The sequence below is a fragment of the Mycolicibacterium austroafricanum genome (assembly GCF_000612725.1).
GTDB classification, from domain to species: Bacteria; Actinomycetota; Actinomycetes; order Mycobacteriales; family Mycobacteriaceae; genus Mycobacterium; species Mycobacterium austroafricanum.
Genome location: NZ_HG964450.1, coordinates 196,428 through 254,098 on the forward strand (window position 1 = coordinate 196,428; position 57,671 = coordinate 254,098).

Genomic DNA, 57,671 nt, shown 5'->3' on the forward strand with positions numbered 1-57,671 from the left:
CGGGGCGTGCACCCTGCGGACGAGGCGGCATGCTGCCGGGCGAGGCGCCGGGCCGGGGGCCACCGCCGGGACGGGGACCGCCTGCGCCGGGACCCGGCCTGGGACCGCCCGGACCCTGAGGCCTGGGCGCCGGCCGCTCGACCGGCTGCTGCGAAGAGAACGGGTTGTTGCCGACCCGGGGGGTCCTGGCTGCGGGCTTGGGTGCACCCGGCTTCGGGGCGGAGGGCCCCGGGCGCGGTCCCGGCGTCGGGCCGGGCCGGGCCGACGGCGCAGCAGGCTCCGCCGGGGTCGCCGCCGCGGGCGCGGCCGGTGGTGCAGCCGGCGCGGCGGGCTGTTGCGCTACCGGCGGGCCGGGCTTGGGGCCGGGCCGGCTCTGCGGCGCGGACGGCTTGACCGTCGCACCGGCAGCACCATTGCCGCTGGGCGCAGCCTTGGTCTTGTCGGACTTGGAGCCACCGTATGACTCCCGGAGTCGGCGGGCGACGGGAGCCTCCACCGTCGACGATGCCGACTTGACGAATTCGCCTTGCTCACTGAGCCGGGCGAGTACTTCCTTACTTGTGACACCGAGTTCCTTAGCCAACTCGTGCACGCGGGCCTTACCTGCCACTACATCTCCTGTCTGGGAGGCGACAGCGGTGGTAGGCGCCGCGCCTCGGGTTAGCTATGACGCATGGTCATCGGGACTTCACGGTGTGCTCATGTTCTTCGCTTACCTGTTCTCTTGACCGGGTGTGCCGTGCGCGTCCCCGGTGGGGAAACGCTCTGACAACGCGGTGATGTCCGGTGAACCGGTGATCCGTAACGCTCGGCCGAAGGCCCGCCGCCGGACCGCGGCTTGCAGGCAGACCGGATCGGGATGCAACCAAGCGCCCCGCCCAGGAAGCCGTCTCGCTGAGTCAACGGTCACGGTGCTGGGTCCATTCCCAGGTCCGTTTCCACTGTCTGCAGCGACAACCCGAAGCAATTCGACGGCCAGCTCTCGTTTCCGGCACCCGATGCAGGTCCGCACCGGCCCCGCAGTGGGGTTGATGGCACTTTTCCGCATCCGAGCCGATGTCTCGCGCTGGATCACAGCTGAGTCTACCGTCACCGCACTGCTGAGAGGAAAACCGGTGTGCAAAGCCGACGACGCGCCGCCGGTCAACGCTCCTCGACCGCGCCTTCTTTGGCGGCGTCGTCGCTGCGGATGTCGATGCGCCATCCGGTCAGGCGCGCCGCCAGACGTGCGTTCTGGCCCTCCTTGCCGATCGCGAGAGAGAGCTGGAAGTCCGGCACGATGACGCGCGCCGCACGGGCGGCCTCGTCGATCACCGTCACCGACACCACCTTGGCCGGCGACAGCGCGTTGGCCACGAACCGCGCCGGGTCCTCGTCGTAGTCGATGATGTCGATCTTCTCGCCGGACAGCTCACTCATCACGTTGCGCACCCGCTGCCCCATCGGGCCGATGCAGGCGCCCTTGGCGTTCAGCCCTGGCGCCCTGGTCGCCACCGCGATCTTGGAGCGGTGGCCGGCCTCCCTGGCCACCGCGACGATCTCCACCGAGCCGTCGGCGATCTCGGGAACCTCCAGGGAGAACAGCTTGCGCACCAGATTCGGATGCGTTCGCGACAGGGTGATGAGCGGCTCCCTGGCGCCGCGCGTCACGCCGACGACGTAGCACCGCAACCGGTCGCCGTGCTCGCACCGCTCTCCGGGCACCTGCTCGGCGGCCGGGATCACACCTTCGGAACCCTTGGTCTCGCTGCCCATCCGGACCACCACGAGCCCTCGGGCGTTGGCGCGCGCATCACGCTGGATGACGCCGGCGACGATGTCGCCCTCGCGCGCCGAGAACTCGCCGTAGTTCTTCTCGTTCTCGGCGTCGCGGAGCCTCTGCAGGATGACCTGACGCGCGGTGGTCGCCGCGATTCGGCCGAAACCCTCTGGGGTGTCGTCCCATTCGTGCAGCACGTTGCCGTCTTCGTCGGTCTGGCGGGCGATCACCTTGACGGCGCCGGTCTTGCGGTCGATGTCGATGTGCGCGTCGGCCTCGTGGCCCTCGGTATGCCGGTAGGCCGTCAGCAGTGCCGATTTGATGGTGTCGACCACCACGTCGACCGAGATACCCTTGTCGGCCTCGATCGCGTGCAGGGCCGCCATGTCGATGTTCACGCTCGGGCTTCCTTCCTGGAGACGCCCGCCAGCTCCAACTCACGCGGACTCGGCGGCGAAAACTCCACCTGGACAACAGCTTTGGCGATCGCGTTGAGTGCGATCTCGCGGACCGAAAGGTTACTTCGCCCCTCACGCACCACGACGCCGACCGTCCCGTCGGCGACCCCGCCGATGCGGCCGGTCAGCACGGATCCGTCGGTCAGTGTGATCTCCGCCAGGCGCCCGCGCGCCCTGCGGTAGTGCTTTTCCGTGGTCAGCGGGCGATCCACCCCGGGCGAGGTCACCTCGAGCACATACGGCGCGGAGTCGAGACCGTCGAGCAGTTCGGAGGCGATCCTGGACAGTTCGGCGACAGAGTCGAGATCCAGGCCGTGGTCGCTGTCGGTGACCACGGTGATGCGCGGTGGCCGGGAGGCGGCATCGATGACCACGTCTTCGAGGTCGTAACCGGCACGCGTGAATTCACCGTCGAGCAGTTCGACCACCTGTCGTTGCGACGGCAATCCCGTAGACCGCTCCGCCACGGCGAGCTCCTCGTCTTGAGTTGTCCGGACACGGTGCGCAAGAGGGCTCCTGCGAATCCGACTCCCCACGATACGCCAGCGCCAGGTGCCCGAACGACCAAAAGCGCGCACCGCACCGTGGGCGGCAGCACCGCCCGCCGGGACCCGGATGGCAGGATGTGGGCGTGCCGAGCCGCCCGCCGACCCTCAGCCGTCGACGCGTCCTCGTCGGTGCGGCCGCGCTGGCAGCGCTCGGCGTCACCGCCGCGGGCTGCGGCGATCCGCCCCCTCCCCCGGATCTCGACGATCTCACCACCGCGCTGGACCGGGCCCGCTCCGACAGCCGGCTGGCCGACGACGTCGCCGCCACGGCCCGCGGCAAGCTCGCCGACGCATTGACCGGGATCGCCGCGCAGCGCTCGGCGCACGCCGAGGCGCTGGCGGAGGAGATCGTGCGCATGACCGGCCGTGCCGCACCGACCACCAGCGTGACGTCGTCAACGGGGGCGCTGACGACCACCACGACGGCGTCGGTTCCGGCGCCGACCGCCGAGGACGTGATCGGCGCCCTGCGCACCTCAGCCGACAGCGCCACACACGCCGCCGGAGCGCTGAGCGGCTACCGGGCCGGGCTGCTCGCCTCGATCGCCGCGGCGTGCACCGCCGCCTACTCGGTCACGCTGGCCGGTGCGGGAGGTTCACGATGACCGCCCCGGACCAGGGGATGCCGTCGCGGCCCGACGACGCGGCCGACGGCGCGCTGTTCGACGCGATAGCCACCGAGCACGCCACCATCTACGGGTACGGGTTGGTGTCGGCGCACTCGACTCCGGACGTCAACTATCTGGTGTCGGAGGCGATGGCCGAGCACCGCGCCCGCCGCGAGGCGGCCATCGCGCTGCTCGCAGAACAGGGTGCCGAGGCGCCGCTGCCCGCGGCCGGATATCAACTGCCCATGGAGGTCGACACGCCGGCGGAGGCGGTCGACCTCGCGGTTCGGATGGAAGAGGACGCCGCGGTCGCGTGGCGCGCCGTCGTCGAGCAGGCCGCCGACCAGGCGGTGCGGGCGTTCGGCGTCACCGCGCTGACCGAGTGTGCGCTGACCGCCGCCCGGTGGCGCGCCGTCCGCGGCGACTCGACGGTCACCGTCGCGTTCCCGGGCGGCAGCGAGTAGATCCGGGCTATGCCCCGGCCAGCGCGGCGCTGATCCGCTCGGCCGCGCCGTCGACCGGGATCTCGTGCTTGTCGCCGCCGAACCGGTCGCGCAACTCGACGATGCCGTCGGCCCAGCCGCGCCCCACCACCACGATCCACGGCACCCCGAGCAGTTCGGCGTCCTTGAACTTCACGCCGGGCGAGGCCGTCCGGTCGTCGAGGAGCACGTCGACGCCGAGCCGGTCGAGTTCGGCGGCCAGTTCGGTGGCGCCCGTGCGCGCGTCGGCGTCCTTGTTGGCGATCACCACGTGCACATCGAACGGTGACACGGTCGACGGCCAGCGCAGCCCGAGTTCGTCGTGATGCTGCTCGGCGATGACCGCCACCAACCGCGACACCCCGATCCCGTAGGAGCCCATGGTCAGCCGCACCGGTTTGCCGTTCTCGCCGAGCACGTCGGCGCCGAACGCGTCGGCGTACTTGCGGCCCAGCTGGAAGACGTGGCCGATCTCGATGCCGCGCGCGGCGACCAGCGGTCCGGCACCGTCCGGCGAGGGGTCACCCGCACGGACCTCGGCCGCCTCGATCGTGCCGTCCGGGGTGAAATCGCGCCCGGCGACCAGGTCGACGACGTGCTTACCCAACTCGTCGGCGCCGGTGATCCACGCTGTGCCGTCCACCACTCTGGGGTCGACGAGATAGCGGACGCCGTTGGCCAGCAAGGCTTTCGGACCGATGTAACCCTTCACCAGGAACGGGTATCTGGCGAAGTCGGCGTCGTCGAGCATTGCGTACTCGGCCGGTTCCAGCGCCGCCCCGAGGCGCTTGTCGTCGACCTCGCGGTCGCCGGGCACGCCGACGCCGAGCAGCTCCCACTCGCCGCCGGGCTCGCGCACCTTGAGCATCACGTTCTTCAGCGTGTCCGCGGCGGTGACGGTCCGGCCCAGATCCGCCCCGTTGGCCCAGTCCACCAGCGTGGCGATGGTCGGGGTGTCGCCGGTGTGGTGCACGGTTGCGCTCGCCAGCCCCGCAATCTGCTCCGGGGAGATCGGTTCCGGCACCATGGTGACGACGGCCTCGACGTTCGCGGCATAGCCGGACTGCAGGCAACGCACGTAGGTGTCCTCACCGACGTCGCTCTCGGCCAGGAACTCCTCGGAGGCGCTGCCGCCCATCGCCCCGGACACGGCCGAGACGATGACGTACCGGACCTTGAGCAGGTCGAAGATCCGCTGGTAGGCCTCGCGGTGCGCGATGTAGGCGTTCTTGAGGCCGTCGTCGTCGATGTCGAACGAGTAGGAGTCGTTCATCAGGAACTCGCGGCCACGCAGGATGCCCGCGCGGGGTCGGGCCTCGTCGCGGTACTTGTTCTGGATCTGGTAGAGCCGCAGCGGGAAGTCCTTGTACGACGAGTACTCGCCCTTAACGGTGAGGGTGAACATCTCCTCGTGGGTGGGGCCCAGCAGGTAGTCGTTGTTGCGGCGGTCCTGCAGCCGGAACAGGGTGTCGCCGTACTCGGTCCACCGGTTGGTGGTCTCGTACGGGGCGCGTGGCAGCAGCGCGGGGAACAGGATCTCTTGTCCGCCAATGGCATTCATCTCATTGCGGACGATGTTCTCGATCTTGCGCAGCACCTTCAGCCCCAGCGGCAGCCAGCTGTACAGACCGGGGCCGACGGGCCGGACGTAGCCGGCCCGGATGAGCAGCTTGTGGCTCGGCACTTCGGCGTCGGCCGGATCGTCGCGCAGGGTGCGCAGGAACAGCTCGGACATGCGGGTGATCACAGCCGAACACCTTACTGATGCGCTCAGCCCTCCGTCGCTCCGCGCTGCTCCGCCGAAATCCAGAGCTCGCCTGTCTCCACCGCGTCGCGGTTGTACTTCGCCACCGCGATCTGGCGCGCCGAAAACCCGATGAACAGCGCCGCCGCGCCGACGAGCACCGAAACCGCGGCCACCCACAGCAGCGAATAGGTGTAGCCGGCGTCGAGCGCATCGAGTTGAGCGGGCGTCATGGCGGCCACCGGTCCGGTGGTTCCGCCCAGGTAGAGGGTGCGTGAGGTCTGCACCGCCTGGATGACGACCAGCACCACGGGTCCGCCGAGATTCTGCACCATCAGTGTGATCGACGAGACGGGTCCGATCTCGCGCGCTCCGACGTCGGCGATCGCGCACAGCGGCAGGATCACCGAGATCACCCCGATGCCGAAGCCGCCGACCACCAGGGGCGCGATCAGGTCCGGGACGTACGGGATGCCGCGGTCGAGTGTCGAGCCGTAGAGCATCGCGCACGGCACCAGAAGGCCGGCGCCGAGGATGATCCACCGCGGCGCGAGATAGGGCGCCACCCGGGCCGCGACGACGGTGCCGACGCCCAGCGCGAGCGCGAACGGGATGAAGGCCATGCCGGCCTGCAGCGCCGAATAGCCCATGACGTCCTGGACGTACAGGCCGATCATCACCGTCGCGCTCAGCATCACCCCGCCGGCCAGGAACAGCGAGAGGAACGTCGCCACCCGGTTGCGGTTGTCGAACACCGTCAGCGGGACGATCGGGTGGTCGGCGGAGCGCTCGACGACGAAGAACGCGACGAACAGCAGCGCCGACGCGACGGCCGCGCCGATGACGAACGGGTCGGCCCAGCCTCGGGACGGGCCCTGAGTGAAGAACAGGACGGCCGACGTGCAGGCCAGCGTGGCCAGCAGGGCGCCGGTGACGTCGAGCTTGAGTCGCTCGTGGTGCGTCTCGGCGAGCCGGAACACCGCGATCGCGATGATCGCGATGCCGATCGGGACGTTGATCAGGAAGGCCAGCCGCCACGACACGACGGTCAGCGCGCCGCCGAGCACCAGGCCGAGGACCGACCCGGTGGCCAGCATCGCCGCCGACACCGCCAGCGCGCGGTTGCGGGCGTGGCCGACGGCGTAGGTGGTGGCGATCAGCGCCAGCCCGGTCGGGGCGGCCACCGCGGCGCCTGCGCCCTGGAACGCGCGCGCGGCGACGAGCGTGATCTCCTCGGTGGCCAGGCCGCACACGAGGGAGGCGATCGTGAAGAGACCGACGCCGGACAGGAAGGCGCGTTTGTGCCCGACCGCGTCACCGATGCGCCCGCCGAGCAGCAGCAGGCCGCCGAAAGCCAGCACATAGGCGGTGATGACCCAGCTCTTGCCCGCGTCGGAGAGGTTCAGTTCGGCCTGCATCCGCGGCAGCGCGACGATCACGATGGTGCCGTCGAGCGTGGACATCAGCTGCATGCCGGTGATCGCGACGATCGCGATGCCCAGCACCGATTTCGACAACGGAGTCGTCGCGTGTTCTGACGACCCGGAAGCCATGGTGAGCCACCCTACCGAGGCGCGGGATCTCGGCGTGGTTATCGCCGCTGAGCGACGATTCTCACGCCGAAGTCACTACAGTTCGCCGGCGTCGATGGCGTCCTTGACTTCCTGCGCATGCGCGACCTGTTCGGCCGTGTATCCGATGAACAGCGCCGCACCACCGACGATGACCGCCACCGCGGCCACCCACAGCAGGCCGTACGAGTAGCCCTGATCCAGGGCGTGCAGCTGCGCGGCGTTCATGTCCTTGACCGGGCCGGTGGTGCCGCCGAGGTACAGCGTCCGCGACGTGATGACGGCCTGGATGACCGCGAGCACGACGGGCCCGCCGAGGTTCTGCAGCATCAGCGCGATGGCCGACACCGGGCCGATCTGGTCGAAGCCGACGCCGGCGATCGCCGAGATCATCAACGGCACGACGATCATGCCGATACCGAAGCCGCCGATCGTGATGGGCAGCACCAGGTTCGGGAAGTACGGGATCCCGGCGTCCAGTGTGGAGCCGTAGATCATTGCGGCCAGCACCAGGACGCCGCCACCGATCACCAGCACCCGTGGCGGGAACTTCGACACCAGCGCCGAGGACAGGCCGAGGCCGATGCCCAGCGCGATGACGAACGGGATGAAGCCGATACCCGCACGCAGGGCGCTGTAGCCCATGATGTCCTGCACATACAGCCCGATGGTCACCGTCAGCGTGAACATCACGCCGCCCGCCAGGAAGACCGCCGCGAATGTGGCCACCCGGTTGCGGTCGTGGAACAGCGCGAACGGCACCACCGGGTTCTCGGCCGTGCGCTCGACCCACAGGAAGGCGAGGAGGCAGCCGACGGCGGCGACGGCGGAGGCGACGGTCACGGGCGAGGCCCAGCCTGACTCCGGACCCATCGAGAACGCGAACACCGCGGCCGTACAGCCCATCGTCGCGAGCAGCGCGCCTGCGGCGTCGAGCTTGAGCCGCTCCTTGTTCGTCTCGCGCAGCGTCTTGCGGGCCAGATAGATCATGATCAGGCCGATCGGCACGTTCACCAGGAACGCGAGCCGCCAGGACACCTCGGTGAGAGCGCCGCCGACCACCAGGCCCATGACCGAGCCCACGCCGGTCATCGCGGCGAACACCGCGGTGGCCGCGTTGCGGGCCGGTCCCTTCGGGAACGTCGTGGCGATCAGCGCCAGAGCCGTCGGCGATGCGATGGCCGCGCCGACGCCCTGCAGCAACCGGGCGATGACCAGGGTGGCCTCGTCCCACGCGATACCGCACAGGACCGAAGCGATGGTGAACAGCGTGACGCCGACGATGAAGGTCCTCTTGCGGCCGATGGTGTCGCCGAGGCGGCCACCGAGCAGCATCAGTCCACCGAACGTCAGCACATATGCGGTGATGACCCAGCTTCGGCCGGCGTCCGACAGGTTCAGTTCGTCCTGGATCTTCGGCAGCGCGACGATGGCGATGGTGCTGTCCATGGTGGCCAGCAGCTGCATTCCGCCGATCGCGATGACCGCGGCGAAGAATCGCCGCGACGGCACCCAGGCCGGGGTCCTCCCCGCCCGCGCTCCGTCGCCTCCGCGGCCACCCGCCGTCTCGCCCAGACCGGGGATTCGAGCGGGCAGGGCACGGTCCGAAGCCCGGCCTGAGCCTCGTTTTCCACTGCCTTCAGCATCACGTTGGATGGCGGCACGCTCCGCATCGTTGAGAGCCGTCATATCGGGTTACCTTACAGTAATCTTAAGAATCCTTTAAGCGCCGAAGCCGGCCACCGCCCCGATGACGATGATCGCGGGGGGCCGAATACCGTCGGACCGGATCCGTTCCGGGGCCTCCGAGAGCGTCGCCCGCAAAGTCCGCTGCGACGATGTCGTTCCATGCTGGACGACAAGCACCGGCGTATCCGCTGGTCGGCCGCCTCTCAACAGGATCTTGACGAAGAGCTCGATGCGTTCCACCGCCATCAGCAAAACGATGGTGCCGTTCATCGCGGCCAGCGCATCCCAATTCACTAACGATTCGGGATGATCCGGCGCCACGTGCCCGCTGACCACCACGAACTCGTGGGTCAGACCGCGATGCGTGACCGGAACGCCGGCCAGTGCCGGGACGGCTATGGCGCTTGTCACACCGGGCACCACGGTGACCGGGATGCCCGCCTCGGCGCAGGCGATCACCTCTTCGTAGCCGCGGGCGAACACGAACGGGTCGCCGCCCTTGAGCCGGACGACGAACTTGCCTTCCCGGGCCCTGGCGATGAGCACCTCGTTGATCGCGTCCTGCGCCATCGCCCGGCCGTAGGGGATCTTCGCCGCGTCGATCACCTCGACCTCGGGCGACAGCTCGGACAGCAGATCCTGCGGCGCCAGCCGGTCGGCGACGACCACGTCGGCGTGGGCAAGCAGTCTGCGGCCGCGCACGGTGACCAACTCGGGGTCCCCGGGACCGCCGCCCACCAGCGCGACGGTGCCCTTGGCGACGCCGGGCGCCGCCGAACTGTCGACGCCGATCAGGCCCCGCTGCAGGGCCTCGCGGATCGCGGTGCGGATTCCCGCGGAGCGGCGGTGTTCACCGCCGGCCAGCACCCCGACCGACAGCCCCTCGTACTCGAAGGTGGCAGGGGTGACGGCGGTGCCCTCGACCGCCACGTCGGCCCGCACGCAGAAGACACGCCTGCTCTCGGCCTCCGCCACGATCGCGGCATTCACCTCGGGGTCGTCGGTGGCGGCGATCACATACCAGGCGCCCTCGAGGTCCCCGGCGCGAAAGTCGCGCATCGTCAAGGTGATTCCGTCGATCGCCTCGACCGCCGGGGTGGCAGCCCTGGTGATGACGTGCACGTCGGCACCGCTGGCCACGAGCAGCGGCAGCCGCCGCTGCGCGACCGTGCCCCCGCCGACCACGACGACCTTCTTACCGGCGAGGCGCAGGCCCACCAGATACGCGTTCTCGGATGTCAAATCGCTCCTCGCGTCCGCCGAAGTCACCCGGCGAGCCTAGTAGTTGCGGCGGCCGCGACGAAGCGGGCGATGGCCCGAGGATGGGCCGCGGGATGGGTGTGCAGGTATCCGGCGTGCACGCCGCCCAGCACCGCGCCGTCCTCGACCATCTTCGCGCCACGGCCCGAATACCGCCAGGCGGGCTGCCGGGCATCAACGAAATGCACTGTGGTGCGGTGGAATTCGTGCCCGACCACGCGGTCGCCGATGTTGTGCAGTGGCGAATCGGCGACGGCCACCGCGTCGCGGTACCCGAGGGTGAGCGATTCGGTGAACGACGCCGAACCGGAAAGCACACCGCACATCGGATGCCCGTCGAGATCGTCGACCAGGTAGGTGAGGCCGGCGCATTCGGCCTGTACCGGCGCACCACCGGCGGCCAGCGCCCTGATCTGCTCGCGTACCACCTCGTTGGCCGACAGCTCGGTGCCGAACTCCTCGGGGAAGCCACCGGGAAGCACCAGGGCCGCAGCATCAGGGGGCAGCGGGTCGCACAACGGATCGAACTCCACCACGTCGGCGCCGGAGGCGCAGAGCAGTTCCCGGTGCTCGGCGTAGCCGAAGGAGAAGGCCCTGCCCGCGGCCAGCGCTACCGTCACCCGCGCGGGTGACGTGCGGGGTGGCGGCGTCCACGGCGCGTCGTCGACGCGGCTCGAAGCCACCGACGCCACGGCGGCCAGGTCGACGTGCCGGGCCACCAGCTCGGTCATGGCCTGCACCGCCGCGGTGGCGCGACGTCCGTGCTCGACGGCGGTGACCAGGCCGAGGTGGCGCGAGGGTACGGCGAGTTCGTCGGCCCGCGGGATCGACCCGAGCACCACCGCCCCGGCCTGTTCGCAGGCCTGGCGCAGCACCTGCTCGTGGCGGGCGGACCCGACCCGGTTCAGGATCACCCCGGCCAGCCGCACCGAGCTGTCGAACGTGGCGAAACCATGTAAAAGCGCTGCCACACTGTGACTTTGGCCGCGAGCATCGACGACGAGGACGACGGGAGCGCCGAGCAGCGACGCAACGTGCGCAGTGGATCCCTGAGCGGGGCCGACGGCGGCGTCGCTGATGCGCCCGTCGAACAGGCCCATCACCCCCTCGACGACCGCGATGTCGGCGTCGTCGCTGCCGTGCCGGTACAGCGGGCCGATCAGAGACTCCCCGACGAGCACCGGGTCCAGATTGCGGCCCGGCCGTGCGGTGGCGAGCGCGTGGTAGCCGGGGTCGATGAAGTCAGGACCCACCTTGAACGGCGCCACCCGGTGGCCGGCCCGCCGCAGCGCGCCCATCAATCCGGTGGCCACCGTGGTCTTTCCGCTGCCGGACGCCGGCGCGGCGATCACCACTGCGGGCGTGCTCAACCCCTCGTCCTCCCCCACCCGTCTGCCCCCACCCCTCTGCCTGCCCCCACCCCTCTGCGCGAGCGTGCGTGTCTGCGGGCAACACGCCGCCCAAGTTGCGAAATTTGCGCACGCTCGGCCGCGATCCGGTCCGCTGCGTCGGCGTGACGCGAGGGACTTTCAGAATTGCGTCGGTCGAGCGCCTGCGTGCGCGAGCGTGCGCAAACTCGGGGAAATGCCCGGCGTGGCGGCCTCAGACACGCACGCTCGCGCAGAGGGGTGGGGGCCGTCACCACTCGATCCCTTTCTGGCCTTTGCGGCCCACATCCATCGGATGCTTGACCTTCGTCATCTCGGTGACCAGATCGGCGGCGTCGACCAGCGCCTGCGGTGCATCACGGCCGGTGATCACGACGTGCTGGGTGCCGGGACGGGCCGTCAGCGTCGAGACCACGTCGTCGACGTCGAGCCAGCCCCACTTGAGCGGATAAGTGAACTCGTCGAGCACGTAGAAGTCGTGACGCTCCTCGGAGAGCCTGCGGGAGATCTCGGCCCAGCCGTCGGCGGCCGCCGCGGCGTGGTCGATCTCGGTGCCGGCCTTGCGCGTCCACGACCAACCCGAGCCCATCTTGTGCCATTCGACCGGGCCGCCGACACCGCGCTCGTCGTGCGCGCGCCCGAGTTCGCGCAACGCGGTCTCCTCCCCGACCTTCCACTTCGCGCTCTTGACGAACTGGAACACCGCGATGTCGAACCCCTGGTTCCACGCGCGCAACGCCATCCCGAAAGCGGCCGTCGACTTACCCTTGCCCGGCCCGGTGTGCACCGCCAGCAGCGGAGCGTTGCGCCGCGCCCGCGTCGTCAACCCGTCGTCGGGAACCGTCAGCGGCGAACCCTGAGGCATCGCAACACCTTTCTACGCGGCGCCCCGGTCGGCCTGCGCCTTCACCAGAGCGGTCAGATTCTCGGCACGCAAATCGTCCAGCCGCACCGACGGCGCGCCGAGCCGGCGGGCCAGATCCTGCGCCAGATCGAGTCGGATGTAAGAGGTTTCACAATCCACCACGACGGCGGCGGCGCCCTCGGCCACCAGCCGGGCGGCCGCGGCGCGGGCCCGGCCCAGCGGATCCGGCCCGCCCGTGGCGCGGCCGTCGGTGAGTACCACAACCAGGCTCCGGCGGGCGCGGTCCCTGGCCCGTTCCCGCACCACCATGTCGCGCGCGGCCAGCAGACCTTGTGCCAGTGGGGTTTTGCCGCCGGTGTCGAAACGGGCCAGCCGCCGGCTGGCGATGTACACCGAGGTGGTCGGCGGCAGCAGCACCCGGGCATCCTGCCGGCGGAACGTGATGACGGCGACCTTGTCCCGGCGCTGGTAGGCATCCCGCAGCAGCGACAGTGTCGCACCGCTGACCGCCGACATACGGTCGCGGGCCGCCATCGACCCCGAGGCGTCGACGACGAAGATCACCAGATTGCCCTCGCGGCCTTCGCGTACCGCGCGCCGCACATCGTCGGGCCCCGGACGCACCGCGCCCGGACCCCGCCGGCGTCCCGCCGCGTTCAGCAGCGTCGCGAACATGTGCAAGCCGTGGCCGGCCCCGGCATCCTCGGTCGCCGCGATCACGGTGCCGGTGCGATTGCGGGCGCGTGACCGACGACCCGGGGCTCCCTCCCCGACACCGGGGACGACCAGCGCCCTGGTCTTGAACGTGTGCGCCGGTGGCGCGCTCTGCCCGCTGGGCGATGACGACTTCTGTTGCCGCTCTTGACCTTCCGCGACATCATCGGGATTCGACCCACCGCCCGGCGGGTCAGGCTCCGGATCTGAATCCGGCGGGCCGTCGACCGACTCCCCGGCCTGTTCCATCGCCTCGTCGAGCCGGTCAGGGTCCAGACCGGGGTCGTCGAACGGGTCGCGGCGCCGCCGGTGCGGCAGCGCCAGTTCGGCCGCCACCCTGATGTCCTCCTCGCCGACGGTCACATCCCCCGTCGCTTCGCCCGCCCCGGTCGCCGAAACGCGCCATGCGGCGTGCGCCACCGCGGTGCGCGCCACCACGAGGTCCGCGCGCATCCCGTCGACGTCGAACGCCGCGCACAGCGCGGCGATGCGTCGTAATTCGTTGTCGGGCAGCACCACATCGGCGATCAGCGCACGCGCCTTGGCGATCTGGGCGGCCAGGTCGGCGTCTGCGGCGGCGTAGCGTTCGGCGAATGCCGCCGGGTCGGCCTCGTAGGCCAACCGGGACCGGATCACCTCGACGCGGACGTCGACGTCGCGGGAGGCAGCCACGTCGACGGTGAGCCCGAACCGGTCGAGCAGCTGTGGGCGCAACTCTCCCTCCTCGGGGTTCATCGTGCCGATCAGCACGAACCGGGCATCGTGGCTGTGCGAGACGCCGTCGCGTTCGATGTGGACCCGGCCCATCGCGGCCGCGTCGAGCAGCACGTCGACGAGGTGGTCGTGCAGCAGGTTGACCTCGTCGACGTAGAGCACCCCGCGATGTGCCCGCGCCAGCAGACCGGGCGAGAACGCGTGCTCGCCGTCGCGCAGCACCTTCTGCAGATCCAGCGAGCCCACGACGCGGTCCTCGGTGGCGCCGATCGGCAGCTCAACCAATTGACCGCCGTGCTCACCGGACGCCGCGAAGGCCGCCGACAAGACGTGCGCCAGCCCGCGCACGGCGGTCGATTTCGCGGTGCCCTTCTCGCCGCGGATCAGCACTCCGCCGATGTCGGGCCGCACCGCGCACAGCACCAGTGCCAGCCGCAGCCGGTCGTGTCCGATGACCGCGCTGAACGGATAGATCGGCGGCGACGATTCCGGGGACGTCACGGCTTGACCATCGGGACGTGCGGAATCCCGTCGTCGAGAAATTCGTCGCCGTCACGGACGAAGCCGTGCCTGCGGTACATCTCCTCGAGGTAGGTCTGGGCGTTGATGTGGCACGGGTAGTCGCCGACCTCCGCGAGCGCGGCCTGCAACAGCCTGGCGGTGTGGCCGTTGCCGCGATCGCCGCGCTTGGTGCACACGCGACCGATCCGGAACGCCTTCTGCCCGGCCGGATGTTCCTCCATCAGACGCAAAGTCGAGATGACCTCCCCTTCGGGGTTCTCCAACCAGAAGTGTCGCGTCTCCGCCAGCAGGTCGCGACCGTCGAGTTCGGGGTACGGGGTGGCCTGCTCGACGACGAAGACCTCGACACGCAGCTTGAGCAACTCGTAGAGCGTCGCTGCGTCCAGGTCCTTGGCCCAACTGCGACGCAGCGCCACTGTCATCCGGCAGTCCTGAGTCAGACGGTGGCCGCGGCCGGGGAATGCTCGGTGCCGGCCGTCGATTCGTCGGCGGTGGTGGCGGGGATGCTGCTGGCGGGCTTGTCCAGTTTGAGCACCGCGGTCCCGTGCGCCCACACCTCTTCGAAGAGTTTGGGTTCGTCGGACAGTGCGGTACCGAGCGACGGGACCATCTCCTTGAGTTTGGGCTCCCAGCTCGGGTACCGGTCCGAGAAGCACCGCTTCATGACGTCGAACATCGCCGGCACCGCCGTCGACGCGCCTGGGGACGCGCCGAGCAATCCGGCGATGCTGCCGTCGGCGGCCGCGAGCACCGTCGTCCCGAACTCCAGCACCCCGCCCTTGCCCTTGGCCTTGCGGATCACCTGCACGCGCTGCCCCGCGATATCCAGCTCCCAGTCGGAATCCCTTGCGCTGGGCGCGAAGTCACGCAGATTCTCGACGCGGGCCGACTCACTGAGCAGCAGCTGGCCGATCAGGTACTTCAGCAGCCCCATCTCGGTGAGGCCGACACCCAGCATCGAGACCAGGTTGTCGGGCCTGACCGAGAACGGCAGGTCGGTGACCTTGCCCTGCTTGAGGAACTTCGGCGACCACCCGGCGAACGGGCCGAACAGCAACCACGACTTCTCGTTGATCACGCGGGTGTCCAGGTGGGGCACCGACATCGGCGGGGCGCCCAGCGGCGGCAAGCCGTACACCTTCGCCTGGTGCCGCGCCGTCAGGTCCTGATTGCCGGTGCGCAGCCACTGGCCGCCGACCGGGAAGCCGCCGAATCCCTTGGCCTCCTTGATGCCGGCCTTCTGCAGCAGCGGCAGCGCGCCGCCGCCGGCGCCGACGAAGACGAACTTGGCGTTGATGGTGCGTTTCTGCCCGGTACGGCGGTTGGCGATCTTGACCGTCCACGTGCCGTCGGAGCCCTGGGTGAGGTTGACCACCTCGTGCCCGAACAGAGTGGTCATGCCGTGCTTGGCACCGAACCCGAGGAGTTGCCGCGACAGCGATCCGAAGTCGACGTCGGTGCCGTCCTGGGTCCAGTTGAGCCCGACCGGGTTCGAGAAGTCACGCTTCTCGGCCATCAACGGCAGCCGGCGCGCGAACTCGTCACTGTCGTCGATGTACTCCATCGTCGCGAACAGTGGGTTGGTGACCAGTGCGTCGTAGCGCCTGCGCAGGTACTGCACGTTGTCCGCGCCGGTGACGAAGCTGACGTGCGGGATCGGGTTGAGGAAGCTGCGCACGTCGGGCAGCACGCCGTTCTCGACGGCGTAGGTCCAGAACTGCCGCGACACCTGGAACTGCTCGTTGACGCTCACCGCCTTGGTGATGTCGATGGAGCCGTCGGGCCGGGCCGGCGTGTAGTTCAGCTCACACAGCGCCGAGTGGCCCGTGCCCGCGTTGTTCCACGGATCGCTGCTCTCGGCGGCCGCACCGTCGAGGCGCTCGACCAACGTCATCGACCAGTTCGGTTCCACCAAACGCAGCAGCGCACTGAGGGTGGCGCTCATGATGCCCGCTCCGACCAGCAGGACGTCGGTCTTGTGTGGTTCTGACACCTTTTCGATGGTCCTTCGTGGTTGCTGCCCGTTGAAAACGGCTTACCGGTGTTCAGGTTATCCCGCCTGACTCGCCGGTAACCCGCCGACCACGACCCAAGACCTCTCCGTGGCCGCGTCGCGCCACTAGGGTGGCTTTCGTGTCTGGATGGGAGCCCGACGTGCTGCCCGGATACTGGCAGTGCACCTTCGCTCTGGGACCCGATCCCGACGGTGAGGGTGAGCTCGAGGCCACGCTGGTGCGCCGGGGCGATCCCGAGCCGTCGGCACGTCACGCGGTACTGGTGGTGCACGGTTTCACCGACTACTTCTTCAACACCGAGCTCGCCGACCGCTTCGCGGCCCGCGGATTCGCTTTCTACGCGCTCGACCTGCACAAATGCGGCCGGTCGCACCGGGAGGGCCAGACTCCGCACTTCACCACGGACCTGGCGCGCTACGACGTCGAGCTCGAACGCGCGCTCGATGCGATCGCCGCGGTGGGCCCGGCCCGCGTGCTGGTCTACGGCCACTCGGCGGGCGGTCTGGTGGTCTCGTTGTGGCTGGACCGGCTGCGCGCGCGGCGGGCCACCGCGCGCAAGGGGGTGTCCGGACTGGTGCTCAACAGCCCGTGGCTCGACCTGCAGGGGCCCGCGATCCTGCGCACCCCGCCCACGTCGGTGGCCCTGATGGCGATGCGGCGTGTGCGCAAACACAGAGTGGTGCGCCGCCCCACCGAGGGCGGCTACGGCACCACCCTGCACAGGGATTACTTCGGCGAGTTCGAGTACAACCTGCAGTGGAAACCGGTCGGCGGGTTTCCGGTCACGGTCGGCTGGATTCATGCCATCAGGCGCGCGCAGTCCCGGCTGCACCGCGGCCTGGATGTCGGCGTGCCCAATCTGATCCTGCGGTCGGACCGCAGTGTGCGCGAGGTCGCCGACCCGGCGTCGATCCAGCGGGGCGACGCCGTGCTGGACGTCGCCCAGATCGCGCGCTGGGCCGGGTGCATCGGCAACCGCACGACGGTGGTGCCGGTCACCGACGCCAAGCACGATGTGTTCCTGTCTCTGCCGGAGCCGCGGCGCGCGGCCTACGCCGAGCTTGACCGCTGGCTGGACTGGTACCTGGCCGAGGCCTCGGCCACCTCACCACAATCCGACGGGGGCGCAGGCCATGGCTGACTTCGACATCGCGATCATCGGTACCGGCTCCGGCAACTCGATCCTCGACGAGCGGTACGTCGACAAGCGGGTGGCCATCTGCGAGGAAGGGGTTTTCGGCGGTACCTGCCTGAATGTCGGCTGTATCCCGACGAAGATGTTCGTCTACGCCGCCGGGGTCGCCCACGATATCCGCGAGTCGAGCCGCTTCGGGGTGGACAGCCACATCGATAAAGTGCGGTGGACCGACATCGTGTCGCGGGTGTTCGGCCGGATCGACCCGCTGGCCAGCGGCGGCGAGCACTACCGCCGGTCGTCGCCGAACGTGGAGGTCTTCGCCAGCCACGCCCGGTTCGTCCCCGGTTCCGGCGACGGGTACCGGCTGTGCACCGCGGACGGCGACGAGTTCACCGCCGAGCAGGTGGTGATCGCCGCAGGCGCGCGGGCTACCGTGCCGCCTGCGATCGCCGACTGCGGCGTGAAGTTTCACACCAGCGACACCATCATGCGGATCTCGGAACTCCCCGAACACCTGGTCATCGTCGGCGGCGGGTTCGTGGCGGCCGAGTTCGCGCACGTCTTCTCGTCGCTGGGGTCACGCGTGACGATCGTGCTGCGCGGCACCACGATGCTCTCGCACTGCGACGACACCGTGTGCGAACGGTTCACCGACATCGCGGGCAAGAAGTGGGAGATCCGCAGCCGGCGCAACGTCGTCGGCGGCCAGTCCGACGAGTCCGGATTGACGCTGCGACTCGACGACGACTCGACCGTGCACGCCGACGCGCTGCTGGTGGCTACCGGCCGCGTGCCCAACGGAGACCTCCTCGACGCTCACCATGCGGGTGTCGAGGTTGCGGACGGTCTCGTCGTCGTCGACGAATTCCAGCGCACCACAGCGCGGAACATCTTCGCCCTCGGTGATGTCAGCTCGCCGTATCAGCTCAAGCACGTCGCCAACCACGAGGCGCGCGTGGTCAGACACAACCTGCTGCAGGGCTGGGACGACACCGAGAACCTGATGCCCGCCAATCACCGCAACGTGCCGTCGGCGGTGTTCACCGAACCTCAGATCGCCTGTGTGGGACTGACCGAGAACGAGGCGCGCTCAGCCGGTTATCGCATCCGCTCCAAGGTGCAGGACTATGGCGACGTCGCGTACGGCTGGGCGATGGAGGATTCCACCGGGTTCGCCAAGCTGATCGTCGACGACGACACCGGGCTGCTGCTCGGCGCGCACATCATGGGTCATCAGGCCTCGTCGATCATCCAGCCGATCGTGCAGGCGATGGCGTTCGATCTGCCCGCGCAGGACATGGCGCGGGGCCAGTACTGGATTCACCCGGCGCTGCCGGAGGTCGTCGAGAATGCGCTGCTCGCGCTGTGCGGTGAGCCGCCGTGGCCGCCTTCGAAGCGGCACTAGGGAGACGTCAGGCGGCCGCGGCGTCGCGCAGGTAGCCGCGGGCGGTTGCGACGTCCACCAACAAGCTACGGAGGGCTCGACGGCCACGGTGCAGGCGTGACATGACGGTGCCGACCGGGATGTCGAGGATGAGCGCGATCTCCTTGTAGCGCAGACCTTCTACGTCGGCGTAGTACACCACCAGGCGCTGGTCTTCGCGCAGCCGCCCGAGCGCGTCCCTGACCTCGTCGTCTCCCAGCGCTTCGAGTGCGGCGAGTTCGGCGGACGGCAGACCGGTGGAGGAATGACGGCCGTGCCCGGCCAGCTGCGCGTCGGTGATGTCCTCGGAGAGAACCTCTTCCGGCCGGCACTGAGCCCGGCGGTAGGACTTGATCCATGTGTTGGTCATGATGCGCAGCAGCCAGGCGCGGACGTTCGTGCCGTCCTCGAATCGGTGGAATCCGCCGTACGCCTTGACCATCGTCTCCTGCACCAGGTCCTCGGCGTCGGCGACGCTGCCGGTGTAGCGGCGCGCAGCGCGGTAGAGCTGATCGAGCAGCGGCAGCACGTCTCGCTCGAACCGTTGCAGGACAGTGTCTTCCGGCGGTGAATCCATCACTGGACCTCCAAATAAATTGTCTGGCTGTTGATTCCACTGTATGGAGGATCTCCGCATCTGGACGATTCGCATAGAAACCACAAACATTTGGGAATCGTGTGAAGGTGACCGGCGCAGCCGGCGAGGCCGATACATATGCCGATACATATGAGGTCTCTATGAGGGTGGTGACGGATGCGGCCGCGGCGGCGACAATGGTCGGGTGACGTCTGCGCCGGTCGAGGACCAGGGCCCCCGTCGCGCGATCCTGGGCAGACTGCCCCGCATGTACCGCGCGGACGGGTCACCGATCCGCGTCCTGCTCGTCGACGACGAGCGCGCGTTGACCAATCTGGTCAAGATGGCACTGCAGTACGAAGGGTGGGAGATCGACGTCGCCCACGATGCCGCCGAGGCCGTCGACAAGTACCGCGCCAATACCCCCGACCTGCTGGTTCTGGACATCATGCTGCCCGACATGGACGGGCTCGGCGTGCTGGCACAGCTGCGCGAATCCGGTGCCTACACTCCCACGCTGTTCCTGACCGCGCGTGACTCCGTCGCCGACCGCGTGACCGGTCTGACCGCCGGTGGCGACGACTACATGACCAAGCCGTTCTCGTTGGAGGAGCTCGTCGCGAGGTTGCGCGGGCTGCTGCGTCGGTCGGCGTACCTCGCGCCGGCCGACGACGAGTCGCTGTCGGTGGGCGATCTCACGCTCGACGCCGCGAGCCGTGAGGTGACACGGGCCGGTGAGCCGGTCTCGCTGACCTCGACAGAGTTCGAACTGTTGCGGCTGCTGATGCGGAATCAACGAAAAGCGTTGAGCCGCACTGACATATTGAGAAAGGTATGGGATTACGACTTCGGCGGGCGAACCAGCATCGTCGACCTCTACGTGTCGTATCTGCGCAAGAAGATCGACGCGGGCAGGGACCCGATGATCCACACCGTGCGCGGCGTCGGCTACATGCTGCGACCCGCCCGCTGATGCGCGCCTGGAAGAGCTGGACCCTGCTGCGACAGCTGGTCGTCGGCGTCTCGGTCGTGGTCATGGTTGCGCTCGTCTCGGTCGGCGCCATGACCGTGATGACGCTGCGCTCGTCGGTCCTCGGCATCATCGACACCCAGCTGTCCGTGGCGGCCGACGCCACCATCAGCTCGGTGGCCAAATACCGCAGTACCCCGGGGCCCGGCGGCCAGATGCCCGCGCCCGGGGCGATGAAACCGCTGACGCACCTCATCGGGCAGGCGCCTGGCAACATCGTGGTACTGATCCAGAACGGGGAGGTGGTGGACTCGGCCTTCTTCGGCGACGGGGACGCGCAGGTGGCGCCGGCGGCGGCCGTCGAGACGATCGCCGACCAGTCGTGGACCGACCCGCAGCCCCGCACCGTCGAGCTGCCCGGGCTGGGCTGGTACCGGATGGAGAGCCGGGCCGGTGACGGCGACGAGGTCCTGGTCACCGGGGTGTCACGAACCCCGGCATGGAATGTGATGGTCCGCGAGACCGCGATCGTGTCCGGGATCACCGCCATCGCCCTGGTCGTCACCGCGCTCAGCACCGTCGCCATCGTCCGGTTCGCGTTGCGCCCGCTGCGCCGCGTCGCCGCGACCGCGGCGGAGGTGGCCGGCCTCCCCCTCGACCGGGACAACCACGCGATCACCCCGCGCGTCCCGGCAGGTGACACCGATCCCAGCACCGAGGTCGGCCTGGTCGGCGACACCCTCAACCGGCTGCTCGACCACGTCGAACACGCCCTGGCCGACGTCGCCGCGTCCGACCGGCGGATGCGCCAGTTCATCACCGACGCCAGCCACGAACTGCGCACCCCGCTGGCCGCCATCCACGGTTACGCGGAGTTGACCCGCCAGGACAGCTCGGTGCTGCCACAGACCACCGAGTACTCGCTGGCCCGCATCGAGGCCGAGGCGCAGCGGATGCACGCTCTGGTGGCCGACCTGCTGCTGCTGGCCCGCCTCGACGAGGGGCAGGACCGCCAGACCACCGAGGTCGACCTCGCCGATCTGGTCGTCGACGCCGTCAACGACGCGACGGTGTGCGCGCCCGAGCACCGGTGGCTGACCTCCGTGCCCGACGAACTGGTGAACGTGCTCGGCGATCGCGCCCAGCTGCACCAGATGCTGGCCAACCTGTTGTCCAATGCGCGGGTGCACACCCCGGCGGGCACCACCGTGACGACCACCGTTTCGAAGGGCACCGCAGCCGACGGCACCGGGTATGTCGAGCTGACGGTGACCGACGACGGCCCGGGAATCGACCCGCAACTGTTGCCGCATCTGTTCGAGCGGTTCGTGCGCGCCGACAGATCACGATCCCGCCAGAACGGGAGTTTCGGCCTTGGCCTGGCGATCGTCGCGTCGATCGTGGAGTCGCACGGCGGCACGATCGACGCGACCTCCGGTTCGGGGACGACGGCTTTCCGCGTCCGGCTGCCCACCGCGGCGGTCGGCGCTGCGCAGCCGGTGTCAGCCTGAACCGACGGCGAATCCCCAGGGCAGTTCGAGGCGGTGCGCGGCAAGCAGGTCGGCATCGGAGAGCACGTCCGCGGTGGTCCCGTCGGCGACGATGACGCCGTGGTCCATCACGATCGCCCGTTGGCACAGTTGCGCGGCGTAGGGCAGGTCGTGGGTGACGATCACCATCGTGGCGTCCAGCCCGGACAGCGTCTCCGCCAGCTCCCTGCGCGCGACCGGGTCGAGGTTGGCCGACGGTTCGTCGAGGACGAGGACTTCGGGTTCGCACGCCAGCACGGTGGCCAGTGCGGCCCGGCGTCGCTGGCCTCCCGACATGTGGGCAGGGCTGCGTGCGGCCAGCTCGGTCATGGACACCACCTCGAGAGCGCGCGCGACGCGGGCCTCCAGCTCCGCTCCCCTGATGCCGAAGTTGGCCGGTCCGAACGCCACGTCCTGGGCCAGGGTCGGCATGAACAGCTGATCGTCGGGGTCCTGGAAGACCAGGCCGACTCTGCGTCTGATGTCTCGAAGAGTGTTGCGGGACAACATCGTTCCGCCGATCTCGACGCTGCCCTGCAGCGCGGTCAGCACTCCGTTCAGATGGAGCATCAGCGTCGTCTTACCGGCCCCGTTGGGGCCGAGCAGGGCGACGCGTTCACCGGCGGCAACCTCGAGATCGATCCCGCCCAGCGCCTCATGCCCACCGGGATATGCGTAGTGCAGGCCGCTGACCCTGATCGCCGGGGCCGTCATGACAGCACCAGCGCACAGACCGCCACCGCGACTGCGGCCGCCGCGGGCAGCAACGCCACCGTCCACTGCCGTGGCGTCGCCGGCGCCGCGCAGCCTGCGCCGACCGCGAGCGCAGGCACATGGCCGTCGAATCCGCGGGACAGCATGGCCAGGTACACCCGCTCTCCCCGTTCGTAGGACCGCAGGAACAGTGAACCGACGCTTGTGGCGGTGGCCCCGATCTGATGCAACATCCTGGGGGAATCGCCGCGGGAGATCCGGGCGACCCGCATCCGGCGGGCTTCGGCCGACAGCACGTCGATGTAGCGGATCATCAGGGTCAGCACCGACACGATCACCGCGGGTACCCGCAATCTGCTCAGCGCGACCGGCAGTTCGCGGGCCGTGGTCGTGGCCGCCACGGTCAGCGACGCGGCGACGCCGAGCGTTCCCTTGACCACGATCCCCCACGCCGCGTACAGCCCGGTGACCGACAGTTGCATCCCTGCGACGACGACCCTTTCGCCGCCCTCCGCGAACGGCAGCAGCAGTGCCAACACGATGAACGGCGCCTCTATCAGCATCCGGGGCAGGATCCACGCCAACGGGATCCGCGCCACCCGCCACACCGCGAGGATGATCAGCCCGAAAAGACCGAAGGGCCAGAACAACTCCCGGGGTGTGGCGACCACCGCCAGGACGAAGACCGTCAGGCAGACGATCTTGACCTCTGCGGGCGCCCGGTGCACCGGCGAGTCACCGTCCCGGTAGAGCGGATGCGAGTGACCGCCGCCCACCTCAATCCCTCACGGTCGACTTCGGTTTCGCGCGGGAGCGGGCGATCGACCAGAACGCGCCGCCCGCGACGACGACGGTGACGACCACACCGAGGACACCCGCGAGACCGCCGGTGCCGTCCCTGCCGCCGAGCGCGTAGTCGGCCAGCGGCGAGCCGGCCAGCGCATGGTCGCGGGCGTGCTGGGCGATGCAGTCACCCCGCAACTCCTCGCCGTCGGCGGTCTCGACGACTTCGCAACCCTGCAACGTCGCCGAGTCCAGGCCGTCCGGACTGGAGCTCGCGAGGTAGGAGACGCCGCCGGCGACCACCAGGGTGACCAGTGCGAAGCCGATCCAGAACCACCAGCTTCGCCGCGTCGGGCCGGTCACGCCGGGACCGCCGTTCTCACGCGGTTGGTCCGCAGCAGATACACCAGGTCGGGGCGGGCCCTGACCACCGCCATCACCGTCAGCGCGGTGATGATGCCTTCGCCGACACCGATCAGCACGTGGGTTCCGAACATGTAGCCGGCCACCGCGCCCAGCGACGTCGTCGCGGCTCCGCCGAGCGAGTACTCAAGCACGAAACCCATCGCCGCACAGACCGTCCCGATCACCGCGGAGACGAAGGCGATGCCGCCGACGACCGGGACGGCGACGTCGTCGCGGCCACGGCGGGCGAGGCGGTACAGCAGCAGTGCGCTCGCATAGCCCGCGGCGACACCGAACACCGACATGTTGGTGATGTTGGCGCCCAGAGCGGTCACGCCGCCGTCGGCGAACAGGAAGGCCTGCACGATCAGGACGATGGCCACGCAGAGGGCGCCGGTGAACGGGCCGACGAGGATGGCCGCAAGCGCCCCACCGAGCAGGTGGCCGCTGACGCCGGGCAGGATCGGGAAGTTCACCATCTGCACGGCGAAGATGAAGGCGGCCACCAGACCCGCCAGGGGCACGGTCCGCTCGTCGAGTTCCTCGCGGGCCCGCCACGCGCAGATCCCCAGCGCGACGACGGCGATGATGCCGAAGAGCACCGATATCGGGGCGTTGACGATGCCGTCGCTCATGTGCATGGCGACGTGGTCGACGGTCATTCGACGAGCCTAAGCCGCCATCTGATCATCTGTCCAGCTGAACAGATAAGTGCGTTATCGCACCCGGTCGCCGGTCGGGTCGTACAGCGGCCGCAGGGAGACGGTGATCGGGTAGAGCGCTCCGCCGACGTTGATCTGGTAGCTGCCGGACCGCACCCAGTCGGGGTCGACCACGGCCCCGTCGCCGGACCGCAGGTACGCCAGCCCGACCGCGGCGCCGACCGTCTGACCCCACGCCGCCGACGTCGCCTGCCCGGCGACGGCACCGTCGCGCAGGATGAGCTCACCGCCCCACAGCATCGGCTCCGGCGAGTCGACGCGGAAGCTGACCAGCCTGCGGCGGGGGCCTTCGGTGCGGGCGCGCTCGACGGCGTCGCGGCCCAGGAACGCGATGTCGGTCTTGAGCTTGCAGGCGAACAGCAGGCCCGCCTCGACCGGGTTCTCGCTGGGAGTCAACTCGCGGCCGAACGCGCGGTAACCCTTCTCCAGCCGCAACGACTCGATCGCGTAATACCCGCCGCGGGCGACGCCGTGCCGTTGCCCCGCCGCCAGCAGATCCTCGTAGACCCCGACCGCGAACTCGGCCGGAACGTAGAGCTCCCAACCCAGTTCACCGACGTAGGTGATGCGGGTCGCGCGGACCGTGGCGTATCCGAGCGAGATCTGCCTGCTGGTGCCGAACGGGAACGCGGCGTCGGACAGGTCGGCATCGGTCAGCGCCGACAACACCTCCCGCGACCGGGGTCCCATCACCCCGAACACCGCGTAGGCCGACGTGACGTCGACCAGGTGGGTGTTCGCCCCGTCCGGCCAGCGCCGTCGGATCTGGGACCGAATGTGGTCCTTGTCCCGCTCGGTGGTGGCGGCGCTGCTGACGATCAGGTATTCGTCCTGACCGGTCCGGGTCACGGTGACGTCGGATTCGTAAGTCCCGCGGGCGTTGAGCATTCCGGTGTAGACCGACCGGCCGACCTCGACCCCGACGTCGGCGGTGCACAACCATTGCAGCGCCGCTTCGGCGTCACCGCCGACGAGCAGGTACTTCGAGAACGAGGTCTGGTCGAACACCGTGACACCCGTGCGGGTGCTGGCCTGTTCAGCGGCCGACCAGTCCAGCCAGTTCGGTTTACCCCAGCTGTAGTCGATGACGGGCTCTTCGCCGGGCGGGGCAAAGAAGTTGGCGCGCTCCCATCCCATCCGGCTGCCGAAGTTCGCTCCGGCCGCGTCCAGCAGATGGTGCACCGGCGAGCGGCGGAACGGTCGAGCGGTCTTCATCTCCCGGTTCGGCCACGGGATCTCGTAGTGGATACCCAGCACCTCGGCGACCCGGTCGTGCAGCCACCGGTTGTTGCCGTTGAACGGTGCGAACCGCCGGATGTCCACCCCCGTCAGGTCGGTGGTGGGCGCGCCGTTGACGATCCATTCGGCCAGCGCCCGGCCCGCGCCGCCGGCGGTGGCGATGCCGACCGAGTTGAAACCGGCGCCGACGAAGAAGTTCCGGCACTCGGGCGCCTCGCCGAGGATGAACTGGTTGTCCGGGGTGAAGCTCTCCGGGCCGTTGTAGAACTTCTTGATGCCCGTCGTCTCCAGTGCGGGGATGCGCAGCAGTGCGCTGTTCATCAGGATCTCGAAATGTTCCCAGTCCTCGTCGAGCAGCTGGAACTCGAACGGGTACGGGATCGCGTCGGGCGACACCCACGGTTTGGCCTCGGGCTCGAACCCGCCGATCACCAGGCCGCCGACCTCCTCCTTGAAGTAGGTGTAGCCGTCGGGGTCGCGCAGGATCGGCAGATCGGGGTGGACGCCGTCGATCTTCTCGCTGACGACGTAGAAGTGTTCGGCCGAGTGCAACGGCACGTTGACCCCGGCCATCGCGCCGACCTGCTTGGCCCACTGCCCGGCACAGTTCACCACGATCTCGGCTTCGATGTCGCCGGCGTCGGTGCGCACTCCGGTGACCGCACCGTCGGCGAGGAGCACGTCGAGCACGCGGGTCTTCTCGACGATGCGGCATCCGCGGGTGCGCGCACCCTTGGCGAGCGCGAAGGTCAGGTCGGTGGGGTTGGCCTTGCCGTCGGCGGGCAACCAGATCGCCCCCACCAGGTCGTCGACCCGCATCACCGGATAGTGGTCGAGAGCTTGCGCAGGCGTGAGCAGTTCACACTGGAGATCGAACGCTTCGGCGTTGGCGGCCGTGCGGCGCAGCTGCACCATCCTGTCTTCGGTGCGCGCCACCGTGACGCCGCCGCACTGCTTGTAGCCGGCCGAAAGACCGGTTTCGTTCTCCAATTCGGAGTACAGCGCGGTGGAGTACTGCACCAGCCGGGTCATGCCCTCCGAAGCGCGCAGCTGACCGACGAGACCCGCTGCATGCCAGGTGGTCCCACTGGAGAGCTGGCCCTGTTCGACCAGCACGACGTCGGTGACACCCAGCTTGGTCAGGTGGTAGGCGACGCTGGTTCCGATGACGCCGCCGCCGATGATCACGGCTTGCGCACGTGCGGGCAGGGCCTTGGGTGACGTCATATGCTCCTCGCTGTCTCAGTCTTCGGCCGCGACGGCGTCGAGCAGACGCGGGAAATGCGGATTGCGGAATTCGGCGACCGCGGCCTCGTAGCGCTCCATGGCCCACTCCCAGAAGTCGAATTCGATTGCGCTGGAGCCGTACTGGATGCACCCCCAGAGCGTCCATCCGTACTTGGCGACGATCCCCTGCAGGTGCGCCCGTGCCGTCTTGCGGCGCGACGGGCGTCCGTAGTAGGCGGTGACGAGCTCGTCGAGTTGGTCGAGGGAGAGCCCGCACTCGCTCCAGATGTTGCCCAGCTCGAAGCAGGGGTCGTTGTTGCCGGCGTATTCGTAGTCGATCAACCACATACGGTCGCCGTCTTCGATGAAATTGCCCGCCAGCAGGTCGTTGTTGCAGGGCACGGTCGTGTCGTCGGTGGCGGTCAGCACGCGTGCCGCCGCCGCGAACGCGTGCGCGTGGTCCAGGTAGTCGGGCGGGATGCGGAACCCGTGCTCCGTGACGGTCGCGAGGTAGGCGGGCTGACGTTCGAACATGTCGAAGCGGCCGCGGAAACGCGGCCCCCGGTGCAGCGTCCGGCACGCGTCGGCCACCTTGGCGATCACGCCTTCGCGCTGAAAATCGCTGTTCTCCAGCGTCTTTCCATCGATGTAGCTCAGCAGCAGCACGCCGAGATCCGGCCGGTAGTCCAGCACCCGCGCGCCGACGCCGGCCCGTTCGGCCGCCACGCTGTTGTAGTGCTCACGGTCGCGGTCGATTCCGAGCAGGTTGCGACCGGTATCCACGCAGCGGGCGACATACACCCCGTCCGGAGTGGTGATCTTGACGTTGCGATTGGTCAGTCCGCCGGACAGATACTGCACTGTGCGTGGTCGCCCGGCCAGCAACCCGATCTGGTCGAACAGCGTGTCGAGCTGTTCGTCGGTGAGCCGGGACGACATCACAGCATTCTAAACCGGGAACCGTCAAAGGTCTAGACTAATAGCCTTGCCTGACCGGGTCCGCGCGGGACTGGATACGGATCGTGGTCCGATCGGAGCGGTGGTAATCGCGGGAGAACTCGACCGCAACACCGTTGTCGGCGAACGAGGTTCGCACGACGAGCAACAGTGGGCACGACGGCTCGACACCGAGCACCCGGGCCTGCTCGGGTGTCGCAGAGGTTGCCTCGATCCGCTCGTCGGCCGCACATGGAGCGTGGCCGTAGCCACGCATCAGCGCATACAGCGAGGCCTGCAGATTCTTCGACAACATCCCCGGGAACACCGCGGCGGGCAGGTACGCCTCCTCCAGCACGATCGGCTCACCGTTGGCGGTACGCGCCCGCAGGATCCGGTGCACCTGGTCTGTGCGCCGCAGCCCGAGAGCCCGGCTCACCTCGGCGTCGGGCCGGCCCGTCGTCGCCATGAGTACCTGCGCACCCGCCTCCACTTCGAATCGGCGCATCTGCTCGGTGAACCCGGGCAGGCTGGCATGGTCGAACTCGAACCGCGGCGCCGCGACGAAGTTCCCGCCGAATCTGCCACGGCGACGGTCGATGAGACCCTTGGCCTCCACCGCGCTGAGCGCCTGCCGCAACGTCATTCGGCTGACGCCCAACGAGGTGGCGATCTCCACCTCCGGTGGCAGCTTGTCGCCGGGTATCAGGTCCCCCGAGGCGATCAGCGCCTCCAGCCACTGGGCGATGCGCGCATGGGCGGGCAGGTCGGACGAACCGACCAGGTCCGGACGGGCCGCCAGCGGCGCCGCGTCGACGGTGAGGACGCGCACGGCCAAAGTGTAGATGTCGGCCGTCCTACAGCCTGGTCATCGTGACCAGAAGGTACTCCGCCTCCCAGAACGCGTTCGTCTCGTCGCCGCGGTTCCATTCGGTGAGCAACGCCAGGAAGTCGCGATCCAGGGCACCGATCCGGTCCGCGTGCCCGGCGTTGAACCGGTAGGCCGCGATGGTCGGCCCGTAGTTGCGCTTCCAGTACTCCCGGAAGCCGGCCGGGTCGGCGCAGTGGTCCATGCGCACCGTCTGCCGCCGGGTCGTCAGATCGCCGACCCTGTCACCGAACAGCGTCGTGACATGGTCCGTGTCGCCCCACAGTGGCGGCGGGTTGGCGCCGGGCGGCGGAGGTGGAGCGTACGGCTTCATGGTGGCGAACAGGTTTCCGATGAAGCCGCCGGGTGTCCAGTTCACCATCCCGATCGTCCCACCCGGCCGGCACACCCGGATCAACTCGTCGGCGGTCGCCTGATGGTGGGGCGCGAACATCGCGCCCACACAGGACATCACCACGTCGAAACTTCCGTCGGCAAAGGGCAGCGACTCCGCGTCGGCTTCCACCCATTCCAGGTCGACGCCGCGCTCGGCGGCGATGCGCCGACCGGCGCCGAACAACTCGGGGGTCAGGTCGCTCGCGGTGACGATTGCACCGACTTCGGCCGCCGGGATGGCGGCGTTACCCGATCCTGCGGCCACGTCGAGAACACGGTCGCCGGCCTGGATTCCGCAGGCGCGCACCAGTTCCGGACCGAGCTCGGCGATCAGCTCCGCGGCGACGGCGGGGTAGTCGCCCGACGCCCACAGCGCGCGGTGCTTTGCCTTGAGTTGCCGGTCTGCGTCGTGGGCACCGATGGATTCTGCTGTTGTACTCATTTCCGAATCTCCTTCTGTGTCATGGATTTACCGTCATCGACCCGACTAGCCGTCGGCTCCGTCGGGTCCGTCACTGCCGTTGCGGGTGGTTCCGGCGCCGAGTGCGCCACCGGAGCCACCCTCGGCGCCGGAACCGCCCTGGCCGCCGGGACCACCGTTGCCGCCGTGTCCTGTCCCGGTCATCGAGCTTCCACGCCCGCCGTATCCACCGTCGCCGCCGCGGTTACCCGGACCGCCCTCGCCGCCGGGGCCGCCGTTACCCGCATAGGCCGCTCCGGTGGTCGTCGTCGCGTTGCCACCGTTTCCGCCCGCGCCACCTCGGCCTGAACCTCCCGATCCGCCGACCCCGCCGTTGCCGCCGGTGACGTCGCCGTCCCCGGCGAGCGCGCTACCGCCTGTGCCGCCCGAACCCCCGGTGCCGCCCAGCCGTCCGCGCCCGCCGTTGCCGCCGTTTCCACCGGCCGCGTCGCCGCCCTCGGCGAATGCCGCGCCGCCGCCACCGCCCGCACCGGCGTAACCGAAAGCGCCCCCGTCCCCGCCGTCTCCGCCCGATCCGCCGCCGGCGTCCTTGGCCACCGAGCCGGCGCGCGCACCCTCTCCGCCGTCACCACCGTCACCGCGAAACGCTCCGCCGTTGCCGCCCCGGCCCCCGTAGCCGCCGGTCGCCGATCCGCCGGTGGAGTTGGCCGAGCCACCGTCGCCCCCGTCCCCGCCGTTGCCGGCGAGATAGGAGTGCCCGCCCGCGCCACCGTCGCCTCCCCGGCCGGTTCCGGTGCCCAGGTTGATCCCCTGTCCGCCGGCGCCGCCGTCCCCTCCTCGGCCGAACACGGCATTGCCGCCCGCGCCGCCCGCCGCCGCCTGCACCGGTTCCGTCGAGAGCCTGGCATTGTCGCCTCCCGCGCCTCCCGCGCCGCCGTCTCCGAAAAGACCGGCGTTTCCCCCGTTTCCGCCTGCCTGCCCGGGAAGGCCGTCACCGCCCCTGCCGCCGTCACCGAAAAGGCCGGCGTTTCCCCCGTTCTGGCCGGGGGCGCCGTCGGCGCCGTTGCCGATCAGCCAGCCACCGTTCTGGCCCGGCAGCACACCGTTGCCGATGAGAAGTCCACCGGGACCGATCAGACCGAGGAACGCGCCCGTCGGGCTGACGAGGGTGACCGGTGCGAAGTCGACGGATGCGGGACCCGTTGACCCCGCACTGCGCGAGTTCGCGCGCCCGCCGAAGATCGTGGGGGCCGGTTGCACGACGGCCTGCAGGACGGCGTGCGAGGCGACGCTGCCGGAGGCGGGTCCGGGCGTTGCCACCACCTCTCCCGGGGTGTCGTCACGGACTGCGCCGTCGGAGACCACGCTCTCGACGCGTGATTGCGACGCGACCGGGACCGGGACCGGGACCGGGACCGGGACCGGTGTTCCGGCAGCGGGGTGCGCGTTTGCCACCTGCGGCGTCGGCGGCGCCGCCGGTGTCTCGTCCGCCGTCACGTCCGCCGTCACCAGACGGATCGCCGGCTGCAGCGCCGGCGTTTCAGGACCCGACAGGGGCACGGCGGTGACGGCCAACCCGACCCCCAGCGTCAACGCGAGAGCGCCGACGCGTCCGACGTGGCGGCCGCAGTCCGACATTCGTGTGGTCGAGTCCAAGGCTCGTGGGTGTGGTTGTGTCATGTCGCTCTCCAGGAATCCATCGGCCGCTGGTCGGTCCGGTGTCAGGTGAGCCCACCGTGCCCGTCGGGTCTTCAACAGACGTGAAGTAGCTGTGAAATACGCACGTCACGGCCTGTTGTGCGTCGCGAGGGCGACGCTGCGGCCGACCATCGCGGGAGGCTGCCGGGTCGATGTACTCGGCATTTCACAAATCCGTCAGGTCCACCGAAGCGCCCTCATGCATCGTCGGCATCGTCAGCAACCGGGCCGCATACCGGCCCACGAAGCAAGGAACAGAACATGATTGACACCACGACTCCGGGCGGCTCACGGCGGATGCGCCCATCGGTCATCGTCACCGGCGTGGCAACGGCCGCAACGATGGCCGGGCTGCTGGGACCCGCTGTTTCCCACGCAGAGAAAGTGTGGGATCTCGGCTCCTACGATTCCTGCGCGCAGGCGGCGAGCGACCGGCACAGCCAGGGCAAGACCACCGACAGCGAGTTCATCGAGGAGATGCAGTTCTGCTGCATTCGCTCCGACGGCGAGTGGAACACTCAGGCGGTGAAATGCCAGGCGCCGCCCGCCACCTTCCAGACCGCACCGCAGTCGCCGCGCTCAGTGGTAGCGCCTGCCCCGGGCAAGGCCGCGCTGCCATGAGTCGGCGCCGCGGCCTGATCGCCGGCCTCACGGCGTTTCGCCGAATCCGGTTGTTGCAGAACCTCCCTGCGAATATCAGCGATACCGGGCAAGGGCCGAGTAGGCGCGTTTGACGGCGTCGACCCCACTGAGCCCGTCGGCCGCGGGCCGGCCGAGGTCAGCCACCGCGGTGTCGGTCAAAGGAGACGGCTTGCCCGCCTTGACGAGTGCACAGTGCAACGCGGCGGCGTCCTCGGTGGCGCCCAACCGGACCAGCAGGCGCGTCACGTACCGCAGGTTGAGCCACTGCTGGCTCCAGTCCCCCACCCTGTCCCAGTACTCCAGCACTGCGATGAATTCGCCTGCGGCTCTGGCCGAATCACCGTGCACGGCGCGGGTGGCGGCGGCTTCCATCATCGCGATGCCCTGCCACCAGAAGTTCCGCACCGACGCGGCCGACTGTGCCGCCTCGTCGAACAGCGCCAGCGCCTGCTCGGGCTCGCATTTCTTGAGCACCAGGCCGAGGGCGTAACCCGCCATCGAGCGCGCCGTCGGGTTGGCGGTCGTGTCCGCAACCTGGACCGCCTCCTGCGCGGCGTGCAGTCCGGCTTCCGGGGTGCGCAGTGCGGCGTAGCAGATCGCCACGTAGAACAGCGTCCACACCAGCCGGATGGGATCGGCCTCACGGCGCGCGCGCTCCATTTCGGCGGTGTAATGCGCCAGCGCGACATCGGGACGGCCCTCATAGAGCGCCACATCGGCGAGCACGTCACCGGGGTAAGCCACCCGACCGTTTCCGCGCTGGGGACTACGGCCGCCGGCCAGAGCCGCCAGCGACCGGACGCGGTTGTCCTCGCCGCGATTCCACGCGCCGCGTGCGGCGAACCCGACAGCCGCCGCGAACAGAGGATGGTCTGGACCGGTGACCGTGAACGCCCTCTCAGCCCACTCCGACGCCTCGTAGCCCACCCGCAGATGTCCGAACTCCGACAGCGAGGTGACCAGCCGCATCGCGAGATCGACGTCCCCGTCGGCCATCGCGCGATCGAAGGCCACCCGAAGGTTGTCGTAGTCGGGCAGCATCCGGTCGACCCAGGCGCCCTCGTCCACGGTGTGCATTCCCGCCGCGGCACGTTCGGCCAGTCCGGTGAAATACACCGCATGCCGGCGCGCGTACACCTGTTCGATTGCGTTTTCGCGCAAGAGGTTTCGCCCGTATGCGCGCAACGTCTCCAGCAGGCTGTACCGCGTCCAGCCGGTGCCGGGGCGGAGCACGACGATGGATTTCTCGACCAGGCCGGTGAGGAGCGCGAGGGTGTCCTCCTCACCTGCCGCATCCTCGGCGCACACCCCGTGCGCCCCGGCAAGGTCGAAACCACCGGCGAAGACCGACAGCCGAGCGAACAACTGCTGTTCGGACTCGGAGAGCAGCCGGTAGGACCAGTCGATGGTGGCGGCCAAGCTCTGCTGGCGGGGCGAAGCGCCGCGCGCTCCGCCGCTGAGCAGACGCAACCCGTCGAGCCGGCGCGCCAGGTCGAGGCTGCCCATGACACGGATCCGGGCTGCCGCCAACTCGATCGCCAGCGGCAGACCGTCGAGTTGACGACAGATCTCGGCCACGGCGCCAACCGGCTCACGGTCGAGGTCGAAATCAGGGCGACCCGCCCTGGCGCGATCGGCGAACAGTGCGCTGGCCTCGTCCGGCGGCAGCGGCGGCACCGGCATGATCCGCTCTCCGGCGACTCCGAGCGCTTCCCGGCTGGTGGCCAGCACGGTAACCCCCGGGCACCGCGCAACGATGCGGTCGATCAGCTGCGCGGCGGCGTCGAGCAGGTGCTCGCAGTTGTCGATCACGAGCAGAAGCTCCCGCGTGGCGAGGTACTCGATCACCGTCGCGTCGATGTCGAGCCCCTGCCTCTGCTGCAGGCGCAGCGCGCCCGCCACCGCGTGGCCGACCGCCGCGTCGTCGGCCAGGGCCGCCAATTCGCACCACCAGACACCGTCGCCGAATCGGGCCTTGTGACGCGTCGCCGCCTCGAGGGCCAGCCGGGTTTTGCCGGCCCCGCCGACACCGGTCAGGGTGAGCAGCGGACCCTGCCCCAACGCGGCTGCGATGTGGGCCAGTTCCTGCCGACGCCCGATGAAACTCGTCACGCGCCGGGGCAGTGAATCCGCCTGCGGAATCCCCTGCGCTCCCACCGCCGGCGTCGCCGGGGCCCGGTCGGAGTCGCCGTCGAGAATGCGTTGATACGCCGCCCGCAAGGTGGGGCTGGGGTCCACGCCGAGCTCGTCGACGAGCCGCTGACGCGTTCGACGGTAAGTGTCCAGCGCCTCGGCTTGCCGCCCACTGCCGTACTGCGCCAGCATCAACTGGCCGGCCAACCGCTCGTCGAGCGGGTGCGCACGCGATGCGGCCACCAGGTCGGCGAGCAACTCTGCGTGCCGTCCCGCGTTCAACGCGGCGTCGTTGCGCTCCGAAACGATGGAGAGCCGCTCCACCTCGAGGGCGGTGCGCAGCTCGTTCACCCAGGGAGTGTCCAGCGTGGTGCACAGTTCCCCACGCCACAACGACAGCGCCTCGTCAAACAGATCCGCTGCCCGTGCGGGTTCGGCGCTGGAACGGGCGTCGGCGACGAGGCGGCGGAACCGGTGGAGGTCCACCGCCGAGGGATCCGTCGACAACATGTAGCCCCCCGGCTCGCGGGTGATCGTCACCTCATCGGAGCCGGCGAACAGGGCACGCAGCCGGGACAGATAACCGGCCAGGGCGTTTCGGACACGATGGGGCGGGTCTCCGGCCCAGACCCGGTCGATGAGCTGCTCCGCGGGAACCGGCTGGTTCACATCCGCCAGAAGTGCCACCAGAACGCAGCGCTGGCGGGCGTGACCGACGTCGAGGCGTCGTCCGTCGACGAGCACCTCGACGTCGCCGAGCAGCCGCAATTCGGTGGCCACCCGTACAGCCTTCACCAGAGAGCCCGCCGCCGCGCGGCGATTCGCGCGGTCAGCCGTGCCGGGCGCCGATCCAGTGCAGCAGGTCGTGCACGGTTTCGTCTTCCAGCCGGTATGTCACAGACCGTCCCGCGCGGGTGTTGGTGACCCACCCTTGTTGGCGCAGGACCCGAAGAGCCTGCGAGACCGTGTTCTCCGACCGGCCCAGGGCAGCGGCGAGATCACTGACACAGATGCCGGGCGCCCGGTGCAGGCAGAGCAGGATCTCCAGCCGGTGCGGGTCCGACACCAGGTCGAACCGCTGTGCCCAACGCGGCGTGTCCACCTCGGCCAACGCCGAGGTCGCCCGCTCGACCAGCTGCTGATCGTCCACACGTGCAATGTAGTCCGCGGCGGGCGCGCGCAAAACGCCAGCATCCGCGGCGTGTCGGCGGGCAGACACCTTGAACTCGCTGCGCCCGGGGCGTGAGTCAGGCCGTGTCAGGCGGTGTCAGGCCGTGTCAGGCCGTGTCAGTCCAAGAAGCCGTGCAGCAGTGCCGCCGAACCCCACACGTGGGCCGCCATGGTCTGCGCCGCGCCGTCGGCGTCGCCGGCCAGGATCGCCATCACGATCGCCTCGTGCTGTTCATCGGAATGAGCGATGTTGCGCGGCAGCAGCGGAATGCAGTCCAGCATCTCGTTGAGCCGCATGCGGTTCTGCGCGACCAGCGGCACCAACGACGGCACCCCCGCCGCCTCGGCGATCGCCAGGTGCAGACGGGAGTCCAGACGGCGGTAGTCCTGCGGGGCGGCACCACGCACGTCGAGCAAGCGACTCCACAGCGCTTCGCGTTCGGTGGCACTCAACGTGCGACAGGCCGCCATCCGCGCCGCGCCCGTTTCGAGGATCTCGCGCAGCCGCAGCGCGTCGTCGATGTCGGTGCGACTGAACGCGACATCACCGGTCCGCGGCGCCGGGAGGGCGTCGGCGATGAAGGTACCCCCGTACCGCCCGCGCCGCGACACCAGATAACCGGCATCTGCCAGCGACTTGATCGCCTCGCGCACGGTGTCGCGACTCACCCCGAGACGCGTCGCGAGTTCCCGTTCGGGAGGCAGCGATTCGCCCGGCCGCAGCACCCCGAGACGGATCGTCTGCAGCAGCCGCTCGACGGTGTCCTCGAACGCATTGAGCGGCCGCACCGGACGCAGCAGCGCATCGGCAGCAATCTGCTCCGCGGTCGCGTCAGCGCCGTCTGAAGCCGTCTGCTCCTCGCGCAAGCGCTCGTCGGAAGCCGTCTGCTCCTCGCGCAAGCGCTCGTCGGAAGCCGTCTGCTCCTCGCGCAAGCGCTCGTCGGTGGGTTCCGGTACGGCCGACATCCCTGCCCCTAGAGCGGCGTCACGTAGTGGCCGCTGATGCCGCCGTCGACGAGGAACGACGACGCGGTGATGAACGATGCGTCATCGCTGGCAAGAAAGGCCACCGCGGCGGCGAGCTCTTCGGGTTCGGCGAAGCGGCCGACGGGCACGTGCACGAGCCGGCGGGCCGCGCGTTCGGGGTCCTTGGCGAACAACTCCTGGAGCAGCGGAGTGTTCACCGGCCCCGGGCACAGGGCGTTGACCCGGATGCCCTGCCGCGCGTACTGCACCCCGAGTTCACGCGACATCGCCAGCACACCGCCCTTGGACGCGGTGTAGGAGATCTGCGAGGTGGCCGACCCCATCACTGCGACGAAGGACGCCGTGTTGATGATCGAGCCCTTCTGCGCCGGAACCATGTGGCGCAACGCGGCCTTACAGCAGAAGAACACCGACTTGAGGTTGATGTCCTGCACCCGGTCCCACGCGTCGACGCCGGTGTTCTCGATCAGGTCGTCCTCCGGCGGGGAGATCCCCGCGTTGTTGAAGGCGATGTCAACCCCCCCGTGCACCTCGAACGCGGTGTCGAAAAGGTGGTCCACCGCAACCTGATCCGCGACGTCGACCTGCACGAAGGTCACGTTCATGTCGTTCGCGACGCTCTTACCGGTGGAGGCGTCGACGTCCCCGATGACGACGATGGCGCCTTCGGCCTGCATCCTCTTGGCGGTGGCCAGGCCGATGCCGCTCGCACCGCCGGTGATGACGGCTACCTTGTCTTTCAGTCGCTGGCCCAGATCCATCAGTGTTCCTCCTGTACGGCAAAGAAGACGTTCTTGGTTTCGGTGAAGGACAACGGTGCGTCCGGCCCGAGCTCGCGGCCCAGCCCGGACTGCTTGAACCCGCCGAACGGGGTGCTGTAACGCACCGACGAGTGCGAGTTGACCGACAGGTTGCCGGATTCCACCGCACGCGACACCCGAAGCGCACGAGACAGGTTGTCCGTCCAGATCGAGCCGGACAGACCGTACACGGTGTCGTTGGCCAGCGCGATCGCATCGGCCTCGTCCTCGAACGGCAAGACCGTCACCACCGGGCCGAAGATCTCCTCGACGACGGTGCGATCGTCACGCTGCGGCGTCAGCACTGTGGGAGGGAACCAGAACCCGGGACCCGACGGAGCATCACCACGGAATGCCACGGGCGCGTCGTCGGGTACGTACGACGCCACCGAATTCCAGTGCGCCCTCGACACCAGCGGGCCCATCTCGGTGTCCTCCGCCGCCGGGTCGCCCACGACCACACCCTTGACGGCCGGCTCCATCAGCTCCATGAACCTGTCGAAGACGTTGCGCTGCACCAGAATCCTGCTGCGGGCGCAGCAGTCCTGCCCGGAGTTGTCGAACACCCCGTAAGGGGCCGTCGCCGCGGCGCGCTCCAGATCGCAATCGCCGAAGACGATGTTGGCGCTCTTGCCGCCGAGTTCCAGCGTGACGCGTTTGACCTGGGTCGCCGCTCCGGCCATCACCCGGGTGCCCACCTCGGTGGACCCGGTGAACACGATCTTGCGGACGTCGGGGTGGCTGACGAAGCGCTCCCCGACCACCGAGCCGCGGCCCGGCAACACCTGGAAAAGGTCTGCGGGCAAACCGGATTCGACCGCGAGTTCGCCGAGCCGCATCGTGGTCAGCGGCGTCCACTCGGCGGGTTTGACCAGCACCGCGTTGCCCGCGGCCAGCGCGGGCGCGAACCCCCACGCGGCGATCGTCATCGGAAAGTTCCACGGCGTGATGACGCCCACCACGCCGAGCGGCTCGTTGAACGTGACGTCGAGGCCGCCGGCCACCGGAATCTGCTTGCCGGACAGCCGCTCCGGCGAAGCCGAGTAGTAGTTCAGGACGTCGCGGACGTGGCCGGCCTCCCACCGGGCGTTGCCGATCGGGTGACCGGAGTTGGCGACCTCCAAAGCCGCCAATTCCTCAACGTGTGCGTCGACGACCGCGGCGAAGGCACGAAGCCCCGCCGCCCGCTCTGCGGGTGCCAGTGCGGCCCAGCGGCGTTGGGCCGCCCTCGCGCGCGCCACCGCGTCGTCGACACCGGCTTCATCGGTCTGCTCGACGGTGCGCAGCAGCTCCTCTGTCGCGGGGTTGATCACATCGCTTGCCAAAGCCCCAGCCATCAGCTCACTTTCTCTATTTTGTGCCAGGCGTAGTCGCCCGCCGCGCTCACCAGCCCCGCGAACAGACGTAGGTCGTCGAGTCGTTCCTCCGGGTGCCACTGCACCGCCACCGCCCAGCCGTCGGAACGGGTCGCCGGATCGAGCTCCACGGCCTCGACCACGCCGTCGACGCCCCTGGCGCTGACGATCAGGCCGTCGCCGAGCCGGTCGACGGCCTGGTGGTGGTAGCACTGCGCCTCGATGTCGGGCCCGACCAGCGCTGCCACCCGGGTGCCGGGCACGGTGGTGATCGAGGAGGTGGTGAACACGGCGTTTCCCTGCTGGTGACGGGTGTGACCCACGACGTCGGGCAGATGCTGGTGCAGAGTCCCCCCGAGCGCGACGTTGAGCATCTGCGCACCCCGGCAGATGCCGAGGACCGGAATCTGCCGACGCAGCGCCCCCTGCAGCAGCGCGAACTCGAACGCGTCACGGGTTCGGCTGTCGCCGACGGGCTCGTCGGTGGCCGGATGTCGTTGCGCCCCATAGGACGACGGGTCCACATCGCGTCCGCCGGTGATGATCAGCCCGTCGAGGCTGTCGAGCACCCGGTCGGCGACGGCGGCATCGGCGGCCTGGGGCGGCAGCAGCACCGCGATGCCGCCGGCCATCCCGACCCCTTCGAAGTAGATGGCGGGCAGGAAGCTGGCCCGCACATCCCACACCCCGGTCTGGGCCTGCTGCAGATACGTCGTCAGGCCGATCACGGGGCGCGTTCGATCGCGAAGAGACACGGAATCGCGTTGTCGAGCCTGATTTTGTGCGAGTTTGCGACTGCTCGCGCCAGGATCAGAGCCGTTCAAATCCGCGCTTCCTCTCCCAGTCGGTCACGGCGGCGTTGAACGCCTTCAGCTCCACGGCCGCGTTGTTGAGGTAGTGGTCGACGACGTCATCGCCGAACGCGGCGCGCGCGACCTTCGAGTTGTCGAACAGTTCCACGGCCTCGGCCAGAGTCGTCGGCAACCGGTCCGCGCCGCTGGTATAGGCGTTGCCTTCCATCGCATCAGCGAGCTCCAGCTCGTTGTCGATCCCGTACAGGCCGCCGGCGATCAACGCCGACACCGCCAGGTACTGGTTGACGTCGCCGCCGGGGGCGCGGCATTCCACCCGCATGCCGTGGCCGTGGCCGACCACCCGCATCGCGCAGGTTCGGTTGTCCAGGCCCCAGGCGACTGCGGTCGGCGCGAAGCTACCGTCGACGAATCGCTTGTAGGAGTTGATGTTCGGCGCGTAGAACAACGCCATCTCACGAAGGGTGGCCAACTGACCGGCGATGAAGCTGCGGAACATCGGCGACATACCCAGCGGATCGGAGTCGTCGGCAAACACCGGAACACTGGGCCGGCCCTCTTCGTCCAAACCGCGCAGCGAGATGTGGATATGGCAGCTGTTGCCTTCGCGCTCATCGTATTTCGCCATGAACGTCAGGCTCTTGCCGTGCTGGTCGGCGATCTCCTTGGCACCGTTGCGGTAGATCGTGTGGTTGTCGCACGTGACTCGGGCGTGGTCATAGCGGAACGCGATCTCCTGCTGGCCGAGGTTGCACTCCCCCTTCACCCCTTCGCAGTACATGCCCGCGCCGTCCATCCCCAGCCGGATGTCGCGCAGCAGCGGTTCCATCCGGGTCGAGGCGTGCATCGCGTAGTCGACGTTGTAGTCGGTGGCGGGTGTGAGCCCCCGGTAGTCGGCTTTCCAGGCGTCCCGGAAGGTGTCGTCGAACACCATGAACTCCAGTTCGGTGCCCACGTAGGGCACCAGTCCACGCTCGGCGAGGCGCGCGATCTGCTTGTTGAGGATGCTGCGCGGCGCCTGTGTCACCGGCGTGCCGTCGGTCCACGACAGATCGGCCATGACGAGCGCACTACCGGGCAGCCACGGCAGCAGACGAAGCGTGCTGAAGTCGGGGGTCATCACCATGTCGCCGTAGCCGGTCTCCCAGCTGGAGATGGCGTAGCCGTCCACGGTGTTCATATCGACGTCGACGGCGAGCAGGTAGTTGCAGCACTCGCAGCCGTGCTCGGCGACGTCCTCGGCGAACAGCCGCGCCGACACCCGCTTGCCGGTGAGCCTGCCCTGCATATCGCAGAACCCGACGATGACGGTGTCGATGTCCCCCTCGTCGATCAACTGTTCGAGAGCCGCCTTCGTCAGCATGCCGCGTGTGCTCATCAGCTCGAGCCCGACCTTCCTACGGATTTTGTCTGCCGACCGACCATTGGCGGGCGCCGGCGGCGGGGCCTCAACATTTCACCAACACATTTTCATGTCCAAAGGTCGGACACCAGACCAATAGCCGATCTATTGTCCCCATGGTGCCAGCGCTCGTCCACCGCGCTGCCTTCCCACACAGGAGGTCCCCCGTGCCTGAGGGTCACGAACATCTCAACGAGGACGAGCAACACCTCGCCAGACTCGGTTACGTCCAGGAGCTGCAGCGATCCTGGTCCGGTTTCTCCAACTTCGCGATCTCGTTCTCGATCATCTCGATCCTGGCCGGCTGCTTCACATCGTTCGGTCTCGGCTGGAACAACGGCGGGCCCGCGTCCATCGCCTGGGGCTGGCCGATCGTGGCGGTGTTCATCCTGCTCATCGGCCTCTGCATGTCCGAACTGGTGTCCGCGTTCCCCACCTCGGGCGGCATCTACTGGTGGGCGGCCAAACTCGGCGGCCCCAAGGCGGGCTTCTACACCGGCTGGCTCAACCTGATCGGCCTGATCGCCATCCTGGCGTCGGTGGCCTACGGCAGCGCGACGTTCCTTGACCTCACGCTGATGACCTTCAGCGAGTCGTGGGCCGCGGGCTACAGCCTGACCCGCGTGTTCGTCATGTTCGTCGTGATCCTGGCCGCCGCCGCGATCATCAACATCTTCTCGTCGCACCTGCTGGCCATCATCAACAACGTCTCGGTGTGGTGGCACGTCGCCGGTGCGGCGATCGTCGTGGCGATCCTGTGGATCGTCCCCGACCGGCACGCCAGCTTCTCGGACGTCTTCGCGACCACGGTCAACAACACCGGCATGTTCGACGGCGAGAAGGGCGTCGGTTGGCTGCTGTTCGTCCTTCCGATCGCGGCCATCCTCACCCAGTACACGATCACCGGCTACGACGCGTCGGCGCACCTGTCGGAGGAGACGCACAAGGCCGCCGACGCGGCCGCCAAGGGCATCTGGCGGTCCATCTTCTACTCGGCGATCGGCGGCTGGATCCTGCTGCTGACGTTCCTGTTCGCCGTCCAGAACGTCGACGACGTCACCGCGGGCGGTGGCCTGGTGCAGGTCATCTTCGCCCAGGCGCTCGACTCGAAGTGGATGGGCATCGTGCTGCTGATCTCGTCGGCCGGCCAGCTGTTCTGCACCACGGCCTGCCAGACCAGCGCGTCGCGGATGCTGTTCGCGTTCAGCCGGGACCGCGCCGTACCCGGGCATCAACTGTGGGCCAAGATCAACGCCAAGCGGGTGCCCGCCAACGCGGTGCTGGTCACCGCGATCCTGGCCGCCGCCATCACCCTGCCCGCGCTGGTCCCGGTGGACGTCAACGGCGCCCCTGCACCGATCGCGTTCTACGCCGTGGTCTCGATCGGTGTCGTCGGCCTGTACCTGTGCTTCGCCGTGCCGATCTACCTGCGGTGGCGGATGGGCGACGACTTCGAGGTCGGCACCTGGAATCTGCGCGGCCACTACAAGTGGATGGCGCCCGTCGCGCTGATCGAGATCGTGGTCACGTCCATCATCGCGATGTTCCCGACTTCCATCGGCGGGGTGCCGTGGGGCGGCTCCTTCGAATGGAAGTTCGTGAACTACACCCCGATCCTGGTCGGGACGGTGCTGTTTCTGCTCTTCGTCTACTGGAACGTGTCGGTGAAGCACTGGTTCACCGGACCGATCAAACAGGTCGACGCCTCCGGCGAGCGCCTCGAAGGGGTGTCCTGACCCCGCCGCCCAGATGTTGTGACGAGCGTCTCGATCTTGATGTGCCGACCGCGGTTTGACGGGGTGACGTCGGGGTAATCACCGACGGCACTGCCGGGCGCTGGCGCACGGCTGCACCCAGAGTCGATCGACACGATCGTGTACCGCCTCACAGAGTAGGGTCGAACAGGTGTGTGGAGCCACCGGCGAGGTGCGCCTCGACGGAACAACCCCGAATGTCCGCGCCGTCACCGCGATGGCCGAGGTCATGGTTCCCCGTGGCCCCGACTCCGCCGGTGTGTGGTCCCAGGGCAGGGTCGCCCTCGGGCACCGGCGCCTGAAGATCATCGACCTGTCCGAGGCCGGCGCCCAACCCATGGTCGATGCGGAGCTCGGGCTCACGATCGCCTGGAACGGCTGCATCTACAACTACGAGCAGCTACGTGACGAGCTGTCCGGTCACGGCTACCGGTTCTTCTCCCACAGCGACACCGAGGTGCTGCTGAAGGGCTATCACCACTGGGGGGACCGCTTCGTCGACCACCTCAAGGGCATGTTCGCGTTCGCCATCGTCGAGCGCGACAGCGGGCGGGTGCTGTTGGGCCGTGATCGGCTCGGCATCAAACCGCTCTACCTCACCCGCACCGCCGACCGGGTCCGGTTCGCGTCGTCGCTGCCTGCACTGCTGGCCGGTGGCGAGGTCGACACCCGCATCGACCCGGTCGCGTTGCACCACTACATGACGTTCCACTCGGTGGTGCCCGCACCCCGCACCATCCTGCGTGGTGTCGAGAAGCTGCCCCCTGCCTCGCTGACGGCGATCGAGCCGGACGGCCGGATCACCACCACGACGTACTGGGAGCCGGACTTCTCCCGCCGCGAGGAACGTGCCGGCTGGTCCGAAAAGGACTGGGAGGACGCGGTTCTGGAGTCCCTGCGGGTCGCGGTGAAGCGTCGCCTGGTCGCCGACGTCCCGGTGGGCTGCCTGCTGTCGGGCGGGGTCGACTCCAGCCTCATCGTCGGTCTGCTCGCCGAGGCGGGCCAGCACGGCCTGGCGACGTTCTCGATCGGCTTCGAGTCCGTCGGCGGAGTCGCGGGCGACGAGTTCAAGTACTCCGACATCATCGCCGACCGGTTCGGCACCGATCACCACCAGATCCGCATAGGCACCGAGCGGATGCTGCCCGCCCTCGGCGGCGCGATCGGCGCGATGAGCGAGCCGATGGTCAGCCACGACTGCGTGGCGTTCTATCTGCTCAGTCAGGAAGTCGCCAAGCACGTCAAGGTGGTGCAGTCGGGCCAGGGCGCCGACGAGGTGTTCGCCGGCTACCACTGGTATCCGCCGATGGGTGAACCCGCCGCGGCATCGGTGGAGGGGTCGGTCGCCAGTTACCGCGCCGCGTTCTTCGACCGCGACCGGGACGGCTATGCCGACATCGTCTCGCCCGGCTACCTGGCCGCCGACGACCCGAGCGAGCTCTTCGTCACCGAGCACTTCGCCCGCCCGGGCGCGCAGACCGGCGTCGACCGGGCACTGCGCCTGGACACCACGGTGATGCTCGTCGACGACCCGGTCAAGCGCGTCGACAACATGACGATGGCCTGGGGGCTGGAGGGCCGCGTCCCGTTCCTCGACCACGAACTCGTGGAACTGGCCGCCACCTGCCCGCCGCAGCTCAAGACGGCCCACGACGGCAAGGGTGTTTTGAAACAGGCTGCCCGCCAAGTGATCCCGTCCGAGGTGATCGACCGGCCCAAGGGCTACTTCCCGGTCCCTGCGCTGACCCACCTGGAGGGGCCCTACCTGGAGCTGGTGCGCGACGCGCTGTACGCGCCGGCGGCCAAGGAGCGCGGGCTTTTCCGCCCGGATGCCGTGGAACGGCTGCTCGCCGATCCCAACGGCAGGCTCACACCGCTGCGGGGCAACGAGCTGTGGCAGATCGCCCTGCTTGAGCTTTGGCTGCAGCGCCACGGCATCAACGGACCCGCGGCATGACGGCGGTCGATCCCACCCGGGACCACCCCGAAGGCATCACGCTGGCCCTGCACGATGCGTCGCCGCCGGACATGGTGGACGCCATGCGGGACGACGTCGTCCTCGAATTAGGCTGGGGCCGGCTGATTTTCGGGCAGACATTCGCCGACCCCGAGAAGCTGGCCGACGTGCTGCGCGAAGAGGCGCAGGGTCGCCGCGACATCTGCATCTACGCGCGCGAGCCCCACGTCCTGGTGGCGCGGGCGCCCGCCGAACTGTTCATCGACCCCAGCCACACCTACCGCCTGCGGTTCCCCGACGACGAGGATCACGCGGCACCGCCGATGACGGGGTTCAGCGTGCGCACGCTGCGCAGCCGTGCCGACGCCGACGAGATGAACCGGGTCTACGTGCGGTGCGGGATGGTGCCCGCACCCACCGACGTGATCTGGGACAACCACCGCGGGCAGAAATCGGTCGACTACCTCGTGGCGGTCAGCGACGAGGACGGCGCGGTGCTCGGCACCGTCACCGGCGTGGACCACAAGACGCTCTTCTCCGATCCCGAGGAGGGCTCCAGCCTGTGGACCCTGGCGGTGGACCCGACCGCCACCCTGCCCGGCGTGGGCGCCGCGCTGACGCGCAGCCTGGCCGCCCTGTACCGCGACCGCGGCCGCTCCTACATGGATCTTTCGGTGGCGCACGACAACGCCGCCGCGATCGCGCTGTACGAGAAGCTCGGTTTCACCCGGGTGCCCGTGATGGCGGTCAAGCGCAAGAACGCCATCAACGAACCGCTGTTCACGCATCCGCCGGAAACCGTCGACGACCTCAACCCCTACGCGCGGATCATCGCCGACGAGGCCATGCGCCGTGGCATCTGGGTCGAGGTCCTCGACGCCGAGGCCGGCGAGATGCGGTTGTCCCACGGCGGCCGCAGCGTGGTGACCCGAGAGTCACTGTCGGAGTACACGTCGGCGGTCGCGATGGCCCGCTGCGACGACAAGCGTCTGACCCGTCGGATCGTCGCCGAGGCGGGCATCGCCGTGCCGCGTGGCAGGCTGGCCAGCTTCGACCAGGCCGATCACGACTTCCTGACCGAGGTCGGCGACGTCGTCGTCAAGCCGACCCGCGGTGAGCAGGGCAAGGGCATCACGGTGGGCGTCGACGGACCCGAGGAGCTGGATGCCGCCCTGGCCAGGGCCCGTGAGCAGCATCCTGAGGTGCTCATCGAGCAGCGCGCCGACGGTGACGACCTGCGGCTCGTCGTGATCGACGGCAAGGTGGTCGCGGCCGCGCTGAGGATGCCCGCCGAGGTCTGCGGGACCGGAAAGCACACCATCCGCGAGTTGGTGGAGACCCAGAGCCGGCGACGCGCCGCCGCCACCGGCGGTGAGTCCCGGATCCCGATGGACGTGGTGACGGAGACGACGGTCCGGGAAGCCGGCTATTCGTTCGACGATGTGCTGCCCGAGGGTGAGCGCCTGCGGGTCCGACGGACTGCGAACCTGCACCAGGGCGGCACCATCCACGACGTCACGGCCACGGTGCACCCCGAGCTATGCCGGGTCGCGGTCGCCGCCGCACAGGCCATCGGCATCCCGGTCACCGGCATCGACCTTCTCGTCCCCGACGTCACCCAGCCGGAGTACGTCTTCATCGAAGCCAACGAGCGGCCCGGGCTGGCCAACCACGAGCCCCAGCCCACCGCGGCGGCGTTCGTCGACTTCCTGTTCCCCGGCCAGCCGGGGCTGCCGCAGGCGTGGACGCCCGACGAGGCGCCCGGCCCGGGAGCCTGACGCCGTTACCAGGTGCTCGTGCGCATGACGATCTCGGCGGCCAACTGCGCGGTCGAGTCCGCGGCGTTGCGGCGGCCCAGCAGATCGACGATGCGGTATTCGCCGTACACGTAGCGCTGACTGGCCTTGGCGACCGCGCGGGCCGCGCTGGTGCTCACCAGGGCGGTGGTGTTCAACTCCACCGGCGGGCAGTGGTCGTCGCGCACCATCCCGGCCAGATCGGCCACCCGCGGATGGCCCCGGTCGATCACCACCAGACCGATGAAGCGGTCGAGCCGGGTGGCGGCCAACTCCCAGGCCAGTTCACCTCCGAGCCGGTCCCCCACCAGCAACGCCCACCGGACCTCGAGGGTGTCGAGGATGCTGATGACGTTCTTGCCGGTCAGCCGCGGGTCGGGCCCGATCACCACGGTCTTCAGCGAGGCCGTGTGCAGTCGTTGGCAGACCCCTTCATAGGCGGCGGGTACCAGCTGCGCGGCGCCGAGCAGCACGACGACAGAACCCTGCTCGGGGCCGGCGACCACCACGGGTACGCCGAAGCCGTCGACGGTCACCATGGGAGAGGGCATTGCGTCACGCTACAGGGCAGACGGGAGTCGGCGGGCGTCTTTTCACGCTGTTAACGCAACGCCCCTGCCAGGCCTCAAACCGCTTGTGCGCGTTCAGCCTGTTTGGTGGTGATCTCCAGAAAGGTCTGCGGCACCGTGCCTTTGACGGAGATCGAGGCATTGGGTGTGGGGAACGCGATACCGAAAACCGCCATCGCACCCACATTTTCGAACGCGAAGTACACGCTGTTCTCCTCGCCGCGCAACCGCATCGTCTGCCGGTAGACGAGGGCGTCGGGGCGTGGGCTCGGCAGCTGTGTCGTGGTCACCGGGATGCCCGGGTCCGTCGGGTCGAAGAACGTCTCGTACTCGGCACAACGCTGCGCGGTGGCGGCCAGCCGCTCGAGGTCCAGCCGCCACGTCAGCACGGTGATCACCATGCGCACCCCGTCGTAGGCGGCGGCGTATTCGGCGGCGCTGCCCGGACCCCATTCCGCGGTGACGGCGATGTCGCGGGTCAGCGCGTCGGCGCAGCCCTCCGGACGCGACAGCATCGCAGGCGGTCTCTCGACGTTGTCGTCGCGGGGTTCGTTGAGGGCGCGCTCGTAGCGCACCCCGGGCGGGAAGTCCGCCTCGGTGAGCACGACACGGTCCAGCTTGGCACCCGGCCACGTCGCGGTGCCGGTGATGGTGTCACCACAACCGGTGAGCACAGCCACGAGCACCGCCGCGACAAGCGCCCGCCTGGTCATGATGTCAGGCTACCGACGACCTCAGAGCTGGGTGAGGATCTCCGCGCCGGATTCGGTGACCACCAGCGTGTGCTCGAACTGGGCGGTCCACTTCTTGTCCTTGGTGACCACGGTCCAGTCGTCGTCCCAGATCTCGTAGTCCAGGCCGCCCAGGTTGATCATCGGCTCGATCGTGAAGGTCATGCCCGGTTCGAGCATCGTCTCCACGGCAGGCTGGTCATAGTGCAACACCACCAGTCCGTTGTGGAAGGTGGTCCCGATCCCGTGCCCGGTAAAGTCGCGAACCACGTTGTAGCCGAACCGGTTTGCGTAGGACTCGATGACACGGCCGACGATCGACAGCGCGCGGCCCGGCTTGACGGCCTTGATTGCGCGCATCGTCGCCTCGTGGGTGCGTTCGACGAGCAGCCGGTGCTCCTCGCTGACGTCGCCGGCCAGGAAGGTGGCGTTGGTGTCGCCGTGCACCCCGTCGATGTAGGCGGTGACGTCGATATTGACGATGTCACCGTCCTCGACGACCGTGTCGTCGGGGATGCCGTGGCAGATGACCTCGTTCAGCGACGTGCAGCAGGATTTCGGAAAACCCTTGTAGCCCAGCGTCGACGGGTAGGCACCGTGATCGACCATGTACTCGTGGGCGATGCGGTCGAGCTGATCGGTGGTCACTCCCGGCTCGACGGCCTTGCCTGCCTCGGCGAGGGCGCCCGCGGCGATCCGCCCGGCCACCCGCATCTTCTCGATCACTTCCGGGGTCTGCACCCAGGGCTCGTTGCCCTCACGCGCGGTCGGCCTGCCCACGTACTCGGGGCGGACGATCGACTTGGGTACCGGCAGCATCGGCGAAACCGTGCCGGGCCGGAGGGCAGTCCGTACTGACATGTAGCAATGCTAGCACATCCGAGTACGATGACGGTATGGGTGCGGACGAACCAAGAGCCACGTTACCGCCGCTGAGGGCACTCGTAGGCGCTCGCGTGTCCGTCGTCCAGGGACCTCAGAAGGTCTCCCACGAGGCGCAGATCGAAAGCACCACACGTTGGGCGTCGTCCAAGGGTTACGAGATCGTCGGGATGTTTCAAGACCTCGGGGTGTCCGCTGAGAAGCGACCGGAGGATCGGCCCGAGCTTGGCCGGTGGCTCACCGACGAGGGAGCCTCGGAGTGGGATGTCATCGTCTGGTCGAAGATGGACCGCGCATTCCGGTCCACCCGGCATTGCGTTGACTTCGCCCGTTGGGCCGAGGAGCGCCACAAGATGGTCGTGTTCGCCGACGACGGGCTGACGCTGGACTACCGCCCTGGAGCCGCCAAAGGCATCGACGCCATGATGGCCGAGCTGTTCGTTTACCTCGGCTCGTTCTTCGCCCAACTGGAGCTAAACCGCTTCAAGTCCCGAGCCACCGACAGTCACCGGGAGCTGCGCCAGCGCGACCGCTGGGCGTCTGGAGTCGCGCCGCTGGGGTTCAAGGTTGTCGACCACCCGAGCGGCAAGGGCAAGGGTCTAGACACCGACCCCGAGGGTAGAGAACTGCTGCATCAGATGGCCGAAAAGCTCTTGGCCGGCTGGAGTTTCGTACGTATTGCTACGTGGCTCACCGAGACGGGGGCTTTGACCAACCGAGACCGGGCACTAGTGGCGAAGGGCAAAGAGCCCCGGCGTAAACCGTGGACGGTGAGCGTGGTCTCCAGCGCACTCACCTCACCCAAGACGCAGGGCATAAAGACATTCAAGGACAAGGCAGTCCTAGACGGCGACGGGGAGCCCGTGCGGCTCGCACCGCCGACGTTCGACCCCGACCATTGGAAACAGATCCAGGACGCCGCTGCCCGTCGCAAGCAGAACCGCCGCACCCCAACAGGCTCGGTCAATCCGATGCTCGGGGTGGGCTTCTGTGGGCAATGCGGGGCTTCGCTCTCGCAGCAGGTCAGCAAGGACCGGAACGGCAGTGACAAGACGTGGCGCGTATACCGCTGTAGCCGCACTCCGCAGAACTGCCGAGGGGTCAGCATCCGAGCTGACGACGCGGATTCGCTTTTAGAGGAGACATTCTTAGAGCGGTGGGGAGACGAGAAGATCACCCGGCGCGTGTTCGTCGCCGGGGAGGATCATTCCCACGAGCTGGAGCAGGTTCTCTCCAGCATCGACCGGCTACGTCGAGAGTCCGACGCGGGGCTGATCGCCTCGGAGGACGACGAGAGGGTCTACCTCCAGCGGATGAAATCGCTCATCGACCGCAGAACCGAGCTGGAGGGCAAGCCTCACCGGCCCGCCGGGTGGGTCACCGAGGAGACCGGACAGACCTACCGCGAGGTCTGGCACACCGAGCGCGACGACCTTGCGCAGTACCGCCGACAGCTCATCACCGACCACGGCGTGAGGTTCGAGTTGTCGTCGGGTAAGCCGCTGCGCTGGCACATCTACCGCCCAGAGGACGGCGTGCCGCTTGCTGACCCTCGTACGGTGTCAAGGCTAACTACCTCTGCCCGTACAGCAGGCCAAATTCCGTTTGAAGTATAACAGAGAACCCGCAGATAAACACCCCTTTCTGGGGGTTGATGTTGTGCTGTAGGTGTGCGACGGTGTTTGTGCTCAGCAAACACTTAGAAGGAGAACACCATGAGCGCTACCGCTGTTGAAACGGACCAATTCGAGTGGATCGAGGCGGTGGGTACCGCCGTCGAGACCTACCCCGACGATCTGACGATGAACGACTTACTGGCCGCGTACGGCCTGATCGGCGTCAAGACGACGCTGAACGACATGCAGACAGCCCAAGGTCTATGGCACTTGGAGACGTACGGCTTCCTGCGGGTCGACCGGACCCGCCGAAGCCGGCCCCGGTACTCGCTCACCATCCCCGACGAGATCGTGACGGACGCCGAGCTGGCGGCAGGCACACTGTGAACCATGGATGACACGGACTGGTTGAGGTCGATAGAGAACGTCTGTGAAGGCTCAACATCAGATGACCTGGAGGCCGCTAAGTCGATCCTGGCTTACGGTGACACCCTGCCCACTGACGTGGCAGAAAGCGCGCCTATTCAGAGGCTTGTGCAACTCGGCGTGCTGGAGCTGAAACGGGAGCCCGGCACCGATGGATATAAGTACCGCAAAATCGTGCTTGGCAGAACCGACGACGGTCACCTTGTCCGCTTCCCACTAGGCAGCTAAGTGTGATCCCGGTCATACCACGACAATCTGACCAGCAGTAATACCGCTGAGCATTTTGTTAGGGTGCCCTCAGGTTACAAAGTCGAATGTACTACAGGGTGGAGGGGGTAGAGCTTTCTGAGCTCCCGCCTTCCCTTAAGAACTTCCCGGCCCTAATTGGCCGGAAGGCGGCAGCCGAGGTTGTCCCGTTCTTCGTGGAATTTGAGGTGACGGTCCCTCACCTGAGGCCTGCCTGATGGTAGGTCTTCGGGTGAACCGCCAAGTACACCTCGAAGAAGGAGTAAGGGACCGCCATGAAGACCGTACCTACTGTTCGTCTCGCTGACACGATCGATGCTGCCGCTCTGCCCGAGTTGCCGGAGGAGATCGCGCTGGCGATGACCGATATCGCCGATGCCGCGCGTGAAGGGCTGATGGCGATGAGCGTGGCCGCCGGGATGGCGGTGATGGCCGCGATGTTTGAGGCCGAGATCACCGAGATTGCCGGACCCAAGGGCAAGCACAACCCGGATCGCGCCGCGGTGCGCCATGGCGCCGAGAAGGGATCGGTGACTCTTGGCGGTCGCCGGGTGCCGGTCGAGCGGCCGCGGGCACGCACCGTCGAGGGCCATGAGGTGCCGTTGACCAGCTACGCCCACTTCGCTGCTGACGACCTGCTGACTCAGGTGGTGATGGAGCGGATGGCCGCCGGGGTGGCCACTCGCCGGCACGCCCGCACCGCCGAGCCGGTCGGCGAAAAAGTCAGCGGCACACAGAAATCCACTTCGAAGTCGGCGATCTCGCGTCGATTCGTCAAGCAGACCGAGACCGCGCTGGCCGAGTTGATGAGCCGCGACTTGGCCGGCGAGGACATCAAGGTGCTCATGCTCGACGGGGAGCATATGGCTGGCCGGTGCGTGGTGGTGGCGCTGGCGATCACCGCCGACGGCACGAAGAAGCCGGTCGGGTTGTGGGACGGCTCCACCGAGAACAAGACGGTGGTGTGCTCGCTGTTGGCCGATCTCGTTGAGCGTGGCCTGCGCTTCGATGACGGACTGCTGGTTGTCTGCGACGGGGCCAAGGCATTGGCCGCCGCGGTGCGTGAGGTGTTCGGCGCCAAGGCTGCGATCCAACGATGCACCCTGCACAAGCGTAGGAATGTCGCCGATCACCTGCCCGATAAGGAGCAGGCCTGGGTGGATGCCAAGCTGGTCAAGGCGTTCGGCCACCCTGACCCCCACACCGGGCTAGCCAATGCCAAAAGCCTTGCTGCGCAACTGGAGAAGAACTATCCCGGCGCGGCCGCGTCGCTGCGCGAGGGGCTGGACGAGATGTTCACCGTCGCCCGTCTGGGCATCGACGGCCGGCTCGCCAAAACACTGACAACCTCCAACCCAGTCGAGTCGATGATCTCGATCGCGCGCACCACCAACCGAAACGTCACCCGCTGGCGCGACGGGCAGATGGTGCTGCGCTGGACCGCAGCCGGCATGCTCAACGCCGAGCGAGCCTTCCGCCGCATCAAGGGCCACAAGCAGATGCCCCAGCTCGTAGCTGCCCTACATCGACACGCCCACCCCAAAACCGCCGCCGGTACCGAAGCTGTCGGTGCCGCCGCCTAGAGTTCACCATGGATCGTCACCAAGAATCCACGAGACTCGGGACATGCTCCGGCAGCCGATCGGTTGTCGTAAATCGAAGTACGGTGTCAATCTAGGATCAGGCCTCGGTGGCGGTTCGTCAGCTTCGATTTTTACCCCATGGTTGATGGCGGTTGGAAAACCCCCGGTAGAGGTTGAGCGGCCTCCGCGACAGGCCTTGTGCTGCGCAACCGGGGGTTCTCACACTCACTCACCATCTTCGCCGGAACGTCCTCTTCGACGTTCTGGCTTTTTTTGTCAACGCAAAGGCTCCCACGAGCCTTACCGCCTGGTCTGAGGCCGGCGGTCCATCCCAGAGATGAGGGGCACGTCTGTGGCGGCCCCAGAAGGAAACCAATCATGACCGGACGTCGCTGCACCGAGCACCCGGAGCATCACCGCCGGAACGGGCGCTGCCAAATCTGCCGCCACGAGGCGAGAAAGCGCCACGCGGCGAAGTGCCGTGAACAGCTCCGGCGCTACCGCGAGCTAGAAGCCTTGATGGCCTCCTAGCCCCAAAGAATGTACGGCCCAGGAGGCCGTCGTATACACCCCAAGGAAGGTGAAACACCATGTCAGACCAACACATAACGATCCACGAACTACCCGATTTCTGGCAGGAGAAAGTCCGAGCGCTACGAGCGGAGAACAGGAGTCTCCGGGCTCGTCTGCGCCAGTTCAATGGGTGTCAGAGCGACTTACCCAACGACTGGGCGAAGCGGCTGGAGGAACTGCGCCGCGAGAACGCCAGATATAGGACGCAGCGTAACGACGCCCGTGCCGAGGCCGAATCTCTCCGCGCCGAGCTGGAGGCTCGGAGCAAGTGACTATCGCCGCTGATTACTGCGACTACTGCGACAGCCTCCCTTGCGACTGCGAAAGCCAAGATGTACACCCGAGGTTCGCCCACAACATTGTGGACCCCGAGGACCGCAGCGGATTTAACCCTGTGGAGTGGTCCCAGACTGTCCAAGCTAAGAAGCCGATTCGGCTAGACCCGGTATCCGGAGCCCTCTGGTCTTATGGGGCCGGCGTGTGGAGCGAGGACCGGAAGGTTGTCGAGCACACTTTGCCGATGGTGATGGGTAAGAATTACCGCAGGCCAAAACACCTAGGGACGGTTATCGACCGGATCCGCGCCGAGATGGTCCACCACGATAGGACCATTCACCCGGATAACCCTGAGCCTCGTTACGTATCCACGCCATCGGGCCTATTCGACATCGAGACCGGAAAGGTCGTAGGTCACAGCCCCGACGTGCTGACCACGTACCAAATCCAAGTAGACCCCGAGTTCGACACTCCAACAACGGAGTTTGATGCATTCCTGGAATCGGTTCTCCACCCCGGAGACCGAGATCGAGTGCTAGACATACTGGCTTACCTGCTATTGCCGGGTAACCCGAGACAAAAGGCAGTGATGTTCTCCGGGCGTGGCCGAAACGGCAAGGGGATATTGCTCCGGGTCGTGAGAGCGATAGTCGGGGATTCCAACATCTCGACGGTAGCGCTGAGCAAGATGGGAACCAGGTTCGCAGCGGCGCACCTGTACGGCAAGCCGCTGAACATCGTGGGCGACATCGACGGGGAGCACATCACCAACACCGGAGCATTCAAGATGATGACCGGCGATGACCTGGTGCATATGGACGTGAAGAACGCACAGGCGTTTTCGGCGAAAGTGTGGGCTGTTCCCGTTTTCTCGGCCAACCAGATTCCGACCTCGGCTGACACCTCCGATGGCTACCTCCGGCGCTGGGAGGTCGTCGAGTTCCCCAATACGTTCGACGGCTCGGATACCACGCTGTTCGATCGGCTGTTAGACGAGCTGCCAGCGATCACCGGGAAGCTGTTGCAGCACGCTCACCGCAACCCGTTCCACATCCGTACGTCGGAGCCGGGGCAGCGCGCTCACACCGCATTCGCCAACAGGTCTGACCCGGTCCGTACGTGGCTCGCTGAGACGGAGCTAGAGGGATTCACCGAACGCAAGGCCGCGTACCTGAACTACGAGTTCTGGATTCGTGACGGTAACGGCAAGACAGCGTTGACCAAAGGCAACTTCTACTCTCGCGTCTCGGCTGTCCTCGGAGACCCGAAGACCCGTAAAGGTGCCCGAGGTTGGGAGTTCGTCTCGGTGCCCGAACCGGTACCGGACCCGTTCCAACCAGAACTTACTCCGGAGTAGGGTGCAAAACAGGGTGCAAAACTCACCTGCGGTTTTGCAAGTTCTGCACCCCGAATTGCACCCCACCGAAACGCGGCTACCTGCGAAAACACCCTCCAGGGTGCAAAAGGTGCAATTGAGATGAAAGAGCCCCATATATGTCGGGCTCTCCCGGCCCCCGAGCGAAGCGAGGGAGCCCCCGTCCCGAGTCCGCGTCAGCGGTGAGGGTCGGGAACCGATCAACGAAGGGCCTCGGTCAGCCAAGACCGGGGCCTTTTTGCATGCCCAAACAATCCGAAAGAGAGAACGCGATGACAGAACACAACCGACCCGATCCAATCACCGAGGCATTCGCCCGATGCGCCGCCCTCGGCGGCGGCACTGACGAGGTGTGGCAGATCGACCTAGACCGCTGCACCTATTCGCTCGGCCAACCTGGGCTGTGGGACGGCGCAATCTTCGCCGCCTGGAGTGCTCGATGAGCATCCGCGTTGACCTCTCCGGGTCTGCCGACGTTGAGGACGGAGGAGTCCAGAGCGTCGAGTCCACACGCGAGGTTCGGCCCGATCCGGGATACCACCGAGACCGACCATCCGCCCGCACCGAAGAGGAGCGGCTGGAGCACTTCGAGCACTGGTACGCCAAGCGCGGCGCACCTTACGCCGCTGCCGTCCGCGAGGCCGGCGCAGAGCCTTGGACGGATTCGATGGACGAGCGCCGCGAGCTGTGGATGCGCCGATACACCCGACCGGCCCCACCGGCCAACCTGCGGACGATGCCCGGCATACCCCGGAGCCATGCCCCGGAGATCACACAAACCACTAAGAGGACTGCCGCAGCATGACCTGCCCAAGACACAAGCACTGCGCATACACCGGCACCGAGCCGGGGCTGTGCCCGACTTGTCACGCATCCACAAAGAGATGCGCCGGTCGCCACGGCATGGCTCCCGCCGATGGGAGCTGGCGGCGCGGATTCGCTTCTGGCATGACACACGGCACTTTGAGGCAGGGCCAGTCCCTTCACCCCGGCGAAGCGGGTTCGTCGGAGCTGACAGTGCGTCAGCCCCCAGGACCACCCTCTGAGATCAAGCAGGAGACAACAGCATGAGCGAGACGACAACGCCTGAGAACGAGACCACCGAGACCCCTTCCGAGGATGGTCCGCAGGATGATTCTCAACCCGGCGCCGGGAAGAGTCCGGGCGCAGAGGCCGCTAAGTACCGGGTACGTGCCCGCGAAGCGGAGACCGCCCTGGCAGCCGCCCAGACCCGTATCGAGGCGATGCAACGCGCCGAAGTCGAACGGCTGGCGTCGGCTGGCCTGAGCCATCCGGCGGATCTGTTCTCGCTCTCGGGTAACGGGCTGGCTGACTACCTCGGTGAGGACGGCAACGTCGACCCCATCAAGGTGGCTGCTGACGTGGAGGCGATCCTCCAGGAGCGACCTGGCCTTAAGGTTCGGGATCTCCCGGTCGATACGTCGCAGGGGCACGGCAGCACCCCCGGCAGGAAAGCGCCCCACTGGGGAGCCCTGTTGAAGGACTAGCACTCCCGTGCAAAAAGACTTGGCACTGCTCGGCGCGATCTGTGATCGCTCGGCGGTAGCCGCGTAGCCACTGTGTGGCGGCGGATCTGGTCTGTGACCTGATCTGTGTCCATTCATCCATCCCAGCCCCGAGGTCTGAATGCCTTGGGGCTGAACTGTTTCTAGGAGAAACAACATGGCAATGCAGCATTCGAGCACCAACGACGCCTTTAGCCCGCAGGACTTCGGCGCGCTGCTGAACACCGCACTCCAGAGCGAGTCGGTCGCTTTGCAGGTCTCGACGGTCGTCAAGACCGACAAGGTCTCGATCACCTTCCCGATCTGGGACGAGGATCCGGCTGTCAACTGGCTGACCGAGCTGGGCACCATCACCGCCACCGATGGCAGCACCGATGGCGTGACGGTCACCCCGAGCAAGGTCGGCGGCATCACCCGCCTGTCCAACGAGCTAGCCGACGACAGCTCCCCCGAGGTCGCAGAGCTGGCAGTGCGGGGGCTGGTCAATCAGATCAGCCACGCTATCGACACCGCGTTCGTCGGTAACACCACGACCAACGGCCCCTCGGGCCTGCTGAGCATCGCCTCGACGGCGGTCGATACCGGCTCGGCTATCGCCAACACCGACCCGTTCGTGGAAGCTGTCTTCGCGGCGAAGAACGTCGGCGCCAAGCTGACGCACTGGCTGATGGCTCCCAGCACCGCCGAGACCGTCGCCCAGATCAAGAAGGCCAGCGGATCTAACGAGTCGCTGATCTCGTTCGACGCTCGCGGCGAGCTGTCGATCCTCGGCCTGCCGGTGTTGACGCACCCCGGCGTGGACTCCAGCACGTTCTTCTGGGGTGTCCCGATGGATCGTGTTGTGACCGTGCTCCGCAAGGACGCCGAGGTCACCCGGTCGAAGGACTCCGGTTTCTACAACGACGCGCTCGACGTGCGAGCGATCACCCGCGTCGGCGTCGGATTCCTCCACGAAGCCGCCGTCGTCCGAGGCTACGACGCAGCCTGATCTGCTTCACCACAACGATGTTCGGCCCTCCGCCCTCCGGGGCGGGGGGTCGTTCTCGTCCCTTGAAAGAACGAGGAGAAAGCAAACCTGATGTTTCGAATAACCAACCCGGACAACGTGAAATCGCTATCCGTATTCGGAGGGAAAGTCTTCTATATCGAGCCCGGATCGCTGGAGATCGACGGGGAGATCCTCCGGTTCCGGATGAACCGCAGCGACCTAGTGGCCCAGATTCACCGCGACGAACTGGCGAGCTTGGTCGAAGAGGTCAGCAAGTGAGGGGCGGGCGCCAAGTCAAGCGTTGCGTCCGAGACGGGTGCTACCGCAACGTCACCAAAGGGAATTGGGATCACTGCTCGTTCATGTGCAAGGCCGTCGACAACGAGATGGTCCGTGCCCAGCGGGTGTGCGATGCGGTCGGACCATCCGCCGGAACGGGGGAACTGTGGGCGGCAGTCGTGGAGATGTCGGACGCCTGGACCAGGTTTCAGATGTTGGACAAGAAGATCTACGACGCAGCCCGCGAGGCCGGCATCACCTCCGATCAGTGGATGGCAATCAAGCTCGGTGAAGCGATCAACGAGGAGCACCGATGAAGCCGGAACGACCACCCTACGAACCGACCGGTGGAGGCACCCTGATATCCCAGTCGGGGAACGTAACGAAGGTGCCAACCTGGAGAGCCAAGG

Annotated in this window: 53 protein-coding genes (1 of these 53 only partly in view); 20 read left to right on the plus strand and 33 right to left on the minus strand. The window is 68.0% G+C overall.

Features of this window, described 5'->3' with window-relative positions; translation table 11 throughout:
• The 4 genes from BN976_RS32305 to rimP form a co-directional block, all read right to left on the minus strand.
• On the minus strand, window positions 1–610 hold a 610-nt coding region (locus tag BN976_RS32305; RefSeq protein ID WP_199558892.1), incomplete at its 3' end, for a translation initiation factor IF-2 N-terminal domain-containing protein.
• A 102-nt stretch (window positions 611–712) separates the two neighbouring features.
• Complete coding sequence (locus BN976_RS32310) at window positions 713–1,204, minus strand: YlxR family protein (RefSeq protein ID WP_308212935.1); 492 nt, start codon at window positions 1,202–1,204, stop codon at window positions 713–715.
• Window positions 1,144–2,157, minus strand: coding sequence for a transcription termination factor NusA (nusA, locus tag BN976_RS01050; RefSeq protein WP_036367228.1), 1,014 nt, complete (start codon window positions 2,155–2,157; stop codon window positions 1,144–1,146). The genes BN976_RS32310 and nusA overlap by 61 nt, the downstream gene beginning before the upstream one ends.
• A complete protein-coding gene (gene rimP / locus BN976_RS01055; RefSeq protein ID WP_011779537.1) occupies window positions 2,154–2,684 on the minus strand; it encodes a ribosome maturation factor RimP in 531 nt (176 codons plus the stop codon). The genes nusA and rimP overlap by 4 nt, the downstream gene beginning before the upstream one ends.
• Window positions 2,685–2,848: 164 nt before the next feature.
• On the opposite strand from rimP, the gene BN976_RS01060 reads away from it, so the two are divergent.
• Complete coding sequence (locus BN976_RS01060) at window positions 2,849–3,370, plus strand: twin-arginine translocation signal domain-containing protein (RefSeq protein WP_036368909.1); 522 nt, start codon at window positions 2,849–2,851, stop codon at window positions 3,368–3,370.
• Complete coding sequence (locus tag BN976_RS01065; protein WP_011779535.1) at window positions 3,367–3,837, plus strand: ferritin-like domain-containing protein; 471 nt, start codon at window positions 3,367–3,369, stop codon at window positions 3,835–3,837. The genes BN976_RS01060 and BN976_RS01065 overlap by 4 nt, the downstream gene beginning before the upstream one ends.
• A gap of 7 nt (window positions 3,838–3,844) precedes the next feature.
• Here the strand turns inward: BN976_RS01065 and BN976_RS01070 are convergent, their stop codons facing one another.
• The 9 genes from BN976_RS01070 to mqo all read right to left on the minus strand — a co-directional run bounded on the left by BN976_RS01070 (window position 3,845) and on the right by mqo (window position 16,315).
• Window positions 3,845–5,602, minus strand: coding sequence for a proline--tRNA ligase (locus tag BN976_RS01070; RefSeq protein ID WP_036367232.1), 1,758 nt, complete (start codon window positions 5,600–5,602; stop codon window positions 3,845–3,847).
• A gap of 23 nt (window positions 5,603–5,625) precedes the next feature.
• Window positions 5,626–7,152 (minus strand): MFS transporter, encoded by a 1,527-nt coding sequence (locus BN976_RS01075; RefSeq protein WP_011779533.1) that lies wholly within the window; start codon window positions 7,150–7,152, stop codon window positions 5,626–5,628.
• A 75-nt stretch (window positions 7,153–7,227) separates the two neighbouring features.
• Entirely contained in the window at window positions 7,228–8,859 is a 1,632-nt protein-coding gene (locus BN976_RS01080; protein ID WP_011779532.1) for an MFS transporter, read from the minus strand.
• A gap of 33 nt (window positions 8,860–8,892) precedes the next feature.
• Entirely contained in the window at window positions 8,893–10,101 is a 1,209-nt protein-coding gene (gene cobA, locus BN976_RS01085) for a uroporphyrinogen-III C-methyltransferase (protein ID WP_011779531.1), read from the minus strand.
• Between the two features lie 23 nt (window positions 10,102–10,124).
• Window positions 10,125–11,489, minus strand: a complete 1,365-nt coding sequence (locus BN976_RS01090; protein ID WP_036368914.1) for a cobyrinic acid a,c-diamide synthase CobB — start codon at window positions 11,487–11,489, stop codon at window positions 10,125–10,127.
• A gap of 268 nt (window positions 11,490–11,757) precedes the next feature.
• Window positions 11,758–12,372, minus strand: a complete 615-nt coding sequence (cobO, locus tag BN976_RS01095) for a cob(I)yrinic acid a,c-diamide adenosyltransferase (protein WP_036367235.1) — start codon at window positions 12,370–12,372, stop codon at window positions 11,758–11,760.
• 12 nt (window positions 12,373–12,384) lie between these two features.
• Window positions 12,385–14,301, minus strand: a complete 1,917-nt coding sequence (locus tag BN976_RS01100; protein WP_036367237.1) for a magnesium chelatase subunit D family protein — start codon at window positions 14,299–14,301, stop codon at window positions 12,385–12,387.
• A complete protein-coding gene (locus BN976_RS01105) occupies window positions 14,298–14,744 on the minus strand; it encodes a GNAT family N-acetyltransferase (RefSeq protein WP_011779527.1) in 447 nt (148 codons plus the stop codon). Before BN976_RS01105 ends, BN976_RS01100 begins: the two co-directional genes overlap by 4 nt.
• 14 nt (window positions 14,745–14,758) lie before the next feature.
• Complete coding sequence (gene mqo / locus BN976_RS01110) at window positions 14,759–16,315, minus strand: malate dehydrogenase (quinone) (protein WP_011779526.1); 1,557 nt, start codon at window positions 16,313–16,315, stop codon at window positions 14,759–14,761.
• Between the two features lie 140 nt (window positions 16,316–16,455).
• On the opposite strand from mqo, the gene BN976_RS01115 reads away from it, so the two are divergent.
• Complete coding sequence (locus BN976_RS01115; RefSeq protein WP_011779525.1) at window positions 16,456–17,478, plus strand: alpha/beta hydrolase; 1,023 nt, start codon at window positions 16,456–16,458, stop codon at window positions 17,476–17,478.
• Window positions 17,471–18,880, plus strand: coding sequence for a mycothione reductase (gene mtr, locus BN976_RS01120; RefSeq protein WP_036367240.1), 1,410 nt, complete (start codon window positions 17,471–17,473; stop codon window positions 18,878–18,880). Before BN976_RS01115 ends, mtr begins: the two co-directional genes overlap by 8 nt.
• A gap of 7 nt (window positions 18,881–18,887) precedes the next feature.
• On the opposite strand, the gene BN976_RS01125 is transcribed toward mtr, so the two are convergent.
• Window positions 18,888–19,475 (minus strand): sigma-70 family RNA polymerase sigma factor, encoded by a 588-nt coding sequence (locus tag BN976_RS01125; RefSeq protein ID WP_036367250.1) that lies wholly within the window; start codon window positions 19,473–19,475, stop codon window positions 18,888–18,890.
• A gap of 268 nt (window positions 19,476–19,743) precedes the next feature.
• Here BN976_RS01125 and BN976_RS01130 point away from each other — a divergent pair, with 268 nt between their 5' ends.
• Both BN976_RS01130 and BN976_RS01135 read left to right on the plus strand, forming a co-directional pair.
• Window positions 19,744–20,448, plus strand: a complete 705-nt coding sequence (locus tag BN976_RS01130) for a response regulator transcription factor (RefSeq protein WP_051558242.1) — start codon at window positions 19,744–19,746, stop codon at window positions 20,446–20,448.
• Window positions 20,448–21,956 (plus strand): sensor histidine kinase, encoded by a 1,509-nt coding sequence (locus BN976_RS01135; protein WP_011779521.1) that lies wholly within the window; start codon window positions 20,448–20,450, stop codon window positions 21,954–21,956. The genes BN976_RS01130 and BN976_RS01135 overlap by 1 nt, the downstream gene beginning before the upstream one ends.
• Here the strand turns inward: BN976_RS01135 and BN976_RS01140 are convergent.
• Genes BN976_RS01140 through BN976_RS34660 form a run of 9 tightly spaced genes read right to left on the minus strand, consistent with a single transcriptional unit; the run spans window position 21,948 to window position 31,365 of the window.
• Window positions 21,948–22,688 (minus strand): energy-coupling factor ABC transporter ATP-binding protein, encoded by a 741-nt coding sequence (locus BN976_RS01140; protein ID WP_011779520.1) that lies wholly within the window; start codon window positions 22,686–22,688, stop codon window positions 21,948–21,950. The two genes, BN976_RS01135 and BN976_RS01140, sit on opposite strands and share 9 nt — an antisense overlap.
• Entirely contained in the window at window positions 22,685–23,464 is a 780-nt protein-coding gene (gene cbiQ / locus BN976_RS01145) for a cobalt ECF transporter T component CbiQ (protein ID WP_036367257.1), read from the minus strand. The genes BN976_RS01140 and cbiQ overlap by 4 nt, the downstream gene beginning before the upstream one ends.
• Before the next feature lies 1 nt (window position 23,465).
• Window positions 23,466–23,834: a PDGLE domain-containing protein gene (locus tag BN976_RS01150; protein WP_011779518.1), complete on the minus strand. Its 369-nt coding sequence runs from the start codon at window positions 23,832–23,834 to the stop codon at window positions 23,466–23,468.
• Window positions 23,831–24,538 (minus strand): energy-coupling factor ABC transporter permease, encoded by a 708-nt coding sequence (locus BN976_RS01155; protein ID WP_011779517.1) that lies wholly within the window; start codon window positions 24,536–24,538, stop codon window positions 23,831–23,833. The genes BN976_RS01150 and BN976_RS01155 overlap by 4 nt, the downstream gene beginning before the upstream one ends.
• Before the next feature lie 54 nt (window positions 24,539–24,592).
• Window positions 24,593–27,064 carry a GcvT family protein gene (locus BN976_RS01160; protein WP_036367260.1) on the minus strand — a complete coding sequence of 824 codons (2,472 nt, stop codon included), beginning with the start codon at window positions 27,062–27,064 and terminating at the stop codon, window positions 24,593–24,595.
• 15 nt (window positions 27,065–27,079) lie between these two features.
• The gene (locus BN976_RS01165) at window positions 27,080–28,003 is read right to left on the minus strand and encodes a choline/ethanolamine kinase family protein (RefSeq protein WP_011779515.1); all 924 of its coding nucleotides are present in this window, start codon (window positions 28,001–28,003) and stop codon (window positions 27,080–27,082) included.
• A 37-nt stretch (window positions 28,004–28,040) separates the two neighbouring features.
• Window positions 28,041–28,832, minus strand: a complete 792-nt coding sequence (locus BN976_RS01170) for a GntR family transcriptional regulator (protein WP_011779514.1) — start codon at window positions 28,830–28,832, stop codon at window positions 28,041–28,043.
• Between the two features lie 25 nt (window positions 28,833–28,857).
• Window positions 28,858–29,706, minus strand: coding sequence for a class I SAM-dependent methyltransferase (locus BN976_RS01175; protein ID WP_036367265.1), 849 nt, complete (start codon window positions 29,704–29,706; stop codon window positions 28,858–28,860).
• 45 nt (window positions 29,707–29,751) lie between these two features.
• The gene (locus BN976_RS34660) at window positions 29,752–31,365 is read right to left on the minus strand and encodes a hypothetical protein (RefSeq protein WP_220096289.1); all 1,614 of its coding nucleotides are present in this window, start codon (window positions 31,363–31,365) and stop codon (window positions 29,752–29,754) included.
• A gap of 279 nt (window positions 31,366–31,644) precedes the next feature.
• Between BN976_RS34660 and BN976_RS01185 the strand changes: the two genes are divergently transcribed.
• Entirely contained in the window at window positions 31,645–32,004 is a 360-nt protein-coding gene (locus tag BN976_RS01185) for a hypothetical protein (RefSeq protein ID WP_011779511.1), read from the plus strand.
• 75 nt (window positions 32,005–32,079) lie between these two features.
• Here BN976_RS01185 and BN976_RS01190 read toward each other — a convergent pair whose 3' ends face one another.
• From BN976_RS01190 to BN976_RS01220, 7 genes are all read right to left on the minus strand, one after another.
• Window positions 32,080–34,938, minus strand: coding sequence for an ATP-binding protein (locus tag BN976_RS01190; protein WP_036368917.1), 2,859 nt, complete (start codon window positions 34,936–34,938; stop codon window positions 32,080–32,082).
• Window positions 34,939–34,987: 49 nt separating this feature from the next.
• Window positions 34,988–35,308 (minus strand): ArsR/SmtB family transcription factor, encoded by a 321-nt coding sequence (locus tag BN976_RS01195; RefSeq protein WP_370500969.1) that lies wholly within the window; start codon window positions 35,306–35,308, stop codon window positions 34,988–34,990.
• Window positions 35,309–35,445: 137 nt separating this feature from the next.
• Window positions 35,446–36,294 carry a FadR/GntR family transcriptional regulator gene (locus tag BN976_RS01200; protein ID WP_235621943.1) on the minus strand — a complete coding sequence of 283 codons (849 nt, stop codon included), beginning with the start codon at window positions 36,292–36,294 and terminating at the stop codon, window positions 35,446–35,448.
• Between the two features lie 8 nt (window positions 36,295–36,302).
• Window positions 36,303–37,079, minus strand: a complete 777-nt coding sequence (locus BN976_RS01205; protein WP_199558893.1) for a 3-oxoacyl-ACP reductase — start codon at window positions 37,077–37,079, stop codon at window positions 36,303–36,305.
• Window positions 37,076–38,452 (minus strand): aldehyde dehydrogenase family protein, encoded by a 1,377-nt coding sequence (locus tag BN976_RS01210; RefSeq protein WP_036367273.1) that lies wholly within the window; start codon window positions 38,450–38,452, stop codon window positions 37,076–37,078. The genes BN976_RS01205 and BN976_RS01210 overlap by 4 nt, the downstream gene beginning before the upstream one ends.
• The gene (locus BN976_RS01215) at window positions 38,452–39,225 is read right to left on the minus strand and encodes a gamma-glutamyl-gamma-aminobutyrate hydrolase family protein (protein ID WP_083767260.1); all 774 of its coding nucleotides are present in this window, start codon (window positions 39,223–39,225) and stop codon (window positions 38,452–38,454) included. The genes BN976_RS01210 and BN976_RS01215 overlap by 1 nt, the downstream gene beginning before the upstream one ends.
• Before the next feature lie 55 nt (window positions 39,226–39,280).
• Window positions 39,281–40,660, minus strand: coding sequence for a glutamine synthetase family protein (locus BN976_RS01220; protein ID WP_036367276.1), 1,380 nt, complete (start codon window positions 40,658–40,660; stop codon window positions 39,281–39,283).
• 191 nt (window positions 40,661–40,851) lie between these two features.
• Between BN976_RS01220 and BN976_RS01225 the strand changes: the two genes are divergently transcribed.
• The 3 genes from BN976_RS01225 to ngg all read left to right on the plus strand — a co-directional run bounded on the left by BN976_RS01225 (window position 40,852) and on the right by ngg (window position 46,173).
• Window positions 40,852–42,420: an amino acid permease gene (locus tag BN976_RS01225; protein ID WP_011779503.1), complete on the plus strand. Its 1,569-nt coding sequence runs from the start codon at window positions 40,852–40,854 to the stop codon at window positions 42,418–42,420.
• 169 nt (window positions 42,421–42,589) lie between these two features.
• Entirely contained in the window at window positions 42,590–44,395 is a 1,806-nt protein-coding gene (locus BN976_RS01230; RefSeq protein WP_011779502.1) for an N-acetylglutaminylglutamine amidotransferase, read from the plus strand.
• Window positions 44,392–46,173 (plus strand): N-acetylglutaminylglutamine synthetase, encoded by a 1,782-nt coding sequence (gene ngg, locus BN976_RS01235; protein ID WP_036367280.1) that lies wholly within the window; start codon window positions 44,392–44,394, stop codon window positions 46,171–46,173. Before BN976_RS01230 ends, ngg begins: the two co-directional genes overlap by 4 nt.
• 5 nt (window positions 46,174–46,178) lie before the next feature.
• Here ngg and BN976_RS01240 read toward each other — a convergent pair whose 3' ends face one another.
• From BN976_RS01240 to map, 3 genes are all read right to left on the minus strand, one after another.
• On the minus strand, window positions 46,179–46,742 hold the full coding sequence (locus BN976_RS01240) for an alpha/beta fold hydrolase (protein ID WP_036367283.1): 564 nt from the start codon (window positions 46,740–46,742) through the stop codon (window positions 46,179–46,181).
• Between the two features lie 74 nt (window positions 46,743–46,816).
• Window positions 46,817–47,473: a hypothetical protein gene (locus tag BN976_RS01245; RefSeq protein ID WP_036367286.1), complete on the minus strand. Its 657-nt coding sequence runs from the start codon at window positions 47,471–47,473 to the stop codon at window positions 46,817–46,819.
• Between the two features lie 21 nt (window positions 47,474–47,494).
• Window positions 47,495–48,352 (minus strand): type I methionyl aminopeptidase, encoded by an 858-nt coding sequence (gene map, locus BN976_RS01250; RefSeq protein WP_036367288.1) that lies wholly within the window; start codon window positions 48,350–48,352, stop codon window positions 47,495–47,497.
• A gap of 35 nt (window positions 48,353–48,387) precedes the next feature.
• Here map and BN976_RS01255 point away from each other — a divergent pair, with 35 nt between their 5' ends.
• The 10 genes from BN976_RS01255 to BN976_RS33480 form a co-directional block, all read left to right on the plus strand.
• The gene (locus BN976_RS01255) at window positions 48,388–49,989 is read left to right on the plus strand and encodes a recombinase family protein (RefSeq protein WP_084182167.1); all 1,602 of its coding nucleotides are present in this window, start codon (window positions 48,388–48,390) and stop codon (window positions 49,987–49,989) included.
• A gap of 99 nt (window positions 49,990–50,088) precedes the next feature.
• Window positions 50,089–50,376, plus strand: a complete 288-nt coding sequence (locus BN976_RS01260) for a hypothetical protein (RefSeq protein WP_145977898.1) — start codon at window positions 50,089–50,091, stop codon at window positions 50,374–50,376.
• Window positions 50,377–50,379: 3 nt separating this feature from the next.
• Window positions 50,380–50,643, plus strand: a complete 264-nt coding sequence (locus BN976_RS01265) for a hypothetical protein (protein WP_036367292.1) — start codon at window positions 50,380–50,382, stop codon at window positions 50,641–50,643.
• Window positions 50,644–50,936: 293 nt separating this feature from the next.
• On the plus strand, window positions 50,937–52,244 hold the full coding sequence (locus BN976_RS01270) for an IS256 family transposase (RefSeq protein ID WP_036367295.1): 1,308 nt from the start codon (window positions 50,937–50,939) through the stop codon (window positions 52,242–52,244).
• An 841-nt stretch (window positions 52,245–53,085) separates the two neighbouring features.
• On the plus strand, window positions 53,086–54,450 hold the full coding sequence (locus BN976_RS32325) for a DNA primase family protein (RefSeq protein WP_084182169.1): 1,365 nt from the start codon (window positions 53,086–53,088) through the stop codon (window positions 54,448–54,450).
• A gap of 1,085 nt (window positions 54,451–55,535) precedes the next feature.
• A complete protein-coding gene (locus tag BN976_RS33995) occupies window positions 55,536–55,976 on the plus strand; it encodes a hypothetical protein (protein WP_051558244.1) in 441 nt (146 codons plus the stop codon).
• Window positions 55,977–56,151: 175 nt separating this feature from the next.
• A complete protein-coding gene (locus tag BN976_RS01285) occupies window positions 56,152–56,982 on the plus strand; it encodes a phage major capsid protein (protein WP_036367299.1) in 831 nt (276 codons plus the stop codon).
• A 90-nt stretch (window positions 56,983–57,072) separates the two neighbouring features.
• Window positions 57,073–57,261 (plus strand): hypothetical protein, encoded by a 189-nt coding sequence (locus BN976_RS01290; protein ID WP_036367302.1) that lies wholly within the window; start codon window positions 57,073–57,075, stop codon window positions 57,259–57,261.
• An 83-nt stretch (window positions 57,262–57,344) separates the two neighbouring features.
• Window positions 57,345–57,578, plus strand: coding sequence for a hypothetical protein (locus BN976_RS01295; RefSeq protein ID WP_036367304.1), 234 nt, complete (start codon window positions 57,345–57,347; stop codon window positions 57,576–57,578).
• Window positions 57,579–57,649: 71 nt separating this feature from the next.
• On the plus strand, window positions 57,650–57,671 hold the start of the coding sequence (locus BN976_RS33480) for a hypothetical protein (RefSeq protein ID WP_145977900.1). The gene runs 191 nt beyond the window's last position; 22 of the gene's 213 nt are visible here — the first part of the coding sequence; it begins with the start codon at window positions 57,650–57,652; the stop codon falls past the right edge of the window.

What these genes read in the sequence shown, in the direction of transcription:
- BN976_RS32310 (WP_308212935.1), bottom strand. Translation starts at nt 1,204, where the DNA reads ATGGCGCATCGACATCCGCAGCGACGACGCCGCCAAAGAAGGCGCGGT.
- BN976_RS01065 (WP_011779535.1), top strand. Translation starts at nt 3,367, where the DNA reads ATGACCGCCCCGGACCAGGGGATGCCGTCGCGGCCCGACGACGCGGCC.
- BN976_RS01075 (WP_011779533.1), bottom strand. Translation starts at nt 7,152, where the DNA reads ATGGCTTCCGGGTCGTCAGAACACGCGACGACTCCGTTGTCGAAATCG.
- BN976_RS01080 (WP_011779532.1), bottom strand. Translation starts at nt 8,859, where the DNA reads ATGACGGCTCTCAACGATGCGGAGCGTGCCGCCATCCAACGTGATGCT.
- cobO (WP_036367235.1), bottom strand. Translation starts at nt 12,372, where the DNA reads ATGCCTCAGGGTTCGCCGCTGACGGTTCCCGACGACGGGTTGACGACG.
- BN976_RS01105 (WP_011779527.1), bottom strand. Translation starts at nt 14,744, where the DNA reads ATGACAGTGGCGCTGCGTCGCAGTTGGGCCAAGGACCTGGACGCAGCG.
- mtr (WP_036367240.1), top strand. Translation starts at nt 17,471, where the DNA reads ATGGCTGACTTCGACATCGCGATCATCGGTACCGGCTCCGGCAACTCG.
- BN976_RS01125 (WP_036367250.1), bottom strand. Translation starts at nt 19,475, where the DNA reads ATGGATTCACCGCCGGAAGACACTGTCCTGCAACGGTTCGAGCGAGAC.
- BN976_RS01130 (WP_051558242.1), top strand. Translation starts at nt 19,744, where the DNA reads ATGTACCGCGCGGACGGGTCACCGATCCGCGTCCTGCTCGTCGACGAC.
- BN976_RS01135 (WP_011779521.1), top strand. Translation starts at nt 20,448, where the DNA reads ATGCGCGCCTGGAAGAGCTGGACCCTGCTGCGACAGCTGGTCGTCGGC.
- BN976_RS01140 (WP_011779520.1), bottom strand. Translation starts at nt 22,688, where the DNA reads ATGACGGCCCCGGCGATCAGGGTCAGCGGCCTGCACTACGCATATCCC.
- BN976_RS01155 (WP_011779517.1), bottom strand. Translation starts at nt 24,538, where the DNA reads ATGACCGTCGACCACGTCGCCATGCACATGAGCGACGGCATCGTCAAC.
- BN976_RS01160 (WP_036367260.1), bottom strand. Translation starts at nt 27,064, where the DNA reads ATGACGTCACCCAAGGCCCTGCCCGCACGTGCGCAAGCCGTGATCATC.
- BN976_RS01165 (WP_011779515.1), bottom strand. Translation starts at nt 28,003, where the DNA reads ATGTCGTCCCGGCTCACCGACGAACAGCTCGACACGCTGTTCGACCAG.
- BN976_RS01175 (WP_036367265.1), bottom strand. Translation starts at nt 29,706, where the DNA reads ATGAGTACAACAGCAGAATCCATCGGTGCCCACGACGCAGACCGGCAA.
- BN976_RS34660 (WP_220096289.1), bottom strand. Translation starts at nt 31,365, where the DNA reads ATGACACAACCACACCCACGAGCCTTGGACTCGACCACACGAATGTCG.
- BN976_RS01185 (WP_011779511.1), top strand. Translation starts at nt 31,645, where the DNA reads ATGATTGACACCACGACTCCGGGCGGCTCACGGCGGATGCGCCCATCG.
- BN976_RS01200 (WP_235621943.1), bottom strand. Translation starts at nt 36,294, where the DNA reads ATGTCGGCCGTACCGGAACCCACCGACGAGCGCTTGCGCGAGGAGCAG.
- BN976_RS01210 (WP_036367273.1), bottom strand. Translation starts at nt 38,452, where the DNA reads ATGGCTGGGGCTTTGGCAAGCGATGTGATCAACCCCGCGACAGAGGAG.
- BN976_RS01220 (WP_036367276.1), bottom strand. Translation starts at nt 40,660, where the DNA reads ATGAGCACACGCGGCATGCTGACGAAGGCGGCTCTCGAACAGTTGATC.
- ngg (WP_036367280.1), top strand. Translation starts at nt 44,392, where the DNA reads ATGACGGCGGTCGATCCCACCCGGGACCACCCCGAAGGCATCACGCTG.
- BN976_RS01240 (WP_036367283.1), bottom strand. Translation starts at nt 46,742, where the DNA reads ATGCCCTCTCCCATGGTGACCGTCGACGGCTTCGGCGTACCCGTGGTG.
- BN976_RS01245 (WP_036367286.1), bottom strand. Translation starts at nt 47,473, where the DNA reads ATGACCAGGCGGGCGCTTGTCGCGGCGGTGCTCGTGGCTGTGCTCACC.
- map (WP_036367288.1), bottom strand. Translation starts at nt 48,352, where the DNA reads ATGTCAGTACGGACTGCCCTCCGGCCCGGCACGGTTTCGCCGATGCTG.
- BN976_RS01255 (WP_084182167.1), top strand. Translation starts at nt 48,388, where the DNA reads ATGGGTGCGGACGAACCAAGAGCCACGTTACCGCCGCTGAGGGCACTC.
- BN976_RS01260 (WP_145977898.1), top strand. Translation starts at nt 50,089, where the DNA reads ATGAGCGCTACCGCTGTTGAAACGGACCAATTCGAGTGGATCGAGGCG.
- BN976_RS01265 (WP_036367292.1), top strand. Translation starts at nt 50,380, where the DNA reads ATGGATGACACGGACTGGTTGAGGTCGATAGAGAACGTCTGTGAAGGC.
- BN976_RS01270 (WP_036367295.1), top strand. Translation starts at nt 50,937, where the DNA reads ATGAAGACCGTACCTACTGTTCGTCTCGCTGACACGATCGATGCTGCC.
- BN976_RS33995 (WP_051558244.1), top strand. Translation starts at nt 55,536, where the DNA reads ATGAGCGAGACGACAACGCCTGAGAACGAGACCACCGAGACCCCTTCC.
- BN976_RS01285 (WP_036367299.1), top strand. Translation starts at nt 56,152, where the DNA reads ATGGCAATGCAGCATTCGAGCACCAACGACGCCTTTAGCCCGCAGGAC.
- BN976_RS01290 (WP_036367302.1), top strand. Translation starts at nt 57,073, where the DNA reads ATGTTTCGAATAACCAACCCGGACAACGTGAAATCGCTATCCGTATTC.
- BN976_RS01295 (WP_036367304.1), top strand. Translation starts at nt 57,345, where the DNA reads ATGTGCAAGGCCGTCGACAACGAGATGGTCCGTGCCCAGCGGGTGTGC.